The following is a 57,671-nucleotide window of genomic DNA, read 5'->3' as shown; positions in this document are numbered from 1 at the left end:
TTATTAAGGTATAATTCTCGTCTTGTACCTCCTTCATTAAACAATTCGCGCATTCGCTCTTTTTGTCCTTTGGTAAACATAAACATAGCATTATCATTTACATAATCCATAAAATTCATAAACATATCATTACTACCACAGGAAAATTGAGGATGAACAGGATGGCCTGTTCTTGATTCATATTGTGAAGGTGTATCTTCTACTTGATCAGAAGATTCACAATCTTTGTCTTTTGCAAAAATATGTTTAAGATTTAACCAATGACCAATTTCATGAGTAGCAGTTCTTCCAAACTTATGACCATCTGCCAAAGGCTCCAGAGTTCCAAATACTCTTGGATCCATAACTACACCGTCGATTCTTGGGTCAGATCCAGGAGGATTAGCATATCCTGGGAGCCCTAAATTACCTAAACGATTTGAATAATCGGCTATCCAAATATTTAGATATTTATGGTTTGGCCAAGCATCTTGACCACCTTTATTATAAAAATATAATGAACGCTCTTCAATACTTTCTATATCCTCATGCCCATCAGAGGCAACAACCATACTTTCGGTTCTAATTATACCAGTAGTTGGATTTTCGCTTGGGTCTATGGTTGCCAATTTAAATTCAACACCTACATCGGCTACTAAATGCTTAAACTCGCCAGGCGTGTTTATATGATCGGGGTTTAGCTTTCTAAAATCTTGATTTAATACATCGATCTGAGATTGTATTTTCTCATCGCTAATCACAAATGGATTTGGACTGTAATTAATCACATGGATTACTACCGGAATTGAAATTATTTCTTCCGGAGGAACATTCGTTGGTTCTTCAGGAAGAGTAGGTACATTAGTTTTGTCACAAGCGTTAAAAAAAAGTATAGAAAAAAGGAACGTTAGAATAGTGGTAGACCTGGTCATTGGATATGTTTTTATAAACTAGTTGCAATTGGTATTTAATTCTTGATAATCAGACTTTGTGAGGTTAGCAATGTTCTGTGCACTATCTATTTTAATACAGAATAGATTTGGGTTTCTATCTATGATTAGAAAAATCAATTTTTGAAGATAACTTACATCGAATTCGGTAAGTAAATTGCTGGAAAAATAAAGCGTATGAATATTATTATTTTTTTCAAGGTCAATGCTCTGAATTTTGTTGTCTGAAAGTGCTAATGTTTCCAATAGGATATTTGTACTAAGATCTAACTTAGAGATTCTATTGGTTTGTGCTAAGATGGAGGTTAAATTTACGGCACCTTGAGTGTCTAGGGTTGTTATATGATTATTTCTTATAAATAACGTTGTTAGTGTGGCATTTTGAACACTTAGTTCTTCTAATAAATTAGTAGATAAACTTAACCACTTTAGTTTAATGGCTTTGGGTAATCCAGTAATCGAGCTAAGATTATTCACACTAAGATTTAATTTGATCAATTCGGTATTATTGCTAATATCAATACTATCTATATAGTTTGCAGAAAGGACTAACGTATCCAATTGTGTATTGGATTTTAAATTTACTGCGGTTAGATTGTTTCCTGCTGCATATAGTCTTTTCAGGTTTACAAAGCCTTCAATTCCTGTTAAATCACTAATTTTATTAGCATTGAAACTGCTTAAATCTATAGTGCTCACCTCACCAGCATCAACTTTTAGCATACGGTGGTTAATCTCATTGTCAGAATCGATACCTAAACTTATCAGTTTTTTTTCAAACTCCACATCTGGAATATTGAGATAAATATTGTCTTCTGACTCTTTTTCATTGTCAGAAGAACAAGCAATAACTAGATATAATGAGGTAATTAAAAATAGTAGCGGTTTTAAAAGCGTTGTATACTTGTGAGACAATAGGTATTTTGTTTTCATTAAGCGTTTTTATATTTTGGATTGCATTGTTGTTATTGTGTAACCGAACTATTCTCTTAGTTTTTTATTTACATCACCTTTTACATCACTCCCAAATTCCGCTTCAATTAATTCAAGCAAGTCAAAAGTTCTTCTAATCTTATTTTGATGTGTTTTTTCCAATATAGTACTGAATGCTTTTCTACCTATTAAATTTTCCAACTCATAAAGTAAATAAGCCCCTTTATACGTTACAACCTGTTGGTACTTCGCATTGGATTTTTTTATCTGATATATAGGAGGGAGGTTTTTAATGGTCTTTTTTAATTCCTCGATGTTTTTAGAAAAATTAGCTTCACCATATTGATGTCTTTGCAATATAACAGACGAATACTCGGCAAAAGATTCATTTAACCAATCCTCCCATGTATTTACATCCGCCTTATTCCACCATAGATGTGCTATTTCATGAGCTAGTATTTTATCATTTGCAACACCAAATGAATCTTTGATTGAGAGTGAAATAAACTCCTTTCTTGCATAAGAAGTTGATCGGTTAAATCGATTCACGGCAATTGTAAGGCTGGCTGCATTAGATTCACCTAACACTTTATTAAGCCTATTATGATATAATTGTAAACTCTTTTTTAACGCTTTTGTACTTGAACTGTCTAAATTTAGATGATGAATTTTTATTTTTCCTTTGGCAACTATAATTGTCTTTAATTTGGAAGAGACAATCAGAGGTATATCCAAAAAAGGGATGTTTTGTTTGATCTCCCAAATATTCTCTTTATTTGAAACTGTTCCAGAGCCAATAAGCTTATAAGTATTTGGCAATTCAATATTTAAGTTGTAACTAAAAAAACCGTAATCTAAATTAAAAGGAAACCATGCTGTATATAGGTTTAGTTCTAACCAATCCTTATTGTATAAAAACCTTTTGTCTTGTATACTGTCTAGACTATACGCGTATTTTAATGTCAATTGCTTATTATTAATTCCCTTACTTTGAATTAGAACAGCTTTATCTTCACCAACAAATGATTCTTCCAGTATTTGAAACGGTATTACTTTTGAATTTGAAGAGGCTTTTAACGAGTTGGCAGACCGGTGGATGTATAACTTTAATTGATCAATATCTGACAAATCATCTAAAGAAATCGTGAAATCTGCAATTACTTCACGCTTATCCATGTCAATATGGATATTGCCTTCATAGTGCTTAATGGTTTGTGAAGTTAATGTGACAGAATTCAGTATTACTATGATAATTAGTAACTGTTTTTTGATTCTTTTGCTTAGCATAGGTGTTGAATTTATAAGATGCGAGATGATGCATTACGTTTACTTCTATTGATTATATATTATTACTCATTCGTTTTATTAGTCAAATAAATTGATGATGAGTGAGATGTTAGGGTTCAAAGATTTCTTTATGACTTTATTGAAAGCAAAACTGATAAATTTACATTGAATAAAAATTGATCTAGGTCACTTTTTCATGCTATTTACTTCTTTAGAATATATTTTTTAAAGAGGCTTCAATTTTAAAAAAACCTTTTTGTTTTTTGTTTGGATCATGTCTATACAGTTTTTGAATTATAAGTACAAAGATGTAAGCGAATTATATGTAATGCATTCACCTAAGTTAATTAATGAAGTATTGTGGTAATAGTTAAGAAAGCTTCACTTGACAAAGGTTTGTTGCCAGGTGAAGTTTAGAGCCACAAGAAAAATAACTTTTATTTATATACAGAAAAAAACAAATCTATTTGCCGATACAGAAATTTGCAAAAATATTTCCAAGTAAATCATCACTGGTAATTTCTCCTGTAATTTCACCAAAATGGTATAATGCCTGACGAATATCTATGGCCATTAGATCTCCCGAAAGTCCGGTGTCTAATCCGTATTGTACTTTCTGTATTTCTTCTAAGGCTTTTAGTAAAGCATCATAGTGACGAGTGTTGGTAACAATAGTCTCATTATTGCGTAAAGCACCAGTATTTACAAACTCAAGAAGTTTAGCTTGCAATGCTTCAACACCAGTATTTTGTTTTGCTGAAAGCAGGTGGATATTTTCGATTTCAGATGTCAGAGTTGAAATTTGATTATCATCAAGTTTGTCTACTTTATTAGCAACAACAATTAGCGGCTTTTGTGGGTACTTATTTTTGATCTTTCCTATTTCTGTTTTCAGTTCTTGAATACGATCAACGGTTAGTAGAGAACTATCGACTAAATAGATAACTACCTGTGCTTGTTCAATTTTTTCAAATGTCTTTTGGATACCGATACTTTCTACTACATCTTTGGTTTCTCTTATTCCGGCAGTGTCTATAAATCTAAAACCGATTCCACCAATATTAATTTCATCTTCTATAGTATCACGAGTCGTTCCTGCAATGTCAGACACGATAGCTCTTTCTTCATTTAGTAATGCATTAAGCAAAGTAGATTTTCCAACATTTGGCTCTCCAACAATAGCTACCGGAATCCCATTTTTGATAACATTACCAACAGCAAAAGAATCAATAAGACGTTTTAATACGTTTATAATTCTGGCGATTAGATCCTTAAACTGAGTTCGATCTGCAAATTCTACATCTTCTTCGGCAAAATCTAGCTCTAGTTCTATTAAGGAAGCAAAATTAAGGAGTTCATCTCTTAATTTTTGAATCTCATTAGAAAAACCACCCCGCATTTGTTGCATTGCGATTTGATGAGAAGCTTCAGAATCAGAGGCAATAAGATCTGCCACAGCTTCGGCTTGAGAAAGATCTAGTTTTCCATTAATAAATGCACGTAGTGTAAACTCTCCGGCATTAGCCATTCTACATCCTTTCCGTAGTAATAATTGAATAATTTCCTGTTGGATATATACAGAACCGTGACAAGAAATCTCTATTGTGGGTTCTCCGGTATATGAATTAGAGTCTTTAAAAATAGAAACCAAAACTTCATCAAGCGTTCTATTCTTATCAACAATATGCCCCAAATGAATAGTATGACTTTTTTGAGCACTTAACTCTTTTTTGCTAATAGATTGAAATAGAGGAGAACAGATAGTAATAGCCTCTTTCCCAGAGACGCGAATGACCGCTATAGCCCCCGCTCCTGATGGGGTTGCTAATGCTACTATGGTATCTTGTGCAATCATATATTTTATATATATAAGAAGCAAAAATAGGCATTAATAAATGTATTTTAAATTTTGGTTGCCAAACTTTTTTGAAGAGTTGTTTTTCTTTTCTATCTTGTAGCAGGAAGAAGAAAAAATACTTACAGTATTAACCAACTTATTCCCTTCGGAAAAAAAAGAATAAGAGAAAACCGCTGGTTTTTGATTGATTAAAAATTGGATGACCAGTTAGTGGAATACAATTTTGTAGCAACGAATGATGCTGCAAGAGTTTTTGTACTAACTAAATTTAATGTCTAATCTAATAATTTTTTTAATCTTATTCTTATGAACTCAAATAACACAAACTCAATTCACATTAATGATCGGTATTCGGTACACCGAATATGTATGCTATTATGCATCATTTTTATGCTGATACCATTTATTAATTTTGCTCAAGATGAGCTGCCACGACATTATACAAAGTATAATATGGAAATAAAACCTGATGGCAGTCAAAGTAAAAGCAGTTCACAAATTATTACGGAAACCATATCAGAAAAAGGAGCTACGTGGTTACGTTTGTTTCTTAAAGATGTAAATCTGGGAAACAAAAGTACGTTAACCATTACATCAGCATTAGACGGGGCTACACAAACATTAACATCCAAGACCATCAAGGACTGGAAAAATACTACTGCTTATTTTAATGGTGATAAAATAACTATAAAGTTAACTGTAGCACCAGGAGAAGATGCTATAGGTTTTACTATTAATGAGGTAGGGGTTGGTGAAAATGATCCAGGTTCAAAATCTCAATGTGGTTCAACTGATGATAGAGTAGATTCTGCTGATAATGCTATCGGACGAATAGTTCCTATAGGTTGTACTGGTTGGATTATCACTAATGGTAGACTGGTTACTGCGGGGCATTGTGTAGGAAGCAGAGCACAACTTATAGAATTTAATGTGCCTAAATCTAACCCAGACCGTACGATTGTACACCCTGGACCAGAAGATCAGTATCCAATAGGTAATTTTGTGACGCCATACACAAATAACCCAAGTCAGGCTAATGATTGGGCAGTATTTACGGCTAGCGCAAATTCACAAACAGGCCAAACACCTATACAGGCACAAGGTAAATCATTTAATGTAGTACAAAGTGCTCCTGGAAATAATATAACAATAACAGGTTTTGGTACAGATACAGGTGTTGATAACCAGACACAGCAAATCCATACAGGGCCATTATCTTCTGTTACAAACACGTTTGTAAGATATAGAACAGATACAACCGGAGGAAATTCAGGAAGCCCGATAATAGATGCAGCGACAGGAAATGCAGTAGGGGTTCATGCCTACGGAGGATGTTCTGGGTCTGGAGGGTCTAATTCTGGAGAAAGGGCTACAATACCTGCTTTTTGGGATGCTATGGGGCTTGATGGAAACCCACCAACCGATGAATGCACAGGAGATATAGCTTCTTTCCCTTACAGTGAAAGTTTTGAGGGTAATATAGGAGCTTGGAAACAAGTCGGTGGAGATGATTTAGACTGGACCGTAAATTCTAATGGTACCCCTTCTAGTGGTACCGGACCAAGTGGTGCTGTAGATGGTAGTTCATATATATATGTAGAAGCATCTGGAAACGGTACAGGGTTCCCTTCTAAAAGAGCGATCCTAAATTCACCTTGCTTGAATTTTACTAGCCTTACAACTCCTAAACTAAGTTTTCAGTACCATATGATAGGTAGCGCAGTGGGAACATTAACTGTCGAAGCCAGAACAAATAATACCGGAACCTGGACAAGTGTATTTACCAAAACAGGAGCACAGGGAACAGATTGGAATGCTGCAGATGTAGACCTTTCTACATATGGTGGTAATGCAAGTGTACAGCTAAGATTAAATGCCGTAACAGGAAGCAGTTGGCAAGGAGATATTACTATTGATGCGCTAAAAATTACTAATGGTACGGTAACACCTCCAGTATGTACAGCCTTAGACTTTAATGATTTTACAATCACAGCATTCTCTAATCAGGATACTGCAGGCAATTCTTCAATCCAAAGTGGAGGAGCAGCGCTTTCTTTACAAAATAATACCTGGAAATATATTGCCATGAATTATACTGTAACTGCTAATACAGTAATAGAGTTTGATTTTAGTAGTACTTCTGAGGGAGAAATTCACGGAGTTGGTTTTGAAAACGATAATACATTAACCTCTACAAGATATTTTAAAGTTCATGGTACCCAAAATTATGGTGTAACGAACTTTGATGATTACTCCAGTGGTACAAAAACGTATGTCATTCCGGTAGGGAATTTCTATACTGGTAATATGGATAGACTGGTCTTTATAAATGATAATGATGCAGGTAGTGGCAATACTTCTGTTTTTAGCAATGTGAAAATATATGAAGGTTCTTGTGGGCAATCTGCAACTTCTGAAACTTTAATAGCTCAGTTAGAATCAGTTTCACCAATTCTTGGGGATGAGAATGAAGGTGATCTTGCAGGATTAAGTATAAAACCAAACCCTGCAAAAGATGTCTTTTCATTGTATTTAAGTCAATATGCAAAAGGAAATATATCCGCAACTATTTATACGATTCTGGGAAGTAAAAAAGCTCGGATAAGTATGCAACCAGGGATCAATACGATCTCGGCCCGAAACCTGTCATTGGGTAGAGGGATTTACTTGATTAAAATCGATAGTAGTACTGGGGAATCTGCTACTAAGAAACTAATCGTGAATTAACACTGTATATAGAAGACATTAAATTTATTAATTAGTAAACACCTCGGCTTTTATGTCGAGGTGTTTTTTTTAGTTAAATATTAAGGCGTTAGACATGTTACTGTAACAAATTGCTATTTTTATCGTCATATAAGTATAGATTGCTAATATTTTTAGCAATTGTATCAATCATCAATCAAAAACGTAGAAACCATGAGACAGGACAGATCATTACTAGTTATTACCCATTTATCACAATTATTAGACCTTATCACAGGATTCGGAGGATTTATAGTGCCTTTGATATTGTGGTTAACCCAAAGAGAAAGAGTTTCGGCAATGGATGAACATGGAAAGTCGATTATGAATTTTCAGATAAGTATGTTTATTTATGCAATTATCTGTATTCCTTTGATATTATTATTTGGATTGGGGTTACTAGGGTTAGCGCTTATTGCACTATTATGCTTTATATATCCTATTATTAATGCAATAAAAGTGAATAATGGAGAAGAACCTTCATATCCACTATCTATGCAGATTATTAAATAATACTAATATGAAGTAATGCATAACAAAATAACTATAGTTTAGATATCATATTTAGTAGTGTATCAATAGATTGCCTGAATGTTTATTCAGGCTTTTTTTTTATCATTTTTATAGTTCTTCAAGAATGATAACATTCTTGTAAAACAGCAGGATAGCAAAAATTTTGAGAGCAAGTGATCAGAAAAATGGAATTTTTGTACTGGAAAACCGTAGAATAATATAGAAATAAGAAGATATTGTTTTATATTGTTGTAATGGTTTTTTTGACAATATGGGGTATGTGTGTGGAAATTTTTAAAATAAATATAATTATTCTGTTAATTTTTTGGAGTACTGATAGTGTTGCTCAAAAAGAAGAAAAGATTGAAAAATCAACTTTAGAAATTGACAATACCATTTATCGTTTGATAAGGAATGATAGTATTGTCGAGGCCAGAATTTTTTTAGATACAATTTTTAATCATAAGAAATCAGAACCTGATGATGAGTTTTTGTTGTCCTATAATTATAACTACGGACTGATTTTTATGACTTCGGGAAAACCTAATGAAGCATCAAATTATATATTTAGAGCTAAGGAAATTTCAAAAAAGTTACCAGGTAATTCTTATGAATCAAACATCAAAGTAGTTATACTAAGACTGTTTAGAGAAACAAATAGGTATAAAGAGCTAGATAGTCTATATCAGAAGTATCTTGATTATAATGAAGAGAGTCAAAATGGTATTATATTTTTTCATCATCTTGATTATATCATAAGTGAAATGAATAGAAGTAACTTTAAACAAGTGATTTCTACTTCAAGAAAAGTGCTATCCGATCTTGATGAGTATGATTATACAAAGATGTCAAAGGAAAGTATACATGTCATTAATGATGTTGTGAGAAACGAGCTAAAGATATATTTCGCAATGGCATTAATGGAAAAAGGTATAGATTATCAGAAATCGTATCAGTTGCTAAATGAAACAGAAAGAGATTCTCTCTTTTTTGTACAAAGAGAACGAGACGAGTATTTAAGGTTGATACAACAATACAAAGCACGCTATTTTTATAAATACAATAAAAATATGGACTCGGTGTCGTATTATCAGGCACTATCAAATAAATATCAGGAGACTTACATTAAAAAATTGAAAAGACGTGCCTCTAATGCTGATATTTTTATTTATGAAATTGCCAAGAATAAAAAAGATATTGAGCAACTTTCTATTATCAATGAGAAAAATATTCAGATTCAAAAAAGTTATTTTCAAGTCAGTTTTTTGACAGGCTTTTTGCTGTTGTTGACAACTATTTTTAGCGTTTATGTGTATAGATCTAACAATCATAAGAATAGAATTAATGAAGAGTTGAAAGAAAAAAATGCTGAGTTGTTAACTGTTGATGAAGAACGCAACCAATTTTTTTCTATAATGAGCCATGAATTAAGAACGCCCATTTATACGATACAAGGATTGGTAGAAATTATAGAAAATACAAAGAATCAAAAACAGAGGAAAGAATTTTTAAGTACACTAAAATTTTCGAATAATCATTTATCAGGATTGGTAAATAATGCTTTAGAATATTCTAAGTTCCGCCTGGGAAATGTGAGGTTAAATAAAGATGCTTTTTCCTTAGATGAAATGCTAATGAATATTTGTAATTCGTTTTCATATCAATTGCGTAAGAGTAATACAAAATTGCACATCGAAATAGCAGATGATGTAGAAACAAATGTTCTGGATGACCGTTTAAAACTTTCTCAGATTTTTATCAACCTTATTTCTAATGCTATTAAATTTACTACAGATGGAAATATCTGGATCGAGCTTGTACAAATTGCAAGTTTCGAAAATATGATTAGACTTCGTTTTACAGTGAGAGATGATGGGATTGGAATTAAAAAAGAATTGGTGTCAGATGTGTTTGATGGGTTTAAAGGGATACATCATATAGATAAACATAAAGGAGGCTCTGGGTTAGGGTTGTATATAGTAAAACGGTTTATAGAAGATTTGTATAAATCCTCAATAGTTGTAGAATCAGAAGAAGGTAAAGGGACTTCATTTTCTTTTGAGATTGAAATGGAACGAAACCTAAAAAATACAAAGGCGCCGATCGTAAATGATGAAGATTATGCTAACGTACTAGATGGTTATAGCATGTTGGTTGTAGATGATAATACGATTAATCTAATGATTACAAAAAAAGTTTTAGAAAGTGCAGGGGCGATATGCACAACAGTAGATAATGGTTTTGATGCTATACTATTGATACAAGAAAAAGACTATGATGTGGTTTTTATGGATATTCATATGCCAGAACAGGATGGTTTTGAAACGACCCAAAAAATAAGAGAGTTTAATAAAGATGTTATTATTATGGCATTAACAGCCGTTGATTTAGAAAGGGTGGTTACAAAGGTTTATCAATCTGGTATGGATGGGATTATTACTAAACCATATAAACGAAGTGATTTATTTCAAAAAATCTTGTCCTTTTCTCTAAAGAAAGATTAAAAAAATGAGTTTCCTGTACTATAGGAAACTCATTAATTAAAAACAGTTTGGATCCTACTATTTTTAATGTTGATTAATTCTAAAATCAGGATAGGCATCCATGCCATGTTCGTGACTATCCAATCCATCAATTTCTTCTTTTTCTGAAACTCGTATTCCTATAGTTTTCTTAAGGGTAAATATGATAGCAAAAGCTGTTGTTAGGCAAAAAAACCCTACAATAAGCACTCCAAGTCCTTGAACTATGAACTGATCAAAACCGGCTTTATCTCCAAAAAGACCTACGGCCAAAGTTCCCCAGATACCACAGATTAAATGAACAGCTATGGCGCCTACAGGATCGTCTAGTTTTAATTTGTCTACTAATGCTACTCCAAATATGATGATTATACCAGCGAGTAAACCAATAATTACAGCTTCGTTTGGAGACATTAAATCAGCTCCGGCTGTTATTCCTACCAAGCCTCCCAGAATACCATTTAAGAACATAGTAAGATCATAGTTTTTGTATAGGATTGTAGAAAGTACAAATGCTCCAATTCCACCTGACGCCGCTGCGAGACAAGTTGTTACTAATACTAATGATGTGCTAGCAGGATCTGCAGAGAGTACAGATCCCCCGTTAAATCCAAACCATCCTAACCAAAGAATAAGCAGACCAGCTGCTGCGAGAGGTATATTGTGCCCGGGAATAGCTTGTGGTCTTCCTTCAGAACTAAATTTACCAATCCTTGCACCTAATAAGATGATTGCTATCATAGCAGCCCATCCACCAACAGAGTGTACAAGTGTAGAGCCGGCAAAGTCATAAAAACCTTTAGCTTCTCCAATTTTTAATGTAGATAAAAATCCACTTCCCCATTGCCAAGAACCTACTATAGGATATACTAAACCTACATACAGTATAGTAAATATCATAAATGCTCCCAATTTAATACGTTCTGCTACAGCGCCAGAAACTATAGTAGCAGCAGTGGCAGCAAACATTCCCTGAAATAAGAAATCTGTCCACCAGGTATACCCTCCGCTAGCATATTCTGGGGTCATTCCGTTCTCGGGAGGGGTAATGCCAAACCCCGCAAATTTTAAAAAACCAAAATCTCCATCCTCAAATCCTGGATACATAAGATTAAAACCACCGAGGTAGTATAATAATAGACCTACACAGATGATAAATACATTTTTGAACAATATGTTAATTGTGTTTTTTTGACGAGTTAATCCTATTTCTAAAAAAGAAAACCCTAAGTGCATGAAAAATACAAGTGCGGTACACACCATCATCCATACATTGTTTGTGGTTAAAAGTTCCATAGTTTAATTACTATTAAAATTGTTTTTAGTTTTTGATTGGTTAATTTTTGTGACTAGTAAAAGGTGTTAGTTTAATGTTTCTCCACCTTTTTCCGAAGTACGAATTCTATAAGCCTCTTTGATGTCAGAAACAAAGATTTTTCCGTCACCAACTTCCCCGGTTTTTGCAGCTTCAAGAATTGCAGAGATTGCAATTTCTTCAAAATCATCATTTACAACAATAGATAGATATCTTCTTTGAATATCTGTTGTACTATAAGAAATTCCTCTGTAGACACTTCCTTTTTGTTCATGTCCAACTCCAGTTACGTCCCAATACGAGAAAAACATAATACCTTTATTGTGTAAGGCTTCTTTTACAACTCGATATTTTGATCTCCTGATAATTGCTTCTATTTTCTTCATAAAGAATAAAAGTTAAAATTAATACTGAATTCGATTCAAAAATATAATATTTTGTATATAACCTTGTGATAAATAGGGTATGGATAAGTATTTTTATCATTTTATGTATTTTAACCCTAATTTAATTAGGGTTAAATATTATTTGTGATAAAAAATATCAATTTGATACTTGTGTGTATTCGAAATCTTATCGAAAACGTTTTCGTTAAAATCGATTGATAATCAGTTGTCTGTGATTTTGCTTTAATTCTTGATTTATTTATGTTTTTTGACAAAAAACGCATTGTCAAATTCATAATTAGAAGCTCTTATTTTGTGATTACTTTATTCAAGAAGGGCTTTTTTTATGTAGCTCAAAAAAGTGATTGCGAAAGCTGTTTTTTTCTTTCTCTATACTTAATGATTTGTTAATTTCATCTGCTTGAAACACTTTTAGATCAGAAAATATGATGAAGAAACAAGGAATGTATCTACCAGAATTTGAGCATGACGCATGTGGTGCAGGATTCATTTGTAGCTTGGAAGGGAAAAAATCAAATGATATTATTCATAAAGCATTAGAAATTCTTGAAAAATTAGAGCATCGAGGCGCTGTAAGTGCTGATGGAAAGACAGGGGATGGAGCAGGAATCCTAATTGATATTCCACATGATTTTTTTATTGAGCATTGTAATTTTGAATTACCAGCAGCCGGAGAATATGCGGTAAGTAATGTTTTCTTACCTAAGAAAGAAAATCAAAGACAGTTTTGTATAGATACCTTCGAAAGAAATATTATCGATCAGGGGCTTGTTTTATTGGGGTGGAGAGATGTTCCTGTTGATCATATTCATATTGGTGAAATTGCAGCAACGACAGAACCATTTATAAAACAAATATTTATTGGTAAAGAAAATGAAGGCCAAAGCTATTTTGATTTCAATTTAAAACTATTTATAGCAAGGAAAACAACAGAGCATACGATATATGAATCCAAATTATCGGAAAGCAAATTTTTCTATTTACCTAGTTTGTCGACAAAAACCTTAATATTTAAAGGCTTATTGATGCCAGAGGATATTAAGTTGTATTATAAAGATTTATTGAATCCAAAAGTAGTAACCCGATTAGCTTTGGTGCATCAACGCTTCTCGACCAATACATTTCCAACCTGGGATCTTGCACAACCTTTTCGTTATATGTGTCATAATGGTGAGATTAATACCTTAAGAGGAAATATAACCAGAATGCGCTCTAGAGAAGAACTATTAGAGAGCGATTGGTTTGGAGAGGATATTAAAAAAATACTTCCAGTGGTATTGAAGGGTAAATCAGATTCTGCTTCTATGGATATGGTTGTAGAGTTGTTATTAATGACAGGGAGATCACTCCCTGAAGTAATGATGATGATGGTACCAGAGGCCTGGGAGAAAAACCCAGAGATGTCTGAAGTAAAGAAAGCCTTTTATGAATATAATTCTTGTTCTATGGAGCCATGGGATGGCCCAGCATCAATTCCTTTTACAGACGGTAATTATATAGGAGCGGTGTTGGATAGAAATGGATTAAGACCTTCTCGTTATAGTGTAACCAAAGATGGGTATGTAATCATGTCTTCAGAAACAGGAGTAGTGGATCTTAAACCAGATAATATAGAATATCACGGTAGACTGGAACCAGGAAAAATGTTCTTGGTTAATATGGATGAAGGTAGAATTGTAAATGATGAAGAGATTAAAGAAGAGATTGCAGCAAAGCATCCTTATCGAGAATGGTTAGATAAAAATCTGGTGCATTTAAAGGATATACCTTATAATGATTGTCCTTTGTTTTTAGGCGAAGAAACCGTTGCTAAGCGAAAAGAAGTATTTGGATATACTCAAGAAGATATCGACACTATTATTTCTCCTATGGGACAATTAGGAAAAGAACCTATTGGTTCTATGGGATCTGATACACCAATTGCAATACTTTCTGAACGCCCACAATTGATTTATAATTATTTTAAACAATTATTTGCCCAAGTTACTAATCCACCATTAGATGGTATTCGCGAAGAATTGATTACCGATATCAGTCTAACATTAGGATCTGATCATAATATATTTAATATTAATGAGAAACACTGTAATAAACTAAAGATTCAAAACCCTGTAATATCCAAAGAAGATCTGGATAAAATCAAAACCTACACTGGTAAAGGGTTTAAATCTACTTCTGTATCAATGTTGTATAACATTAACAAAGGATTAAATGGTCTTGAAGATGCATTAGAAATAATGCTCAAAAATGTATCAGATGCTATTGATAAAGGAACAAACATAATCATACTTTCTGATAGAAATGTGAGTAAACACAGAGCGCCAATCCCAGCTTTATTGGCATGTTCCTATGTCAATAGTGGATTGCAAAAATTAGGAAAACGATCAAAAGTCAGTACTATTATTGAATCTGCAGAACCAAGAGAAGTACATCACTTTGCTTTGTTGTTTGGATATGGAGCTAGTGCAATTAATCCATATATGGTAAATGAGATTATAGGAGAGGAGATAAAAGAGGGTAACATTTCTGGACTTACTTTTGAAGATGCTATATATAACTATAATAAAGCAGTAGGAAAAGGAGTATTAAAAGTGATGAATAAAATAGGTATTTCTACCTTAAACTCATACAGAAGTTCCCAACTGTTCGAATGTATAGGTATTAATACCAAAGTCGTTGATCAATACTTCCCAAATACCGCAACACGTATTGAAGGAATCGGATTGTATGAAATCGAAAAAGAAATCTCTAAACGCCATAAAAAAGCTTATATAGGACAGGAAGTAGGCGGTAATTTAAGTTTAGAAATAGGAGGGCAATATAGATGGAGACGTAATGGAGAAAAACACCAGTTTAACCCTTTATCTGTTGCTAAACTACAAAAATCAGTTCGGGATAATGATTCTGAAACATATGCAGAATATGCAAAATTGATTAACGAACAATCAAAAGCATTGATGACCATAAGAGGAATGTTGGAGTTTTCTAATTATGACCCAATTTCGATAGATGAGGTAGAGCCTTGGACAGAGATAGTAAAACGTTTTAAAACAGGAGCTATGTCATATGGGTCTATTAGTAAAGAGGCTCATGAAAATCTTGCTATTGCAATGAACCGTATCGGAGGAAAAAGTAACTCTGGAGAAGGGGGAGAGAATCCTCTTCGTTTTTATAAAGATGTAAACGGAGATTGGAAAAACAGTGCGATTAAACAAGTGGCTTCTGGTCGATTTGGGGTATCATCAAACTATTTGACGAATGCTGCTGAGATTCAAATAAAAATGGCTCAGGGGGCTAAACCGGGAGAAGGAGGACAATTACCAGGGCCAAAAGTAAATCCCGAAATAGCTAAAACCCGTAATTCTACACCATATGTAGGATTAATTTCACCACCACCACATCATGATATTTATTCTATTGAAGATTTATCGCAGTTAATTTATGATCTGAAATCTGCAAATAGAAATGCCAGAATAAACGTGAAATTGGTGTCCGAAGTTGGTGTAGGTACTATCGCAGCTGGAGTTGCCAAAGCAAAAGCAGATGTGGTACTAGTTTCTGGATTTGATGGAGGTACCGGAGCATCACCATTAACATCATTAAAACATGCCGGACTCCCATGGGAACTCGGTATTGCAGAAGCACAGCAAACATTGGTTGGTAATAACCTGCGTAGTCGTATTGTACTAGAGTGTGACGGACAGTTAAAAACCGGTCGGGATGTTGCGATAGCATGCTTGTTGGGAGCAGAAGAATTCGGTTTTGCAACTGCACCTCTGGTAGCATCAGGATGTGTAATGATGCGTGTATGTCACTTGAATACCTGTCCGGTTGGTATTGCAACACAAAACCCAGAACTACGCAAAAAATTTAAAGGTAAACCAGAACATGTGGTAAACTATATGTATTTCGTCGCTCAGGAGTTGCGGGAGATTATGGCGCAGCTAGGGTTTCGTACTATTAATGAAATGATAGGGCAAGTAAGTAAGTTAAATCATAAAAAAGCAATAGACCATTATAAAGCAGCAGGAGTAGATCTTACTCCAATTCTTCATCAGGTGGAAACACCTTATGGAGTGGATATCTATAATACCGAAAGCCAAGATCATGGTTTGGAGAAATCTATAGATTTTGAAATAATAGAACAAGCACACCCAGCACTCTTCCGTAAAGAAAAAACAGCTTTAGATTTTGATATTTGTAATACTGATCGAGCAGTAGGCGCTATCTTAAGTAATGAAATATCAAAAATATATGGGGCACAAGGATTACCTGATAATACTTTGAAATTGAACTTTACAGGAGCAGCAGGACAAAGCTTTGGTGCGTTTGCAACCAAAGGGTTGACTATGGTAGTAAATGGAAACACCAATGACTATCTCGGAAAAGGGCTTTCGGGAGCAAAACTCATTATTAAAGTACCTGAAGAAGCTACTATTATTCCTGAAAATAATGTGATTACAGGTAATGTAACTCTATATGGGGCAACAGCAGGAGAAGTGTATATCAATGGTAAAGCGGGAGAACGATTCTGTGTACGTAACTCTGGAGCAAAGGCAGTAGTTGAAGGAATTGGTGACCATGGATGTGAGTATATGACAGGAGGTGTTGCAGTAATTCTTGGAGAAGTAGGTAGAAATTTTGGGGCCGGAATGTCTGGTGGAATAGCGTATATCTATGATAAGAAAAAAACATTTGAAGCACATTGCAATAAAGAAGCGTTAAACCTGGATCCTGTGATAGAGAAAAAAGATATTGAAGAGTTAAAAACACTAATCGAGAATCACTACAATACTACTTTAAGCCCTTTGGCTCAAAGAATTTTGGAAAACTGGGGGAGTGAATTACCAAAATTCATCAAAATCTTCCCTGAAGAATACAAACAAGCATTAAAACGATTAAAAGAAGAAAAACTAGCACAAGTATAAAACGATATTGAACATGGGAAAGATAACTGGATTTTTAGAATTTGAAAGAGAGATAGAACAATGCCAACCGGTAAAAGATCGTATCAAAGGGTATAAAGAGTTTACTGTTGGAATGCCAGAGAAAAAGCTCAAAAATCAAGGAGCACGTTGTATGGATTGTGGGATACCATTTTGTCATAGTGGATGCCCGTTGGGTAATCTGATTCCTGATTTTAATGATGCCGTGTATCGTGGTAGATGGAAAAAAGCAGCAGAAATTCTGCATTCAACCAATAATTTCCCAGAGTTCACAGGGAGATTATGTCCGGCACCATGTGAAGAAGCTTGTGTATTAGGTATTAATGAAGATCCCGTAACTATTGAGAATATAGAAAAAAATATCGTAGAACAAGCTTTTAAAAACGATTGGATTAAGGCTAATCCTCCAAGCGAAAGAACAGGTAAGACAGTAGCTGTAATTGGATCTGGTCCTGCTGGATTAGCAACTGCACAACAATTAAACCGTGCCGGACATTTGGTAACCGTTTTTGAAAGAGATGAAAAAGTGGGAGGATTGCTACGCTATGGTATTCCTGATTTTAAAATGGAAAAATATGTGATTGATCGTCGTATTACTATTTTAGAAAAAGAAGGTATTATTTTTAAAACGAATGCTCATATAGGAAAAGAGATCAAAGCAGATCAGTTAAAAGCTGATTTTGATGCTGTAGTATTGTGTACAGGAGCTACAGTTCGTCGCAATTTACCAGTTAAGGGGACTAACCTTAATGGAGTAGTGCAAGCAATGGATTTTTTACCTCAAAATAATAGAAGAGTAGACGGAGTAAAAGATTTGGGAGAAGAAATCCTGGCTACGGGAAAAGATGTGATAGTAATTGGAGGAGGAGATACCGGATCAGACTGTATTGGTACTTCTATACGGCAGGATGCAACTTCTGTGACTAATTTTGAGATTATGGGTAAAGGAACTATAGAACGTCCTTCAGATCAACCCTGGCCATTTTGGCCAATGCGTTTACGCACAAGCTCATCCCATCAAGAAGGGGTAGCTCGTAATTGGAGTATCTCAACCAAAGAGTTTTTAGGAGATAAAAACGGAAACCTAAAAGGGCTAATCACTACCGAAGTAGAATGGGTAAAAGAAAATGGTCGTTTTACCTTAAAAGAAATTCTGGGTACAGAAAAGGAATGGAAATGCGAATTAGCATTATTAGCATTGGGATTTACGGGATCAGAACCTACTATTGCAGAGCAATTAGGAATTAATATGGATGCAAGAACTAATATCAAGGCAAGTGAAGAAAATTATGCAACTAATGTAAAAGGGGTTTTTGCTGCAGGTGATACCCGTAGAGGACAATCTTTAATTGTTTGGGCAATTGCAGAAGGTAGGCAAGCTGCATATCACATAGATACCTATTTGATGGGATCGTCTAATCTGCCACTTAAAGGAGAAGGAGATTTACCTAGGGTATAAAAAGTATGAAATACTCCTTAATTTGTCATTTAGTGAGCGGTGCAAAGTGGATGATTAAGGATTATAAATAATCAGTAATACAGTTTTATTTATAATTTTAACATTATTAATAAAAAATCAGCAAGTTTTGTATTATAATATGGTAATATAATGTAACTTTTGTGTTAAATAATTATATAATTTTTAATAATAATTTTAAACTATATAATTATGTTAACACACAAATTCAAACTCAGTATTTTTTTGGCCACTATTTTACTATGTATTAGTTGTCAAAATGATGGTTTAGATCAGGAAGATTTAAATCAAGAACAACAACCATTGTCTAAAGAAGCTACAGCTACTTTAGATTATTTAATTGAAAGAGGATTTTCTAAAGAAGATCTTATACCAAATTTTAAGGATGAAGCTTTTATGCAAGGTGACATGATGATTCCTTTTGCATTAAAAAGTAATAGAGACGCGAACCCACCTAAAAAAGGAAGTATTCAGGAGAAAAACCGATGGTTTTTTGGTGGAGTTGGAGTATACTATAGTAACTCCAGAGATATAAGGTATTATGTTGAAAATAACTATCCAAGAAACTTAGAGTACGCACTTTCCTGGGCTGCTTGGCATTGGAGTGTTTCAAGTCGTAATATTAATATAAGTAGAACTTATACCAGATCGAGTGCAGATATTTTGGTAGGATCTTGGTATAACTCTAATGAAGGTGCATGGGCAAGAGCACTGTTACCTGATGGTAGAGGGAATGTTGGCTCATGGATGAGAGTAAATACAGCTAAACCTCATCCAGGTGATGAATCTACAATGGCTTTGTTAATACATGAATTAGGGCATAATATTGGTTACCACCATTCTGATCAAACTTATGGAGGTCATATACCGGGTACTAATGGTGTAGCTTATCATCAAAGTAATAATTGTGGCTCTGTCATGAAAAGCTCAATATATACATGTAATTGGAGATTTAGTTCAACACCTGGATGGTCGAGAGATGATAGAACGGCTATCACATGGGCTTATGGGAATTAGTAATTCTAACTTTTAATGTGTTTTACTATCTAAACACCTTCATAACTTTAATTAAGATGGCCCTATAATAATTGTCATATAGAGTGTAAATGTTAACCTTGCCTGAATAATGTATAAATTAATCTTTTAGTATTCAGATACGGTTATATTTACACTCTTGTTAATAGTGGAGCAGCATCCATAATGGTTTTTTAATCTATATCGTAATACGAAAAGAAATAAAGAAAGCCTCTTACTAGAGGCCTAAAACGAGTCGTTTTTATAACAAATTATAGACTTGTGTAACGATTACCAATGTTACCGCATATTATTTCTTTTGAAATTTCAAATTTGTTACCCTTCCGGTGTCCAATCTAAAGCCTGAAACTTTACCATAACCGTCTGTCTTAAAATGAAAAACTCCATATTCTTCATTAGAGAAAAGGTTCACCATAATCGAATTGAGAGGTGAAATTTCGATTTCATTTATATAAAGTATTAACAATTTATTTTTTATTTTTAATGTGTAATTAATATCTAATTCTTTGCTATAATAAGTACCTACAAAATCAATTAATTCCTCATTAGTATAATCTTTTGGATGATATTCTTTTGAAATTATCGACTTTCCTCCATTTACACTAAAAAACATAGTATAATTTCCTTGTTCATTTTTGTCAAATTTCACCAGTACATCAGATCCAACATTAATCATTTTGAACTCATGCTTACTGATAGGAATTAAGTCACTTTCATTAGTCTCAGACCTATAATATCTTAGAGTGTCATTCTTTACATAAAGCTTTCTAGTATACGAACCTTCATCGTTCCAATAATGTCCAGAGAACTTTTCAAGATCGCTAGTTTTTAAATGTACAAATCCTTGCTTATTATTGACTTTTTTACCTTGGTTTTCAACTTCATCATTTATGAAATTTTCTTTAAGAAACATATCAGTGATTTGAAAGGATTTACGCGTTGGATTTGCGTCATCTCTGTTGGCTAATATAATTACAGAAAACTTCTGTTTAGGAAATCGTATTAATTGTGCTTGATAACCGGCAAGGGCCCCGCCATGACTCACAGTTTTTAATCCCTTATAAATTCCATTATTCAATGCAAAAGCATATCCACTACTTTCTCCATTATTTAAAAGCCCTTCTTCATGCATTCTTTCAATAATTTCTTGTCCTCCTTTTCCAAGTTTATTATTATAAAAATTCTGATCCCATAAAAACAAGTCCTCTATGTTTGAATATACTCCACCAGAGCCAACAAGGTCAAATCTCATAATTAAATTATTAAATCCCTCTCCATTACTTTTTCTGTTATAACTGAAAACACGATTTTTAATCAGATCAGTATTATCATCGTAAAAAAGTGTATTTTTCATACCTAGAGGCTGGAAAATATTCTCATGTGCAAATATTTTTAGGGATTGACCAGCCACTTTTTCTACAATCATCGCCAACATGAAATAGCAAGAATTGCTGTATAAATGTTTTTCTCCTGACAAAAAATTTAGCTCTTCCTGTTTTTTTATAAGTCCATAGATCTCATCTACATTTGTATCGTCAAGATAGTTTTTGCCTTTTAAATACATAAGGGTAAAATAATCTCTAACACCACTCGTATGATGTATAAAATGTCGAATAGTCAAAGGAGTATCATATTCTGGAAAATCAGGAAGGTATTTTTGAATTCTATCATCTAAGTTTAGTTTCCCTTGTTCTTCGAGAAGTAAAATACTAAATGTTACAAACTGCTTAGAAACAGAACCAATATAAAAAACAGATGAAGGAGTTATTTCTATGTTGTGTTCTAAATCACCAATTCCATATCCATTGGAATAAATCAGCTTACCATTTTTAATAATTCCTATGGCACCCCCTGGAACATCAGGTTTATTCCATTCCGAAAAGAGGTTGTCTATTGCTTGGCTTTCTTTAGGCTGTCCAAATGAGCAAATAGAAAAAGAAAGAAGGAATAATAATAAATATTTTTTCATAATCTGTTTTTATTAATTGTTGTTAACGGTTAGTATAAAAATTTTTAAAATTAGTAGGAGGTGCAAATTTTCTACAGGAAAATGAGCCTTAGTAAACAGGTAATTAATTTAGGTGAAAAATCAGCAATTGTTTATATACTTTGCTGCCAGACGGTATATTTTTTAGGCTTAGTTTTTAGCACGATTTAGGTCTAATTTTTCAATTTAGTTTTTATCGTGTCAGTTTTATCTTCAATTGAGTTCATCCATTGTCAAATATTTTAGCATGGGTAATGATCATAGAGCCATTCCTGTTTTTTGATTGATTGAATTTTGGCTAGTGTATCATAATATATTTAGATATTCAATTTTTGATGTCAAGAAAAAAATTATTAAAAACCGTTTTAATAATTTTTATACATTGGTGGCAATAGTTTTTTCAATGCAAATTCCAGAACAGCATCATTACCCTCTAGAATATCTTGTATAGAGTTTGATACATTATAATCCGGGACAACACTTCTTTTTTGGATATGTTCATCTATAGTATACTCTGCATGTAGTAAAGGTAAATAGATTGCTGTTTCAGTATGATCTCCTTTGATAGAAATTTGACGCACACCGTTGCTAATACCTGCATATCCATAGGTTTCTGTTCCAACTAAGTCTGCATTTGTATACTCCTTTAGTAAGCCTGCAGCAATACCAGCAGCTGAAGTGGTACCGCCATTGATCAGAACAATCAGCCTTCCTTTATAACGATACTCTTCAATTGGATCGTAATTCATCAAATCACGTAGTGATTCATATTTTGTTACCTTGAAAGTGCCATCCTTTTTTCGCTTTAATCCAAAAGATTCATCCAAATTAGATGAGTTGCCAGTTATTTCCAAAAAGTACTTATCATCTACCAAAGTCACTATCTCTTTTGCAGGAGTGATGGGTTGGTTAATAAAATATTGAAGCAAGTAAGCTGCATTACTTCCTTTTCCACCTCCATTGTTTCTTAAATCGATTATTAAGTTTTTAATATTTTTATCAGAAATTTTTTTGAAACATTGTTTGTAAAAATCAGGATAAGTGTTCTCGGGTTCATCAAAACCATCTTTTATAAATCGACTTATTTTCAGATAAGCATAATTTTCTTCCTTATTTATCTCAAAGTTAAATGCTTTTTCAGGCCCTGTTTCTGGGAGATATTTCTTAGATTCTCTAGTTTCATAAACCTCTTTTGAAACTGCTTCAATTTTTGTTTTTATAATTTTCTTGGTTTTATAGTCTCTATACACAAGGTTATATGTAGGTTGTTCCCCAAATATCTCAGGATAGAGTCTGTAAAAGGGTTTGTATGGCCCTCCTAACCAATGTTGCATACCACTTTGACTTTCACCATCAGAAGAATAATGTGCTAAAATGTCAAAAATAATTTCATTACTCAAGTTGCTATCAATAGATAGGATTTCGGACCCTTCGGCAATTTCTAGAGCGCTTAGATTTTTCACTATAAAAATGCGTTCATCCTTAATATATACTTGAAAGGGGAGTCTTTTTTGACTATTGATAACACTTCCGAGTTTACCGAATGTATATGCTTGTGTGTGTCCATCATGTATATTCGCTATCAATTGAAGAACAATTCTATAAAATATCTTGGCTTCCATTGGTTTGGAAGTTCGCAACATTAAATCGTTCATCATTTGATTAAACTCTTCACGGTTTTGATGCGTATAAGTTCCAGGGTGAACTTTGATGAGTGCCGTTTTAAATTTCTCTAGGTCAGCTTGCATTTGTTCAGGTTGATAAACTATGGACTCCTGCGCTCTTCCTGTAACCATATACATACTCGAGAAACTTATCAGTACTAACCAATACATCCTATCCATTTTTATTGCTTTAATAATAATTGAAAAACTCTTAAAATAGTTTGACGTTATAGGTTAATTATCAGGTTATTGAGATAATAGGGAATGGAATTAATAACCATTCCCGTCTTTTGATTGATTAAATCTTGGCTAGCTTACTATAAACATTTAAAAATGAATTTTGATTCTGATGGCTTGTTCTAGCGAAATATCTTTGTCCTGTTCTTTTAAGGATTTTATAAACTCTGGTGTAACATTATGAATTTTAAGACTCTTTGCTTGGTCAGCTGTTATATTTTTAAACCCTATATCTTTAAAAGATTGTACAAACTCCGGAGTGACCCTATGAATTTTAAATGACATGATATCATCTAGCGGAAGATCACCGAATTGTGTCTTTTTGAATTCTTTAATATATTCTGGAGATACATTATGAATTTTAAGAGATATTAATTTGCTTATAGAGATATTAGAATATCCTATTTTTACATATTCTGAAGCAGCATTAGGAGATACGTTGTGTATTTTTAATGATTTAGCCTCATCTAAAGAGATATTTTTATATCCAGCTTTTTTAAACGAATCAATAAAATCAGGTGTCACACTATGAATTTTTAAAGCAACTACATCATTTAGAGGAATGTTATTGTAACCAGCCTTATTGAATATTTTGACAAATTCTGGCGTTACATTGTGTATTTTTAATTTGATGATATCATCAATAGGTACGTTGTCATAACCAAGTTGTTTAAATTGTTTAATAAAATCATTTGGCGTTTGTTCATCATCCTGCCCAGAGCCTGGATTATTTGTAGAACTCGACAGCGTATTTTGATTCCTTTTATTTTTAGTAGAAGAAAAGCCTTTAGCTGTTTTTACCTGGCCCGGTGTGATATCATGAATCTTTAGTTTTATAGCTTCTTGTAACGAAATATTTTTTTGCCCAGCTTTTTTATATGCCTTTATAAGTTCTGGAGTTACCCCATGAATTTTGAGTTTCTTTGCTTCCTGTAAAGTAATATTGGGATATCCGGCTTTCTTAAAATTATTTATATATACCGGAGTTACATTATGAATTTTAAGGTTTTTGGCTTCTCGTACAGTAATATTTGTATGTCCGGCCTTTTTAAACGATTCAATAAAATCTGGAGTCACATCATGAATTTTTAATTTCATATAATCATCAAGAGATAGGTTACCATAACCGTTATTTTGATATGATTTAATAAATTCAGAGGATACATTATGGATTTTAGCTTTTGTAATCTTTTTTAAGGATGTTTTGTTACCATTTAATGTATTGATGAATGAAATATAGGCAACATCAACATCAAACAAATTAAGTTTACTAACCTCTTCCATTGTATAATTCTCATAACCTAATCTGGCAAGTTCTTTTCGATACATTTTTAGTTTATCAAGCGGAAGTGATTTATGAATAATATCTTCAAAATCATCTTGATCGATTTTTAGATTTTCACGTTTCAGATAACTAAGGTAATTGTTGTCAAAACCAGTAAGGAAACAATGAACTAAATCTTTGTTATCTACTCGTAATCCATAGGATTTAAGTGATTTAATAAAAGCTTCATTAGGAACAAAAGTATATCTTCCATCACCGATTTTGTTATCAAACTGACCAACATAAGTTATAGTTCCTGCATCTTTGGTAATTTTAAATTGTTGTCGATCTCCATTAGGGAAATCTTTAAAATAGATTGGATCATAACATCTTGTCATAGACCAGAAATTTCGTTTAAGAGGCTCTGCACTTCGGTACATGATACATAATTTACCTCCTCCAACTTCGGCATCCCAAACTCCTTTAGTAAAGTCATTCTGAGTATTGGATGATATAGATTCTTTTCTAAAATCTACAGTCGGATCCATAGATTCTTTATCATAATTTACCAGTATTTCATTTGGTTTTACCGGGTTAAAAGAAAACACGGTAATGGCGAGTAGAGGAATAATGATTAGGTATTTCCACCCTGATTTTGATGTTGATTTTTTAGAATTCATCATAAGTATTCGTTTTTTGAGAAATGATTGATTGTAACTTGTCGCCAAACCTGTTGGCATATTTGGGGTGGAGACTTTTAGAAGGTTCATTTGGTAAACTTCTCTGTCCTCACCTATATTAAGCATGTTATTGTCGGTTAGATATTCTAGATTGTTATCGATGGCTCTACGGTATAACCAGGCAAAAGGATTAAACCACTGCATCATCACCAATAACTCAACTAATAACATATCGATACTATGTTTACCTTTGATATGTACTTGTTCGTGTTTTAGGATTTGTAAATAAGTATCAGGATTGTATTGACTGGGATTCATAAATATCCGGTTCCAAAACGAGTAAGGAGCATGTTTTTTATCGGTTTCTACAATTTTATAATCATCAACTTCTATGGTTGGATATTTAGAAATACGATATAATAGAACTCCTAATTGAATGATAAAATGAATACCAAATACCAATATACCTAACAGATAAATGTATAGCAGAATTGATCCCCAATCTAAAGATTTACTAACCGAAATAGTACTAATGCTAGAAGTATCTATAGTTGATGTGTCTTCAATTTTTGTACTTGTTTCTGGTGTTTTATAATCTATAACAGCAGAATTTGATGGCTGCATTTCTACTTCTTGAAATAGGGCACTTTTAAATGATAAACTTTCAGGGATCGTAATAAAAGGTAAAGTGAATGAAAGTATCACCAACGATAACAATACCCATCTGTTTAAATGGTAAAAGGTCTCTTTAGAAAGAAAAAATCTATATATAATATATGATAATCCTATTAATGCCGAGCTATGTATGATATAGTCCATTATTTCTTGTTTTTTATCAGTTGAATTATTTCCTCTAATTCGTCGGTATTTATCTTCTCTTCTTTGGCAAAGAATTTAACCAAAGCCAAAGGAGAATTGTCAAAATAATTGTGCATTACTTCGCCCAAGACTTCCTTTTGATACTCATCTTTTGATACTAAAGGATAATATTGAAAACTGTTTCCGTAAGCTACATGACTTATAAACCCTTTTTCTTCTAAAATTTTTACGATAGTAGCAGTAGTATTATAATGTGGTTTAGGATCAGAAAGTTCTTCTATGATCTCTTTTATAAATGCTTTTTCCAATTTCCACAGACTTTGCATAATCTGTTCTTCTCTTTTGGCTAACTTTTGCATAGTATCAATTTTATAAAGCAAACCTACTACTAATCTTTTAGTTTTGCAACTAATTAATTAGTAGTTCGACTAATTGATTAGTTGTATTGATGTGTTAGCTATTGATTCTAAAGGGTTTTCTAGAAGGTGTTAAAAAAATGATAATATGTTTTAGAAGAGTATATTCCTAAAATTTATAGTACCATCAGAAAGATAAAAGTGGTATTACAGTTCTTTTAAAAACAAAAAGAAGATTGAAATTAAAAGGTAAAAAGACAAAACAGAAAGTTCAAAAACAGGCAAAACAAGTTAAAATCTGATCTAGGAAATTTACCAATTTTCGTAATTGGTTATCTATTTACTAATGGTAAAATAGAAGGTAGTTCCTTTCCCTATTTCACTTTCTAACCAAATTTTTCCTTTTAGTATTTTAATAACCTTTTTTACTATTGATAATCCAATGCCAGTAGATTTCTGAGTTTTCTTTAATGATTGAAAAGCGTTAAATATTTTATTGAAATACCTTTTGTCTATACCGATTCCGTTATCTGCTATAGTAAACTGATGCTCATTCTCTAATTCAGTATAGTTAATTGTTATGCAGCCTACTTCTTTATCATTGTACTTTATAGCATTGGTAATTAAATTTTGAAATACTTGTTTGATTTTTGTTTTGTCTGTGTAAAGCCTATTAGGCATTTTTCCTATTTCAATTATTGTATTCTTAGGAACATTTATAACATCAATGATATTATTTAATAATTTATCAATGTTTATCAAGCTCCTTTTAGTTATGTTTTGTTCAATACTTGAATACTCCAATACATCGTTTATGAGTTGCTCCATGTGTTCTAAGGACAATCCTATTTGTTGTATGTTTCCTAACGTATTTTTATCCAGTTTGTTAATATTATCTTCTTTAACCCATTCAATAAGGGTTGATATGTTTCTTAATGGAGATTTTAAATCATGAGAAACAATATGTGCATATTCTTCTAAACTTTTGTTTTTATTTTTTAACTGGCTGTTAAGTTGTTTGTATATTCTTTCGTTCTCAATTCTTTTCTCGAGTCTAACAGCATTATTTAATTGTTTTGCAATTACTCTAGAGATGTTCATTAGGGTTAACAAGTTGTCGTAGGTATAATAGTTTTTTTCTTTATGCTCAGAATCAATAATACCTATTACCTGGCCATTTACTACAATAGGTACAACAATTTCTGAGTAATTAAACTCAATGTCTTCTATGTATCTTTCATCTTTAGAAGTATCATGAATCAATTCTGGAATCCCTGTCATGGCAACCGTTCCTACAATACCTTCACCAATAGGAATCACGAGTTGGTTGATGATTTTCTTATCATTTACCTTGTTGCCAAAAGCTGCTAGTTGTTCGATTGATTTGCCATCTTCTTTAATAAGGTAAATCACACAATCTTCGCATTTGAGGTAGTAACTAATATTTACAACAATCTCCCAGGCGATATCATAATAGTTGGTTTTACCTAAAATTGATTTTGCTATGGTGTTTATAACATAATCAGATTCAATTTCACTTTTAGAATAAAGTGTATGGCATGAAGACTTTTCTTTTAGAATTTTATAGGCGTTTATTCGTATTTGCTCCTCATTATCAATGATTCTATTTGTGTTTTTTTTAATCATTATGATTAGGGTTTTATTTTTTTGCTTACTTTACAAAGTAGTTATTGATTGCGCAAACGATAATTTATTAATCATTTTAAAGTAATTTATTTCTTTTGATCTTGTTAAAATTATCGATAAAACTGATGTTTATATAGTTGAATAGCGATTTAGTATCGATTATTGAAAAATGATAAATATCTAAGAAGAGGGTTTTTAATGACTATTTAAAAGTAGAACTAAAGCTAAATTCACTTTATTCTTAAAAAGACATTGCAACACTAAAGAATTAGAAAAAGGTTATGAGGAAATGTAGTCGGACTGAATACAAACTTTTCTTCTTCTCTGAAGCAAAAAGACTAGTTTTCTTTTTCAGCACATTCAAATAACAATGGTATCACTTCTACTTTTTTTTAGAATATAAGAGGTAAATATCTATTCTAATAATAACTGTAATTCATCACGATTAAGTAGTTCGGGAGTATATTCTGTTACAACCCCATAATTGAAAAATGAACTTTTCATCTTAGTACTATCTTCGATTAGATCAAATATGTTGGTATAAAAACGTTCAATTTTACCATCTTTAGTATTCATGATAAACGATGAGGCAGTAGTGATAAATTCATCTTCCTGATATTCTTTTAACCTTAATAACTTGAATTCGATCAAGGGTGCAATTGATGTGATATTTGCTAACTTAATTGGTTTGGCATATGAAGTGCAATCAAAACATACTATTAATTTTTTCTGATTTGACTTTAATTGATAAGAGATAGTAATTTCTCTATTAATCAATTTTTCAAAACCGTCCATATCTACAAAAGCCAAAGTGTCATTAGTACTTGTTTTAGCTGTGAGAACCGTTGTAAGGTAATCATCAGGCATGATTAAAACTTCTTCAACAGATAAAACGATTGCTTTTATGGTACTAGTTTTATTATCCTGACCATGAGTAGCAGTAATCTCGGTGCTCTTTTTTGATTGACTAATAGTTTCTTTTGAATTTTTATTAGTGTTACATGAGAGGCAACAAATCAAAATAGTAAATAAAAGGAGGGTATTTGCTTTCACAACATTTGTTTTATATTGGATATATAGTTTATTATAAATGTATTAAGTAAATGCTATACAGGATTACACTGTTTTCAGGGAAAATGTTGTTATGGCTATTTTAATATTAAGAAAACGGCAGATTTCCCAGATCTACGTTACCTCCCGAGATGATAATCCCAACTTTTTTACCTTTAAAACGTTCTTTATTATGAAGTAGAGCAGCAAAAGAAACAGCAGATGATGGTTCTATAACGATTTTCATACGTTCCCATATCAATTTCATTGCTGCAATAATTTCTTGTTCTTCAACTCTAATGATTTCTGAAACATACTTTTGAAGGATAGGGAAATTAATATCTCCCAATTGCGTTTTAAGTCCATCTGCAATAGTATTTATGGTTTCATTAGTTTCAATTGCGCCACTTTGTAAAGACCGATACGCATCATCAACTTCATAAGGTTCGCCTCCTATCACGATGCATTGATTACCATAGAAGTGAGCTGCCAAAGCGGTTCCTGCAATAAGTCCACCACCACCAACCGGAGTAAAAAGATACTCGAGATCCGGGTATTCTTCTAGTAGCTCCAGGGCAGCGGTACCCTGACCTAAAATTACATTTAGATCATTTGATGGATGCAAAAATGTGGCACCTTTTTCTTGTTGAATTTGGATAGCAGTTCGTTCTCGATCTTCAAGAGTAGGTGGGCATTCAATGATTTCACCTCCATATCCTTTTACTGCATCTTTTTTAACCTGTGGAGCATTAGATGGCATTACGATATAGGCTTTGATACCTATACTTTGTGCAGCTAACGACAAAGCTTGAGCAAAATTACCAGAAGAATGTGTCACCACGCCTTTAGATTTTTGATCCTCGGATAATCTTAAAATGGCATGAGTAGCACCTCTCATCTTGAATGCTCCCATACGCTGAAAGTTTTCGCATTTAAAATATAACTCTGCTCCAGAAATCTCATTAAGCAACCTCGAAGTAAGTACAGGGGTTTTGTGGATATATGGAGTAATGCTCTGATGGCAGTCTTTTAGCTCTTGTTTAGTCATTTTGATGTAATATTAATATAGAAGCCTATAATTATAATTTTATTGAATTAGCAAAAATAGATATTGTAATTTTTAACCTTTATCTCTTGATTTTTTCTTCCCGATTAGCAGTGTATTGGTTCCTTGAACCCGATTGTATTGTGAAAATTCGATATCAGGTTTAACTATGGATTTAAGAGATTCAATTTTGATATTTTCCTTCAAATTGATTCCGGCATTAAACACGATTTGTCCATCAGGTTTTAATAAGGTAATAAGGTTTTTCCAGAATTGGCTTTCATAAAACTTTTCAGGAACTTGATTATCAATAAAAATATCGATGATTATAATTTCAAATTGCGATACACAATGATCGACATATAAAAAAGCATCTTCACAATTGATTTCGAGATTGTGGTTACCGGTTATATTAAACTCGTTTTTAGCGATTTCAATAATTATTTCGTCAATTTCTACAGCCGTAATTTTTCCTTGATGATCAAATGTATTCCTAAGGGTTTCTATTATACTCCCACCGCCAAGTCCTAGTAAAAGAATTTCACTATTGGTAGAAATATCTATTTGCGAAAGTCCGTAGCTAAGTAATTTTTGTAACGATCCATAGGAGTAATTTGCATTTTGGCTATCCAGTACTTTTTTACCGTTCATCCATGTGAGCTCTAACGTTCCGTTAATTTTTGAAGGAACTTCTTTGGTAAATGGCCATAGATAACTTAATAATCTCTTCATGTACTTTTGTGCGCAAAAAAAATGGGCTGTTTAATTTTCTTACAGTTGGTATTATTTTAATTAGGCATACGTACTTAATGCTGTAGTACCAGCTTCGGCTACGGCATGATCGTTTTCTATGCTGCTACCACTTACTCCAATTGCCCCTATTATATCTCCCGAATTGTTTTTAATAGGAACACCGCCAGGAAAAGTAATTAATCCACCATTAGAATGTTCTATATTGAATAGAGGACCTCCCGGTTGTGAAAGCTCTCCAATAACACCAGTGTTTTTACCAAAAAGACAGGCAGTTCTCGCTTTCTTAATTGAAATATCTGTGGAGCCTAACCATGCTTGATCCATACGAGCGAAGGCAATAAGATTTGCCCCAGAATCTACTATTGCGATATTCATTTGGGTATGTATAGCTATTGCTTTTTCTTTTGCAGCGACAATAATTTTCTCGGCTTGTTCTAGAGTAATGTTCATTATTTTTTTGTTTGTAAAATTGTGATTCAAAAGTAACGTTAACTATTTAATTTCATGATGTTTTTAACACAGATCAATAAACTTTATAATTTTGGAAAGAAGAGATTATTATACTCAATTCAATTACTATTGGTTAAAAGTTTTACTCAACAAATTTCTGCTCTTACTCCATGAAGTATAACGATATTCTGTGTTTTTTGAAGCACTTTCTCTGTTTTTTAAGCTTAAGTGTGTTTTGTCTACCTGTTTACTTCGGTACCCCAAAAGGTGAAAAAATTGTTTTGTGAAGAAACGAGCAATCTTAAGATCAACCGTAAGTTCATTTTTTTTATTTGAAGTCCAATGAACACCGGGAAGAATAGTAATTATATTATCAAAATGTGCTTTACGAAGAATTGTTGACAGCTTCAAAAATATCGGATGTACGCTATGAATTGCAAAAAAACCATCGTTACCTTGATTTTGATATAGCGGCATAAATATTCTGCCGTTTTTTGAAGCAGTTATTATCTTTCCATTACTATGAGCAAGTTGTTCTCCTTTTTGGATATGCTGAAAATTAACAAATCCAGGCTTCATTTTAAAGACTTCATCTTCTTTAATTTGATAGCGCCAATAGATTTCATAAATTCCCATAGGAACTTCTGAACCTTTAAGCAGAAGATTATAATGATAATTATAACTAATATCTATTTTTGTGATACTATTAGCAAAAACCATAGTAAGGTAGATAAATGAAATATGATTTTGAATTGCAGCCGGATCGTCATGTTGTCCACCTTCAAAACCAAAAGACACATATCCTAATTCATTAATATAACTTAGTAATGGGCCATCAAGATATTCTTCTATACCTAATATCATGGGTATGGGATATTGCATGGTATATTTTCTATTTAGCAAGCTATCGTTTACTGTAAGAAAAGGTATCGTTTGGCTTGAGGTTGTATGAAGATCCATAAAATAAAATGGGCCATTTTCAATATTAAGTATTTTTTTGATAATGTGATAGATATCACGTTGTTGTTCTATATCTGTATTTGGATCAAAATCATTGTGTTGCTCAGACAAGTCTTTAACTCTATCGATGTTCCACAAACGATTTAGATCTTCTTTTTGATATCGTTCACCTCTTGCTAATGCAGGTAGGTTGCCACTTATTGCGTAAATATTTCCCTTTATATTTATCTTCTTGTTTTTTATAACGTTTAATACTTTGTGTAGCGCAAATATTCCGGCAGGTTCATTGCCATGAATACCCGCAATAAAAATAAGAGTAGGGCCAGGTTGTGACCCTTTGATATGCCCTATTATACGTTCAATTTCAATAGACTGATCTAGTGCTTTACTATAAACTTTTACCATGGTCGAATGCTATTATGTCTTTTATAGTAATAATCCCTACGAGATCTTGTTTTTGAACCACCGGGAGGCAACCAATCTCATGTTTCTTCATTATTTGAATTGCTTTTATTATGGTAGTTTTTGGCTGAACCGTTACTACTTTTTTAACCATAATGTCGGATACAATACAGTTATCATTATTTTTTTTCTGATCCTGAATATTTTTTACATGATTCCAGGTTAATAACCCACAAAGTTTTCCAGGTTTATTTTCTACAGGAACATGATGAATATTTTTCCATTTCATTATGCTTGTAGCCAGGTTTGCCAAATCGTATTTGTCAACGGTAAACAATTTGGTAGACATGATATGTCCAACCAGTGATGCGTCTTTGTGTTTTTTTGATAGTTTAGTTTTGAGTATTGGCCATTCATGACCTGGTAATTCACTCTGCTGATTTTGATATATTGTTTCGGTTAATGTTCTTAGTGCATCATCCCTTTTCATGTTTTTTTGAAATGAACGATAGCTTCTGATATTCCAGTCTGATGCAGTGATACCTTTTGCTCGTTTTTCTATGATTTGCAAAAATCGCTCTATATCGTTAGCATCTACATTTGCCTTTTCTAAACCAGAATGAGCTATAGGTAATAGTTCTTTTGTTACCAGATCTTGAATAGAAATATGGCTGCCCATCCAATTTAGAATAGCATCTTTTCCGTTTCGGGCTGCTTTTATAAAATTTCCTTTAGCGTCTCTAAAATCCATACATTTTGACATATCATCAAACTTTGATGGACGTCCAATCATCAACCCGACCCAGAAAGCAAAATTTGCAATTTCATCAAGAGTAGTCGGTCCTGATGGAATATAACGATTTTCGATTCTAACATGAGCTTTTCCTCCTCCAACGCCATAGCAAGGACGGTTCCATCGATATACAGTACCATTGTGTAAAGAAAGTGCTTGTAATTTTGGGATATTCCCTTTTTTTAATTCTGAAAGCGAATTTGCTGTTATATCACGTGATAAAACAACTTTGTGCTGTGCAATATCATTTTTAAAAATCTCTACAACAGATCCTGATGCCCATTCATTACTAAAACTTACTCTGGCTCCACGGTCTTTTAAAGCATAAGAAGAGCTTCTGATATCCATACTTTGACGAAACAATGCAATTCGGGTTTCACTCCACAATTCTCTTCCAAATAATAAAGGTGAATTTGTACATAGCCCAAGAACAGGGCCCGATATTGCCTGTGCCCAATTATAGCTAGAAACAAAATCCTGAGGAGGAATCTGAAGATGCATTTGGAAACTGGTATTGCAAGCTTCAAAAAGTACAGATTTATGATGTATACTCAATTCATCCACATTTCTAATATGAAGCTCAAAATCTGTGCCTCTTTGAGTTCTCAGGATATCATTCAAAGCAGAATATCTAGGGTTAGAGGTCATATATTCTAATTCTAGATGACGCTTTCTAATAGTTGGTAAAATACCAGTAAGTACTATTTTGGTATCAAATTGAGCGGCTGTGATTTTAGCTTTGGTAAGTAATCGGTTTAATTCATTTTCAACTGTAGAAAAACAATCTTTTTTAAGTTCTAAAGGATCCAGGTTGATCTCCAGATTATATTTAGCCAATTCTGTTGTAAAATGAGTATCATTAATTGCTCTTAGAATTTCTTCTGCATTTTTTGCAGGTCTCCAATTATTATTAACGAGACAAAATTCTTGTTCTGCACCGATACGAACAATATCTTTCTCGATTAAATCTTGCTCTATCATGATTTCCAGAGCTTTGATATCATCAAGTAAATGTTTTATAAATTCGGCTCGGTTTTTTTGATCAGTACTACTATGAACATTGTGCTCTCCCATAATAATGCGTATTGTGATTATAGTGAATATTACAGATATTGTACTCACTATAATTAATTATAAAAAGATACCGATATGATCTTATGATCAGCGGTGGTTTTAAAAATATTGACTTTTTTAGTAAAAAAAAATGCGATTTGTCATAGTTCTTTATTTTTTTACGATTAATAGTGAAGAAATGATTTATAAAAAATAGAAGAAATATAAAAATAAAACAGAGAGAGTTTATCTATATAGCATCAAACCAGATTAATGTTTTGGCCCAAAGGGTATGCTTAAATTTTCTGCTAAAAAAACCAAAATGACCTATTTTGTCTATAGGAATTTCATGGAGTTGTATCATTTTGATTTCTTTATCCGATTTTTCAAATAGATCATGTATTCTGGTAATGGCAGGCCTTGTTCCTATAGGATCATCCTCTACACCAAGAGTTAGAAGTTTTGATGTACAGGTATTATAATAAAAGGTAATGCCAATAGCTTCCATTTGCTTTTTCATATCAGCATGTCGTCTTCTATTATTCCATTGCTCGATTACACCTTTAGGAACATCTTCTAATAACCCTAATTTTTTTCCAGGAAAATAACCAAATAAATTTGTAAGCATAGGAAAAATAATATGCCATAAAAAGTAGATTTTAGTTCTTTGATTCTTAGACCAATCCTTATAATATGCCGTCTGTGCTCCAATATTGATAATTCCACTAATCTCATCACTTTTTTCGGTCATTCCTATAATTGTCCCTCCGATGCTATGACCTAGGGTTACTATTTTGTGATTTGGAAACTCTTTTTTAGCATAATCAATCACTCCAGAAAAATCTTTTTGCCCCCAATCTGTAAAAGAAGCCTTAAAACCACTAAGTTTTTTGGGCCTTGAGCCTGCTATCCCTCTATAATCATAAGTAATTACCTGATACCCATTTTTTGCCATGTAAGTGGCGTAGTGATGATATAATTTTTTGTCTACAGCTGTAGCAGAATTTATAATTAACACTTTGTTTTTATCGGTGATTCCCTCAGAAGGGTAAACCTTTCCTGATAAGGAATAATCATCTATGGCAGGAATACTAATCATTTGCAAGGGTTTTGTTGATGTAATGTTATAGTTTTTGTGTTAATATCGCTGTAATTGTTTTAATACCTTCAATATAATTACCAAGCCTGATATTTTCATTAGGGCTATGTTGATTATTATCCTTGTTTACTGTGGGCACAATAACAGCAGGAATATTTAGGGTATTTACAAATGGTGAAATAGGAATAGAACCTCCACCAGTACGAATTTGTACAGGAGCTTTACCAAAAGCTCTTGTCATTGCCTTTCTTAACCATTTTCCAATTTCAGTATTAAAATCGGTTCTAAAAGCATCGTAAGCAATTTGATAGTTAAAACGAATGATTTTTGGATATTTCATCCTCTCATCTTCAGTAGGGGTGGTATCTATAATATGATATCCCTGATCTAAAATGTGTTGTTTTACCATATCAACCATATGTTGTGCATTGGTTTCTTTAACAAGTCTTATGTTCATTTCTGCGATAGCACTAGAGGGTATTATTGTTCGTCTTTTAGTACCTACCCAGCCTGATTGTATTCCCAAAATACCTAAAGACGGATATTGTATAGATTCTTGATATGTATCTGCAATATTATCTATTGAAGCGATTCCTAATTTTTTCCTAATTGTCTTTTCGTCGTCGGGAACTTGGTTTAGGATTTTTTTTGTTTCTTCCGATATTTCAATACCATCATACCAACCTGATATTGCAACTCTTCCGTCTTCTTGCATCATCGATCCTAATAGTTGAGAAAGACGTAATGCCGGATTGGGCACATAGTTACCATAATGACCACTATGTTGTGGTGCTCTGGGACCAAAAACCTCGAGGGATAATGTCGTTATTCCTCTTGCTCCATATGCCAGTGTAGGTTGATTAGAAATATGCCTGGGACCATCAAAAATGACAAGCATATCCGAAGCTAATTCCTTTTTGTAATCTATTACAGCTTTGGGTAATCTGGGAGAACTAATTTCTTCCTCAAAATCCATAATGACTTTAATGTTGTAGTTAGGTTCATACTTAAAATCGTTAATAATATCCATTGCTTTAAGAAACATAACAACCGGTCCTTTGGCATCAGATGTTGATCTGGCAAAAATTCTCCAGTCAGGATTAATTTCACCATTTAATTTATCCAATGGGATAGTGTTCCATTTTTCAACATTATCTTGTTCTTTTAGTACCGCTTTATATGGATTTTCCTGAAACCATTTGGTAGTATCAACAGGTTGGCCATCTACTTGAAGGTAAACTAATACTGTTTTCTTAGCATCTTTATGTTGTCTACCGGCTAATAGTAAGGGAATTTTTTCTGTTGAGAGGCGTTTGGATGTAAATCCACGATCTTTAAATGCTTTTTCACACCACTTTATATTTTTTTCTATGTCTTTTGGATAATGAGCGTCATTAGGTAAACTCAAAAGCTCAACTAATTCATTAAAAGAAGTCTTGGCATATGTAAGTGATAGTTTATCCAGTTCACTGTCTTGTAACTGTTGTGCAGTAGAGGAGAAGATGAAAAAAAGCAGAGTGGTTGTAATGATACATCGAGTCATAATCATATGTGTTGAAGAGTTACACCAATTTAACTATAAAATATAGCATTCAATCTCGCTCATTTTCGGTTCTATTTTCTTGTTCACAATCTATGGTTATACAAATTAATCACAGCAGCTTAGAACAAAAAAGCAACTTCGTTTTCTGTACGACATTTTATAGTTAAATTGGTATTAGGTGTTACCGGTAATTGTAAATGTATATAAAAGATTAGAATAGCTATTTTTATTTTAAATAACCTTAACAAGTTTTCTTATATTGGATTCAAATTAAACCATTTAGGCTATGCATACTCATAAGTTAATCCTGATTTCTTCTTTAATACTAGTGTTGTGTTTCTCTTGTAAAAAACAAAAAACAACTGATGTGATAAAAGAGAAAGAAAAGTCTGCCGTAGAACGAGTAGATAAAAAAGAGGCTATTACATCGCTTTCGCAAAAAATGAGCAATCAATATGAGAAAGCAAAACAGGATTTCCTGGCAGATTCGGATGATATAGATAATATTATCTGGTATGGAAGAAGAACTGCATATTTAGGGAAGTATAAAGAAGCTATAGAAATTTATTCTAATGGAATTAGAAAGTACCCTAATGAAGCTCGATTATATAGACATAGAGGACATCGTTATGTTTCAATACGAGAATTTGATAAAGCAATACATGATTTAGAGTTTGCAACGACATTGATAGAAGGAAAGGAAAACAATATTGAACCTGATGGATTACCTAATGCAATGAATATTCCTGTAAGTAGTTTACATGGAAACATATGGTATCACCTGGGCTTAGCATATTATTTAAAAAACGATATGAAAAAAGCGTATCACGCTTATCTTAATTGTAGAAATTTAAAATCTAATGATGATAATACAGTCTCGAGTACAAACTGGTTATACATGATCCAAAGAAGAATGGGAAATGAAGATCTTGCAAGAGAGCTATTAGATTCGATAACAAATGATATGACGATTATCGAAAACACAAGCTATTATAATCTTTGTAGATTCTATAAAGAGAGGATTACAATCGATTCGTTACATACAGGAAAAGATGCACCTCAGGATGATGCAACTCGGTATGGGATTGCTAATTGGTTTTTGTATAATGGGAACAAAGAGAAAGCAAGAGTACTTTTACAGGAAATTCTGGAAGGAAAATCACGAAGTTCTTTTGGATATATTGCAGCAGAATCTGATTTTTCCAGGTATTTTGGGGAGTAAATGTTACTTTTTTAAGAAGCTAAGAAACTATTTCTGATACTCATTAAAAATAAAAGTCCAATCCTATTAATAGGATTGGACTTTTAAATATAAGTAATTATTTATGATCTTAGTTATTCAACATCACTGGCATTACCAGCATGGTTACGTGCTCTCCTTCATCTAATCCATCGATTGGAGTAAGAATCCCTGCTCTATTAGGTAATGACATTTCTAGTTGTACTTCATCTGCATTAAGATTGTTAAGCATTTCGCTTAAAAAGCGAGAGTTAAAACCAATTTGCATATCATCACCTTGGTAATCACATGTTAAACGTTCTTCTGCTTTGTTAGAATAATCGATATCTTCTGCAGATATATTTAGTTCTGCTCCGGCAATCTTTAATCTAATCTGATGTGTTGTTTTATTAGAGAAAATAGAAACTCTACGTACAGAATTTAAAAATTGAGTACGGGCTATAGTTAATTTATTAGGATTCTCTTTTGGTATTACCGCTTCATAATTAGGGTATTTACCATCAATTAACCTACAGATTAACTGTGTTTCATCAAAAGAGAATTTTGCATTCGATTCATTGTATTCGATCAATACTTCACTATCACTACCTGCTAAAATTCCTTTTAGTAAGTTCAATGGTTTTTTTGGCATAATAAATTCTGCCGCTTGAGAAGCTTTGATATCTTCTCGAGTATATTTAACTAATTTATGAGCATCGGTAGCAACAAAAGTTAAGCCTTCTGTAGAGAATTGAAAAAACACTCCACTCATTACTGGTCTTAAATCATCATTACCAGTTGCAAAAATAGTTTTGCTTACTGCTGTGGCTAGGATATCTCCAAGTAAATTTGTAGAACTGGGATCTTCTAATTCTACCGCTTTAGGAAATTCCTCACCGTTAGCATAAGCCAAGGCATACTTACCGTGATTAGAACTTATCTCTATTGTATTATTATCTGCAGCGACAAAAGTTAAAGGTTGCTCAGGAAAAGTTTTAAGCGTTTCTAACAATAATTTAGCAGGTACTGCAATAGTTCCCTGATCAGAAGATTCTACTTCTAATTTTGCAGACATGGTGGTCTCTAAATCAGAGGCAGATACAGTTAATGCATTATTGTCTAATTCGAACAAAAAGTTATCTAAAATTGGTAATGTATTGCTATTACTAATTACCCCTCCTAATACCTGTAGTTGCTTAAGTAAGTAAGAACTGGATACTATAAATTTCATCTGTTTTTCTTTATTATTTTTTGGTTGTCAGAATTTGTGCTGATACAGATCAGTATGAAATTTGCCAATAATCATTTCAACCAATCTACCGTGAGGTAGGTAAGAATCAATGTAGTTGCCATGGCTCATTTCATATATATGTGTGACTAATTACGTACAGTTTTACGCAAATATAATCGTAATCTGTTTGGGATTTGGTATTGAGAAAACCATAGTTATTAACAAACCAAAGGGAGTTATTGACTATTTTATGAATTCGGAATAATTAATTGGTGTCATCTTTCATGAGCTTATCTGTATAATGTGCTTTATGCTTGGGTTTAGCAAAGCGTTTTTGATTATAAGCTGTAGATTTTCCTTTTGGGATAGATAAACTTTGCCATTGTTCACTAGCAATCATTTTCCCGAGAAATACGATTTGCCCTATATGATACGAATAATGCGCTAATTGCCTGTTGATTGCTTCGGTAATACTATGTTCTATATTACGAATATAGATAGGCTGGTCAATATTATTTTGATCGATACTTTCTAGTGCTTCAAAAAGGCATTGCCATCCATCATCCCATTTGGTTAGAAGATCTTCTTTAGATTTAATGTCGTTTTCAAATTCGGCATCACGTTGCCTCCATTGTTTTTCTCCATCTGTAGTTAAGAAGTCTGTCCACCGGGATTTCATATTACCCCAGAGATGTTTTATAATAATGGCTATGCTATTACTCTCGTTGTTATATTGCCAAAAAAGCTTCTCTTCTGGAATTTGGTCTATTGTTTTTTCTCCCAGAGATTTATAATAAGCAAACTGTTTTTGGATTCCTTCTAGATATTCTGACGAGTTCATTGATGTATACTTTTACTTTAAAGATAAGGTTTTAAATGAATACTTGATTTCTAATTGTTAGAAAATAGAGTGTTTGGCTTCGAATTAGTTATCAGTGATGTATGGGTGTCTATCTAGAAATATTTAAAAAGAAGAATGGAGTATATGATCCGGTCGGGAATTGTAAATAATATCATTTTTTTGGATGCTAAAATTCACCTTACTATAGATATTGATATAGAAATAGAGGTTAATTCCTTATTTTTAAAGATATTATTGATCTTTTTGATAAGAAAATATCATAGAGTCCCATAATAATGCTTACTATAAAACATGACTATATTTTCAAAACCTACACTCGTATTCATTTTCTTGATTGTATACAGTATTGCAAAAGCTCAGACAAAAGAAGGGGGTAATTTAAAGATTCCAAAAAAAGATCATGAATTACTTGAACAGGCCAAGAATTATTTGGAAGAAGAAAACGAGGAACAAAAAGAAGCTTTTAGAATAAGTCATGATGTATTAAAAAGAACTAAAAGTGAAAAAAATAAGGTAATTGCCAATAGTATTTTGTCTAAGTATCATTATTATAAATACGCTACTGATTCTTCATTGTTTTATGCTAAAAAAGCTGTTGGGTTAATAGGAAATAAACAAGATTCACTATCTCTAAAGTACCTGTCCTCTTTATACACAACCCTTTCAAATGCTTCTAGAGATAAAAATTTGATTGAGGCAAGTAAAAAATGGGCTTTAAAGGGAATCGAAACTGCTCAGAAATCTGGAAACCTTGAGGATTTGGATAAGCATACATCAAATTTGGCAATCACTTATAGACTTGTGGGCAATATTCCTAAGGCCCTAGAGCTTCTTGAATCTACTCTTAGTTATAGAGAAAACCCAAACCGTTATGCATCTATTGCCATTTGTTACCTAGAATTAAAAAATTATACAAAGGCATTGTTTTATCATAAAAAAGCATTGGATTATTATATTACTACTGATAATAAAAGAAGTGAAGCAATCACATTATTGAACATTGGGGCGGTGTATATGGATATGAATGAGGATGATATGGCTTTAGTTTATTTTAATAAATCACTGCCTATTGCTGAAGAATATAACTATCCTTTAATAATCCTCAATAATATGCTTAATATTAGTGAAGTTTTTCAGAGCAAAAAAGAATTTAAAAAGGCCAAAAAGGGATATAATGAGGTATTGTCCTTGGCTCGAGAATCAGGATATCTTGAACAACAATTATATATCTATCAAAGGCTAAAAGTTATTGCTTTGGAAGAAAAAAAATATAAAAAAGCTCTAGATTACACAGAGAAGAAAAATCAAATACAAGATTCTATACATAACTTGCAAAAGGATGAAGAGGTTGCCAAACTGGAAATACAATATGAGACACTAAAGAAAGAAAAGGAAATAACGATTTTAAAAAAGAATCAAGAGTTTAAGGTTTTAGAAATAAAAAGGCAGCAATTTCAAAAACAAACGCTTACCTATGCCTTTATTGTGATCTTGATACCTCTGGCAGGTTTACTTTTTCTATATTATCAAAGGTTAAAAAATCAAAGATTACTGCATAAGAAAGAAAAAGAAATAGGAGAACAAAAAATAGAAGCTTTAATAAGAGGTCAAGAATTAAAATTAATTAAAAATTCTATTAGTATTCAAGATAAGGAACGAAAAAGAATTGCCCAGCAACTTCACGATAGAATAGGAGGGAATCTTGCAGCAATAAAGCTTCAGTTTAATTCGGTCAAAAAAAAATCAGAAAATTTAGATGTAATCTATCAACAATTAGATGAGACCTACAAACAAGTTAGAGAGCTTTCTCATGACCTTATCCCAAAAAAATTCAGACATAATAACTTTATACAATTATTAAAGGAATATATGCAGAATATTGGAAATGCCAGTAAATTAAGTATCCATATTTCAACCTATTCAGAGCATAAAATTAATGAAATAGACCATTCTTTTCATAATCAATTATTCTCTATTTTTCAGGAACTCATAACAAATACAATAAAGCATGCTAATGCCCGAAAAGTTGAAATTCAAATCGATTTTATAGATGATCTTACTCATATTATTTATGAGGATAATGGTAATGGATTTGATATCTCTGTAACATCTTTAGGTATTGGTTTATCAAATATTGAGAGTCGAATACAGAAATTATCAGGTGTAATGCATATTGACTCTCGACTCAAAAGAGGAACGATTATTACTATTGAAATACCTAGGCTTCTACAACAAGCCTTTTAATCTTGTAGAATATAGTTTATAGATAACAATATCAGGGTTAATGCAAGGGAGAGATTTTAAAACAACATTTTTCGTTTTCGAACCAATAACCAGATGACTACGGGAGCACCAATTAGCGAAGTAATAGCATTAATAGGAAGTGTATATTCGCTAGATGGTAGTTGTGCAATACTATCACACACCAGCATAATAATGCTTCCTAGTAGTATTACAGCAGGGATTAATGTTTTATGATTTGAGGTATGAAATAGTTGCCTTGTAAGATGAGGTACAGCTAGACCAATAAAGGCAATCGGTCCGGCAAAAACGGTAACGCTACCGGCTAATAATCCTGTAGCAACAATAATCAGAAAACGACTTGTCTTGATATTTAGCCCAAGGCTTCGAGCATAGTTTTCTCCCAGAAGTAGCGTGTTTAGAGGTTTTATGGCAAGGATGGATAATAACATTCCTAATAATGATATACCAGAAAATATAAGTACATCATGCCAGGATAGATTTCCTAAACTTCCAAATCCCCAGAAAATATATCGTTGTAATTGATCGGCAGGAGCAAAGTAGGCCAATACACTTACTATAGCAGCTGTAATACTTCCGAACATAAGTCCGATAATAAGTATTGCCATTGTATCTCTCACTTTAATTGAAACAAGCATTACGGCAAACAATACTAATATACTACCCAAGCTGGCTGCAATAACCAATCCCCATTTTGAAATTAAAAAAGATGATACTGCAACTCCGGTAAATGCGCTTCCTAATATCAATAGTGCCACTCCTAAACTTGCTCCAGAGCTTATCCCGAGTACAAAAGGACCTGCCAATGGATTTCTAAACAGGGTTTGCATCAGTAATCCAGAAACTCCAAGTCCACTACCTACAATTATCGCGGTGAGTGCTTTTGGTAATCGATAATCAACAATAATATGTCTCCAGGCTTCTTTTTCTACAGTTCCCCCTACCAGGCTACTTAACGTATCCAACCATGGAATAAATACTGAGCCTAAGCTTATATTTGCAACAAAGCAAATTAACAAAAGCACGACAATACTTATAAAAACACGTTTATATGATTTGGTTGGGGTCAATTAATTTAGTTTTTCAAAAAAATAGGGTTCATAATCGGTTAATAATTCTGGATGGGCAATTTTAATGATATCTTTTAAAATTAAGTCGGGCCGCATAGGTCCTAATTCATAATATATTAATCCTCCTTTAGAACCCATCTTTAAAGTTGAAGAATATACGGCTTTATTTTTAAAGGCATCGAATAAAGTATACCGATGGTTCTTCGCTTTGAGCTCATCGAGTGATTTAGAATTTCCTGATCCTATCCATAGCTCTGCCTTTTGCGCCTTTTCAAGTACACTTTCAAAACTTAATGCCAGGCTTCCGCTTTTTTTAACGTCTTCCCATAAATATGTAGTATTAGCATCTTTTAAAAATTTGGCAACAAAACTACTTCCACCAGGAACATGCCATATATCCTTAAACATATTGCCAGATAAAACTGTTGGAGAAGAAGTTGTGTTTTTGGCTAAAGTAGTTGCTTGATTGTATTCTTTTTTAATATTTTGAAAGATATCTTCTGCCATTTTTTCTTTGCCAAAGAAAGCAGCCATAAATTTTATCCATTCTGCCCGACCTAAGGGATGTTCCTCTAGCCAGGAACCATTAATTACCACAGGAATTCCCGTTTTTTGTATCAGATCATAGGCTTTTGTATCTCCAGAGGAAGAAAACCCAACAACTAATTCGGGAGAAAGCTCAAGAACAACTTCTGTATTTAAATTCCATTCTTCGCCAAGTTCTTTAATTGCACCAGTATTAATCAAAGCACGTGTTTTTTCAGAAGAAATATAATCTGTATGTGGAAATCCTACTAATTTCTCTTCAAGATTCATATACTCTAGTATTGGAATATCTGTAGTAGATGTTAGAACAACCCTCTCTATAGGCACTTCAATAAATATTGCATCTGGAGATTTGAATGGTTTTTCTGTTCCTTTTGGATGTAAAATATATGTAAGTCCCTCTTTTGCATCCGGCCAGGGTGTAGTAACCTTGATTTCTTTATAGTTTTCACGATTTTTAATAGTAAACCCTGAAGCGTATTCAATATTTTGAGGGGCCAGATACATTACGGTGAGTGGAGTAGTATCCTTTGGTGTTTTCTTACAAGAAGTACCTAATAAGAATAGTAAAGAAATGATAAAAACAGTACGCATGAGCATCATTTTTTTGTAAAAATAGTAAATCAGAATAAGTTTGGGTCTAAAGTAGCATTTCATTATTCTATAGATAATTTATATACACTTTAGTAGCAACTTAATAAATAGTAAAAAAAATGTTTTATGAATCATTTAATTAAAAAAATAATGATTATTTGATAAGCAAAACAATTTATAAACCGTCATTTAACTATTTGTTCTCTTTAAGCTAAAACCGGAAAACTGCTAAAAAACGTTCTTTGATATTTAATGCAAATGCATAAATAGATATGAAAAGTTTAAACTTACATTTTACTTTTTTAATAGTGTTATTGTTTTTTTCATGCTCTTATGAGGAAAGCAATATAGAGGATTACGAAAATGAAAAATTTCAAGAAGATAAGAATAGGAATATAGAAAGTTTAACGATAGTAAGCTACAATATATTTCATTTACCTGGTATTGCACAAATAAAACACTATAAGGAAGAAGAAAGGTCGACAAAGCAGCTACAGGTTTTAACAGAAATGGCACCTTTATTAGATGTTATTGTTTTTCAGGAAGGATTTAACAGACAAGCCGAGACATATCTATTTAATAAATTGAAGGAGGTATATCCTTATAATACAGTACTTGTTGGCCAATATTGTAATACAGGTTCTTATTGGAACTCTATTAATGGAGATTGTTCTAACAGTCTCTTTGTTGTTAATGGAGGGGTAAGAATTTTTAGTAAATATCCGATTGATATTAAAAGGCAATACGTGTTTAACAACTCTGCATACGGAACGGCGGATTATTATTCTAATAAGGGTGCAGTATATGTTGAGATTACTAAAAATGAAAAAAAATACCATGTTGTAGGTACACATTTACAAGCAGATCAAGGAAATTATAATGGAACTTCTGTTCGGTTAAAGCAATTAGAAGAGATTAGAGATTGGGTAAATAGTTTAAAAATACCAATATCAGAACCTTTAATTTATGCGGGAGATATGAATGTGGAATATACAGATACATTTTCATATAAGGATATGAAAAGTATTTTGAATTCTAGAATATCATATTCTTTTAACCCTTCTACAGAAGCAGGGACCTATTCTAATACCAATACTTTGGTTAGAAAAGAATATCCAAATTATAATAATACGTTAGATTATATTTTAATTAGCAAGAGTCATAAGCAACCAGTTTTTATACCTGAAATGCAGATGCTTCAATTTGTGAAAGATGGTAAAGATCTATCAGATCATAATGCGGTAAAAACAACATATAGTTTCAATAATTAATCATGTTTAAAACAATAAATATCCTTGCATAAAATATAGGGCTATTTATTAATATACGTGCAATGAGTCTAAATAGCAATTACATCTCCGTATGCTATTTTGATAGAAAAAGAATCTTTAAGGTCTATTTGTTGGAGGTTAGCAAGTAACGCTCTCATGGGACCGGCATGGGTTACTACGGCAATTTTTTCTTCAGAAACATGATCCAAAGAGGTATAAAAATCCAAAATTCGTTCTTGTAGTGTGATATATGACTCCCCATTTGGGACTTGTATATTTACAAAATCATTCATCCAGGGGTCTATTTCTGAACTATGTATAGCATCCCAAGGTTGTAACTCCCAATCTCCAAAATTTAATTCCTTAAGTCGATTATCATAGATAATTTCTTTTTTGAATGTTTTGGCTAATAGTTTACATCGTTGTAATGGGCTACTATATATCGTAGTAATTTCATGAATAGGAATACATTGATGTATTTTTTCTACTTCTGTAGTAAATGTATCTGTAATTCCGATATCACTTTGCCCATAGCAAATTCCTTTTTCAATATTTGGAGTAGTATGTCTTACCAGATATATTTCCATAATGCTATGCTAGTAAGATAAAATACAATTTCACTAAGCTGTTGGACAGCACCTGCACAATCTCCTGTTTGTCCACCAATCCATTTTTTAAATTTGGCTGCTAAGAACATTTTTGACAAGTACATAGGGATCAAGGTAAGAAATATCATGGGATTTTTGAAGAAAAATAGGGGAGCAATACCAAATATACCACTAATCAATAATGAACGTATACCTATGCTTTTTGCTGCCGGTTTGGCTTTACTGTTTTCTGTATCTCTTACATAAGAATGTGTAAAAATTAAGGAGGTAGCTATAAAACGGCTTAAGGCATGTCCAGAAATTAGTATTAGAGGGATGAAATACGTTTCTATTTCTCTTAATGCTGCAAATTTTATGCTTAGAATTAATACTAGTCCAATAGTACCATAGGTACCTAGACGAGAATCTTTCATGATCAAAAGTATCTTATCTTTGGTCCATCCACCACCAAATCCATCACACACATCGGCGAATCCGTCTTCATGAAAAGCGCCTGTGGCATAAATAGTAGAAAACATAGATAGTAGTATTGAGATTTCTCCCGAAAAAATAAAAGAAGCTCCGTAAAAAACGATAGCACCAATACTTCCGACGATGATTCCTATTAGAGGAAAATATTTAGAACTTAGACGTAAATTTTCAGAATCGTGATTTACCCATTTTGGACAAGGAATACGAGTGAAAAACATCAATGCAGTAAAAAAGATGTGAATTTCTTTTTTCATGATTTATTTAAAATTAATGTCCATAGTAGAATCCTCTACAAGATATTGCCACAATGGAATTAAAGCACTAATGATAAGTATAAAAGCTAGAATTATCCCAATGCCTCCAACTTTGTTTTTCTTTAAAAATGAAATGACTCCAAAATAAAGGCTTAATAATCCAATACAAACAGAGGTTATTCTAAAAGTTTTGGCAACAGTGAATATATAAGAATTTAACTCAGAAGTATTTTTTGATGATTCAATTAAAATAGAGTACTGCCGAGACAGATCAATAGTATACCAGTATACGAAATACATTCCGACAATAGCGATAAATATGGATAAGATTCCTTTTTTCATTGTGTTAAACTATTCACTACCAGAAACTCCAGCGCTTTCAAAACTAGCCATAGTATTAAGAAAAGTAACTGCAGATTCTATAATAGGATAAGCTACAGCAACTCCTGTTCCTTCTCCTAATCGCATACCAAGATTAATTAATGGTTTTTTATCTAAAAACTCATACATCTTTTGGTGTCCTTGTTCTTCTGATGTATGAGCAAATATGCAATAATCTAATACATTTTGATGCATAGCATATGCAGCTAATAAAGCAGAAGTAACAATAAACCCATCTATGATAATAGTCATTTTGAGTTCTGCTGCTTTTAAAATTGCTCCGGTAATCATAGCAATTTCAAATCCTCCAAATATAGTTAGTGCTTCAAGTGGAGAAGAAGGTATATGTTTTTGGTATACTTCAGATAAAATTTGTTGCTTGATTTTAATAGCTGAAGTATCCAGACCTGTTCCAGAACCTACACATTCTGCCAAAGGAACCTTTGTGAAATATGACATCAATAATGAAGAAGCAGAAGTGTTTCCGATTCCCATTTCGCCAAAACCTATAGTGTTACAGCCATTATTAAATGTTTCTGTGACCAGATCAGCACCTTTTTGTATAGCTATGGTACATTGTTTTGCGGTCATAGCAGGTTTTTCTTGATAATTTTGAGTACCAAAATCAATTTTTTCGTGAATGATACCAGGGATATTTTCAAAATCATGATTAACTCCGGCATCTACTATTTTAAGAGCAATATGATGTTGCTTGCAAAAGACATTAATAGCGGCTCCTTCATTTACAAAATTATAAACCATTTGTGCGGTCACTTCTTGGGGATAAAGGTTGACTTCTCTTTTTTTTGCAATACCGTGATCACCGGCAAAAACTAGAATAGTAGGCTGATCTAAACTGGGTTGGTCCGTGTTTTGAATCATACCTATTTGTAAAGCTACTGTTTCAAGTACTCCTAATGCTCCAACAGGTTTTGTTTTAGTATTAATTTTGTTTTGAAGAGTTGCTTCAAGGGTATTATTAAAGATAGGTTTTATATCAAAGTCCATGTATATTTTGGTTATTAAGAGTTTTTGATTTCAACAGGAATACCAGAAATCATTAATATTGCTTTATCGGCATGACTAGCTATATGTTGGTTCATCCAGCCTTGTAGTTCGGTAAATTTTCTACCAATTTTGGTAGTAGCGTGAACCCCCATTCCGATTTCATTAGAAATGATAATTATAGTCGCATTTATGTTTAATAGTTTATCAAATTCTGCTTTTGCTTGCGACAGTGAGAGCTGGATGTCATTTTTTGTATCCATATAGTAGTTGGTAAGCCACAAAGTAACACAATCGATCACAACAACACTATCTTTTTTAACAACTTTAGAGATTTCTTTTTCTTCTTCAATAGAGATCCAACGATCGTCGCGATCTGCAATATGCCTATCTATACGTTTGCGATGATCATCATCCCAAATGCGTGAAGTCGCTAGATAATAAGGAGTGTCGGATAACTGTAATGCCAGACGCTGTGCATAGCTGCTTTTACCAGAACGTTCTCCTCCTGTAATGTAATACAACATTGAATTGGTTTTAGAGATAGCAAAGGTAATCGAATACATTATTTATTTGTTAAAGTAATCCGAAATTCCATAAAATATAATACATTCGCGCAGAATTTTGGTTCTGATACTCCTTTCATGGGAGTTGAGGATTAAAAGGGAATCAGGTACAATGAAGAATGAAGTTAGCATATAAATCTCGATTTTTTTAATTTTTAATCGTATTTCTGAAGTTTAACATCGTAAATCAATATTCCTGAGCTGTTCCCGCAACTGTATGCTGTGTCCATCATTAAAAAGGATGCTTGTTGTTAATACTTTATAACCACTGCTCGTTTGACGATCGGGAAGGTAAACAACAAGACGCGAGCCAGGAGACCTGCCTTTATTCATTGTAATCAAACTTTCGGGACAATTGTTTGGGTATGGGTAAACTACATACTTTTTTCCGGTAATTGTAAAAATTAAGTGTTTAAGTAATGAACAAAAAAGTATTTTTTGGAACAGCATTTTTAATGTTGGGATCATCTGTTGTATTTGGACAGGAGATCCAAATAGATGAGGTAGTTAATGAGCTAGACGAGGTGGTTATTTCTGACTCTAAGTTTAGTTTGAAACGAGAACAAAGCGGTAAGGTAATTACTAAAATTACTGCTAAAGAACTAGAACGTAGCCAGGGGCAATCTGTAGCTACAGTACTTGCAAGAGCAACAGGTTTGTTTATTAATGGTAACGGTAGCGCCGCTGGGCAAGACCTTGGTGTTTATGTGCGTGGAGGGCGTAATCGTCAGGTAGTTATTAGAATTGATGGGGTAACAGTTAGTGATCCTTCTACTTCTTCTGGAGATTTTGATTTACGATTACTATCGGTTAATCAAATACAGGAAATTGAAATTCTTAAAGGAGCATCGAGTACTTTATATGGTTCTGGAGCTGCGGCTGCGGTAATCAATATTATTACAAAATCTGAAAGTAAGAAAAAGATATCTGCTAGTTTTCAATCCAGTATAGGAACGAATCAATCTCAGGAAGATCAGGATTATGATATTAATGAATTTATAAACCTTGCATCGATTAACGGAACCTTGGGAAAAGTAAGCTATTTGGCAAGCGTAGGAAATCAGTTTAGTGATGGATTATCGGCAGCAGAGACCGAAGAAGCAGAAAGCGATGCATTTTCTAAATTTAATGTATATACCAAGTTAGGATATCGATGGAATGATAATTTTAGATTTCATTTTTTTGGAAATTTAGATCAATATAAAAATGATTTCGATGCTGCGGCAGGAATAGATGGAGACAATCGGTTTGAGAGTCAACAATTAAGGGCAGGATCTTTTTGGGAGATTAAGTACCCTAAGGGTAGTTTTACATTTACAAACAGTTTTGCATCCTTAGAAAGAGATCTTACCAAATCTAGCTTTCCTTCAAAATATGAAGGTAATGTACATACTTTTGATGCATATAATAAATATACCTTTAACAATACATTGCATACGGTTATTGGAGCAAATGGTTCGTATAGTAAATTTAGCCTTGTAAATATTCCTTTTGGTACTACAAATCTAGAAGAGACAATTAGTGATACTGATGCAGAGTTTGATATTATTGATCCTTATATTAATGTAGTATATGCTTCAGATTTTGGTTTTAATCTAAATGCAGGAGCGAGATATAATATTCATAGTACCTATGATAATCATGTTGTTTATACTATAAATCCATCATACACCCACACATTTGGAGATAATTATATTAAAGGATTAGCATCATATAGTACCGCATATATCACTCCGTCATTATTTCAGCTATATGATACGGCCTTTTTTACAGGAAATCCAGATCTTAAACCAGAAGAGAGCACAACTATAGAAGGAGGAGTTGAATTATCTCATAAGAAGAAAGCTACGGTGAGTGTAGTTTATTTTAATCGTAAATCAGAAAACTTTATCACTTTTGATCCTACTACTTTTGTGAATTTTAATTCACCCGACGATATTAAGGTAGATGGAGTAGAAGTAGAGGTGTCGACAACAGTTTTAGAAGACAAACTATCTGTAAAAGGGAATTATACCTATACTAATATTGACAAATTAGACGATAATATCAGAATTCCTGAACATATGATTAATGCTAGTATTGGTTATCAATTAGGAAAAAAGACATATACTTCGTTAAACTATCAGTATAATACCGAGCGTACAGATAACGATTTTGCTAATACAGACCCGGTTACTTTTGCCCCAACACAAGTTTCTCTTGATGGTTATGGTATATTAGATTTTTATATTAGTCACCGACTACTAAAAAATCTAAATATTTATGCAGCGATGCATAATATTACCAATGAAGATTATCAGGAGATTTTAGGATTTAGTACCAAAGGTAGAAATGCCAGAGTTGGAATTAATCTGGAATTCTAAATATTATAACCCGGGTTTAATCAAAAACTCCTGAACGAATAGTTCAGGAGTTTTTACTTTTTTAGAGATTATATTATTCTGCAGTGGGAAGATTGTTATCCCGATACATACGTTCATAAACGGGAGAAAACATTTTACTATTTCCAACACTTTCTAATTGTATTATATTATAATTTTTAGCACTTTTTGTACCTAAAATATTATCTATTGCAGCTTTAAAAAGAGGTTCATTTTCATCACCTAAAACCCCAAGATTAGAATAATCTTCTTCGATTTCTACTTCTGGAGAAAAACCACCGTGATAATCTGTAAAACCAACAGAGTTGCTGGATTTAAGAACTAAAGGTTGCATAGCATATGTATGTCCAGTGTTAGCACCTTGTCGTCCAAAATTATCAGAATCATATAATGTTATTGATGCTTGAAATTTTCCTCTTGTAGTGGCTCCTACCTGGATCACATTTATATGTGGGTCAAGCCCATTAATTACCAACTCACTAGCAGAAGCAGAGCTTCTAGTAGTTAAAATATAAATTCTACTTAAATTAAGACTATTAATGGCTTCACCTGTTCTGATTTGATTGTCAAAAAGATTGGTGCTTCCAAACTGTGCCTGTCGATCAGAGTTCCATTCTTCTGTCGAAAAAACCTGACCATTAAATTGCCCTGTAATCATACTCGATAAATCAATTGAAGTTGTAACAGATCCACCACCATTATATCTCAGATCTAATATTAAGTCACTTACATTATCAGATACAAATTTTCCAAAGGCAGCATTAAGTTGAGTATCAAAATCTGCAGTAAAAGAATTATACATAAGGTATCCGACAGGGCTACCACCTACATCAATAGTTTTTGATATAAAAACAGGATTCTCGGTATATTGAACTTTGGTAAGTGAAATAGAAGTTCCTGTCGAGGTAACATTGGTACCATCAAAAGTTGCCAGACCTATGCTGTAACTATCAGTGCCTAATAGTCCTCTAAAATTTTGATCATTTATTTGGGTACCATTAACCGTATTAAAGATATCTCCTCTTTTTACTCCTTTGGCGGCTGCATCAGTCCCAGGTAGTACATAACGCACATACCCAAACACAAGAGACTGGTCGTTTGGATAACGTACAAGACCATACTCCATACCATTATTCTTTGTAATACCGTCAAAAGCTTGTTCTAATGCAATATAGTCATCTACAACCCAGCTAAATTGATCAACTTTTACTTGCTCTCCGCCCACCAATACTGTTTGTTTAGATTTTAATTCTTCAAAAAGTGCTTCAGGAGTAGAAAATCCTTCTAAAAATTGTATGTATTCCTGATTAGAAGGAAAACGATTATTTGCCAAATCAGGGACATCTGCTTTGTATAAGTAATAGAGATTTAATCCTTTCCAGATAAAATCATTTATTTCTGGTGCACCAGAAACACGGGGTACATCATCGTTATCATCAAAACATGCCGTAAGCAGGTTACCAACGAAAAGCAATAGTGCAAAATACTTTATGTACTTCATCTATTTTTATATTTATTGTTTTTATTTGCCTAATGAAATTCATCAATAATCATTCCGAGAAGAATAAAAATGATAGTTATACTTATTTCATATTGACCTTACTTCTTAGTATAAAGCGATAAATGTAACTACTTTATTATAATTTTAAAAAAGATTGTAACAAATTACTTAGATAGTCGTCTCCCTTATATAAAGCTGACAAAGTTTTATGAAAACCACCAACCAAAATGAAAGAAGGAGCATTTATAACGCTTACAAACGGATTTAAAGATAAGCTTTTTAGGTTAGCTAAACGTTTGCTTGTAAGTAATGAAGAAGCAGAAGATGCTACACAAGAAGTATTACTGAAGCTATGGAAGAATAAGAGTAAAATGGCTGAGTATAAAAATGTAGAAGCTTTTGCGATGACAATGACTAAGAATTATTGTTATGATAAGCTTAAGGCAAAAGAAACAGGAAACCTAAAAATTGTACATAGTAATTATAAGGACGAGAGACCTTCATTACAACGAGAATTAGAAGCTAGAGATAGTTTAGATTGGGTTGGTAAGATTATGGATAGTCTGCCAGAACAACAACGAATGATTATCCAACTTAGAGATATAGAACAATATAATAATGCAGAAATAGCAGATATGCTGGGGCTTAATGAAACAGCAGTTAGGGTTGCATTATCAAGAGGAAGAAAAAAAATTAGAGTAGAATTATTAAAAAAACACAATTATGGAGTTGTCTAACATAGAAAAATTACTAGAGAAGTATTTCGAAGGCGAAACCACCGTTTCTGAAGAAAAAGAATTAAAGGTTTACTTTACCAGAGAAACTGTGCCGTCGCATTTGGAGAAATACAAAGATCTATTTCAATATTTTTCTGAAGAGAGTACCATAACGGCTACCAAGGATCTAAAATTAAATACCAGTAGTAGAAAATCCAGATACGCCTGGATGGGTATTGCAGCATCAATAGCTTTGATTGCAGGGATATTTTTAACAAATATGCCACCAAACCCAGACGAAGCTCTTGGAACATATGAAGATCCAGAAATAGCTTTACAAGAAACCAAAAAAATCCTCAATATGGTTTCGCAATTAATGAATGAGGGCAAACAGGAATTAGTGTACCTGAACGAATTTGAAAACACTACCGAAAAATTAACAAAATAAATACAAACGACTACCTGAAAAACACTGTTGATAAAACAGGATGTAGTAAGGGAATTAAATTTTAAATATTATGAACAAGTTAGCAATTATTTTAGCCTTTGCAATATTACCATATGTGTCTAACGCACAAAGTAATTTTGATAAATATGAAGATATGAAAGGCGTATCTTCTGTAGTAGTAACCAGTAAAATGTTTAAACTACTAAGTAAAATTGAATTAGAAAGTAATGATGCCGAAGTACAAGAGTACATGAATCTGGTAGAAAACATAAAAAACATCAAGGTCTTTGCTACAGAAAACAAAGAAGTAGGACAGAAGATGAGAGCAGATGTAAGTAGTTACCTTAAGAGTTCTTCTCTAGAAGAGTTAATGAGAGTAAAAAGTGACGGGAAAAATGTAAAGTTTTACTCTAAGCCAGGAAAAGATGATGATCATGTAAGTGAATTGTTTATGTTTCTTGATGGAGTACAAAATGATGGAAACGGACCCAATACTGTAGTGCTTACTATAACAGGAGATATTGATTTAAAACAAGTCTCTAAGATTGCAGATCACCTTAATGTACCTGGTGGGGAAGAATTAAAGCACGTGAAAAAGAAAGGAAACTAATTAGATATTAGGTATAAAAAAGATCCAGATTTCTTCTAACTGTGAGGTTAGAAGAAATTTGATCTAAAAACATCAATCAAAAATAATCAATCAACCAACCCACCAGTTTAGGCAGGTGAAAAAAATAATAGAAATGAAAAATGTGTATAAAATTTTAGGCATTGTAAGTATATCTCTAATGATGAGCTGCAGTAGCGAACCTTCACTACAAAAGTATTTTGTAGACCACCAGGGAGATGCTGATTTTATAGCCGTAGATGTACCGACTAGTCTTTTGGATAAAGAAACCATAGAACTTAATAGTGACGAGAGAGAAGCATTAGAAAGTATAAAAAAGGTCAACTTTTTGGCTTTGAAACTTACTAAAAGTAATCAAGGTAGATACGAAGAAGAGAGCGCAGCGATAAAAAAGATATTAGATACTGACACCTATGAAACCTTAATGCGATTTGGATCAGACGGAACCAAAGCGGTACTTAAATATCAAGGAGAAGAAGATGATATCGATGAGGTTATCGTTTTTGCCAAAAATAATGAAAAAGGACTAGCATTAGTACGTGTATTGGGAGATAATATGAGACCCGAAAAAATGGCTATGCTTATGAAATCTGTAGAAAAAGGTAAAATTAACCTTGATGCTTTTAAAGAAATAGCACAGACTATTGATATTGATGATTAATCAATAATAACAATATAAAAAAAAGAGGCTGTTGAAAAACAGCCTCTTTTTTTTATGGTTAAAATCTATTACTTATATCCCTGTATAATTAGAAGGTGTAATTTGTTTTAACTCTGATTTTATAGGTTCAGAAACATCAAGAGTTTCAATAAAGTCAGCAATAGAATTTTGATTTATCTTTTCGTTAGTACGAGTAAGACCTTTTAGTGCTTCATAAGGATTTGGATATCCTTCTCGTCTTAGTATAGTCTGTATAGCTTCTGCAACAACAGCCCAGTTATTTTCAAGATCTTCTGCAAATTTATTTTCATTCAGTAAAAGCTTGTTTAATCCTTTCAGTGTAGCCTGAAAAGCAATCAGCGTATGCCCGAATGGTACTCCGACATTTCTAAGTACTGTACTATCGGTAAGATCACGTTGTAATCGACTTACAGGTAGTTTTGCAGCAAGGTGCTCGAATATAGCATTTGCTATCCCCAGGTTACCCTCGCTATTTTCAAAATCAATAGGATTTACTTTATGCGGCATAGCCGAAGAACCAACTTCTCCTTTTTTTATTTTTTGTTTAAAATAATCCATAGATACATAGGTCCATACATCGCGATCCAGATCCAGTATAATAGTATTAATACGTTTTAAACCATCAAACAGTGCAGCCATATGATCATAATGCTCAATCTGAGTGGTAGGGAAAGAATGATGAAGTCCCAATTTTTCTTGTACAAAATGAGTCCCAAAAGCTTTCCAGTCGATATCGGGATAAGCAACTTTATGTGCGTTGTAATTTCCTGTAGCCCCGCCAAATTTTGCTGCACTTGGTATATCTTTTAATAAATCAAATTGTGCTTCGATTCTGGTGACATATACCTGAAACTCTTTTCCTAATCGGGTAGGAGAGGCAGGTTGACCATGAGTACGAGCAAGCATAGGTATGGCAGACCATTCTTCTACCAAAGATTTTAGTTTTGTTAACAGTGCATTGTACTCTGGGATATAAACACTACTAATAGCTTCCTTGATACTTAATGGTACCGCAGTATTATTAATATCCTGAGAGGTTAATCCAAAATGGATAAACTCTTTATATTGTTGTAGCCCAAGAGCATCAAATTTCTCTTTGATAAAATACTCTACAGCTTTTACATCATGATTGGTAACTTTTTCAATGTCTTTTATTGCCGAGGCATCCTCACTAGAAAAAGCAGTATAAATCTCTCTTAATTTATC

At 32.9% G+C, this 57,671-nt stretch carries 44 protein-coding genes and 1 riboswitch (2 of these 45 only partly in view); of the genes, 14 read left to right on the top strand and 30 right to left on the bottom strand.

The features are described 5' to 3' along the window. The 4 genes from AAFU52_RS24950 to mnmE form a co-directional block, all read right to left on the bottom strand. Nucleotides 1-911 carry the 5' portion of a M43 family zinc metalloprotease gene (locus tag AAFU52_RS24950; protein WP_438424189.1) on the bottom strand. 22 nt of this gene lie to the left of the window's left edge, so only the first 911 of its 933 coding nucleotides appear in the window; it begins with the start codon at nt 909-911; its stop codon lies off the left edge, out of view. 18 nt (nt 912-929) lie between these two features. Beyond that, a complete protein-coding gene (locus tag AAFU52_RS24945) occupies nt 930-1,862 on the bottom strand; it encodes a hypothetical protein (protein WP_024772351.1) in 933 nt (310 codons plus the stop codon). A 48-nt stretch (nt 1,863-1,910) separates the two neighbouring features. Next, the gene (locus tag AAFU52_RS24940; protein WP_438424188.1) at nt 1,911-3,149 is read right to left on the bottom strand and encodes a M1 family aminopeptidase; all 1,239 of its coding nucleotides are present in this window, start codon (nt 3,147-3,149) and stop codon (nt 1,911-1,913) included. A gap of 463 nt (nt 3,150-3,612) precedes the next feature. Further along, complete coding sequence (gene mnmE, locus AAFU52_RS24935; protein ID WP_438424186.1) at nt 3,613-5,004, bottom strand: tRNA uridine-5-carboxymethylaminomethyl(34) synthesis GTPase MnmE; 1,392 nt, start codon at nt 5,002-5,004, stop codon at nt 3,613-3,615. A gap of 456 nt (nt 5,005-5,460) precedes the next feature. Here mnmE and AAFU52_RS24930 point away from each other — a divergent pair, with 456 nt between their 5' ends. From AAFU52_RS24930 to AAFU52_RS24920, 3 genes are all read left to right on the top strand, one after another. Then, nucleotides 5,461-7,734, top strand: coding sequence for a trypsin-like peptidase domain-containing protein (locus tag AAFU52_RS24930; protein WP_438424184.1), 2,274 nt, complete (start codon nt 5,461-5,463; stop codon nt 7,732-7,734). 192 nt (nt 7,735-7,926) lie between these two features. Next, entirely contained in the window at nt 7,927-8,265 is a 339-nt protein-coding gene (locus AAFU52_RS24925; RefSeq protein ID WP_024772355.1) for a DUF4870 domain-containing protein, read from the top strand. Nucleotides 8,266-8,549: 284 nt separating this feature from the next. After that, the gene (locus AAFU52_RS24920) at nt 8,550-10,769 is read left to right on the top strand and encodes a hybrid sensor histidine kinase/response regulator (RefSeq protein WP_438424182.1); all 2,220 of its coding nucleotides are present in this window, start codon (nt 8,550-8,552) and stop codon (nt 10,767-10,769) included. 63 nt (nt 10,770-10,832) lie between these two features. Here AAFU52_RS24920 and AAFU52_RS24915 read toward each other — a convergent pair whose 3' ends face one another. Both AAFU52_RS24915 and AAFU52_RS24910 read right to left on the bottom strand, forming a co-directional pair. Further along, complete coding sequence (locus tag AAFU52_RS24915) at nt 10,833-12,083, bottom strand: ammonium transporter (protein WP_438424179.1); 1,251 nt, start codon at nt 12,081-12,083, stop codon at nt 10,833-10,835. 66 nt (nt 12,084-12,149) lie between these two features. Next, nucleotides 12,150-12,488 carry a P-II family nitrogen regulator gene (locus AAFU52_RS24910; RefSeq protein ID WP_024772358.1) on the bottom strand — a complete coding sequence of 113 codons (339 nt, stop codon included), beginning with the start codon at nt 12,486-12,488 and terminating at the stop codon, nt 12,150-12,152. A 446-nt stretch (nt 12,489-12,934) separates the two neighbouring features. On the opposite strand from AAFU52_RS24910, the gene gltB reads away from it, so the two are divergent. From gltB to AAFU52_RS24895, 3 genes are all read left to right on the top strand, one after another. Beyond that, a complete protein-coding gene (gene gltB / locus AAFU52_RS24905; RefSeq protein ID WP_438424175.1) occupies nt 12,935-17,437 on the top strand; it encodes a glutamate synthase large subunit in 4,503 nt (1,500 codons plus the stop codon). A gap of 13 nt (nt 17,438-17,450) precedes the next feature. Then, nucleotides 17,451-18,914 (top strand): glutamate synthase subunit beta, encoded by a 1,464-nt coding sequence (locus AAFU52_RS24900; protein ID WP_438424174.1) that lies wholly within the window; start codon nt 17,451-17,453, stop codon nt 18,912-18,914. A 210-nt stretch (nt 18,915-19,124) separates the two neighbouring features. Beyond that, nucleotides 19,125-19,949, top strand: coding sequence for a hypothetical protein (locus AAFU52_RS24895; RefSeq protein ID WP_438424172.1), 825 nt, complete (start codon nt 19,125-19,127; stop codon nt 19,947-19,949). Between the two features lie 307 nt (nt 19,950-20,256). On the opposite strand, the gene AAFU52_RS24890 is transcribed toward AAFU52_RS24895, so the two are convergent. The 13 genes from AAFU52_RS24890 to AAFU52_RS24830 form a co-directional block, all read right to left on the bottom strand. After that, nucleotides 20,257-21,936 (bottom strand): serine hydrolase domain-containing protein, encoded by a 1,680-nt coding sequence (locus tag AAFU52_RS24890; protein WP_024772362.1) that lies wholly within the window; start codon nt 21,934-21,936, stop codon nt 20,257-20,259. Between the two features lie 383 nt (nt 21,937-22,319). Next, the gene (locus tag AAFU52_RS24885) at nt 22,320-23,798 is read right to left on the bottom strand and encodes a S41 family peptidase (RefSeq protein ID WP_438424170.1); all 1,479 of its coding nucleotides are present in this window, start codon (nt 23,796-23,798) and stop codon (nt 22,320-22,322) included. Between the two features lie 147 nt (nt 23,799-23,945). Then, nucleotides 23,946-26,618 (bottom strand): M56 family metallopeptidase, encoded by a 2,673-nt coding sequence (locus tag AAFU52_RS24880; RefSeq protein WP_438424168.1) that lies wholly within the window; start codon nt 26,616-26,618, stop codon nt 23,946-23,948. Further along, entirely contained in the window at nt 26,618-26,977 is a 360-nt protein-coding gene (locus AAFU52_RS24875) for a BlaI/MecI/CopY family transcriptional regulator (protein ID WP_101449495.1), read from the bottom strand. The genes AAFU52_RS24880 and AAFU52_RS24875 overlap by 1 nt, the downstream gene beginning before the upstream one ends. A 333-nt stretch (nt 26,978-27,310) precedes the next feature. Then, nucleotides 27,311-28,621 (bottom strand): sensor histidine kinase, encoded by a 1,311-nt coding sequence (locus AAFU52_RS24870; protein WP_438424164.1) that lies wholly within the window; start codon nt 28,619-28,621, stop codon nt 27,311-27,313. Nucleotides 28,622-29,035: 414 nt separating this feature from the next. Next, on the bottom strand, nt 29,036-29,674 hold the full coding sequence (locus AAFU52_RS24865; protein ID WP_438424162.1) for a hypothetical protein: 639 nt from the start codon (nt 29,672-29,674) through the stop codon (nt 29,036-29,038). A gap of 106 nt (nt 29,675-29,780) precedes the next feature. Then, nucleotides 29,781-30,719: a threonine ammonia-lyase gene (locus tag AAFU52_RS24860; protein ID WP_438424160.1), complete on the bottom strand. Its 939-nt coding sequence runs from the start codon at nt 30,717-30,719 to the stop codon at nt 29,781-29,783. Nucleotides 30,720-30,791: 72 nt separating this feature from the next. Next, nucleotides 30,792-31,448, bottom strand: a complete 657-nt coding sequence (locus AAFU52_RS24855; protein ID WP_024772369.1) for a methyltransferase domain-containing protein — start codon at nt 31,446-31,448, stop codon at nt 30,792-30,794. 60 nt (nt 31,449-31,508) lie between these two features. Next, complete coding sequence (locus tag AAFU52_RS24850) at nt 31,509-31,919, bottom strand: GlcG/HbpS family heme-binding protein (protein WP_024772370.1); 411 nt, start codon at nt 31,917-31,919, stop codon at nt 31,509-31,511. A 126-nt stretch (nt 31,920-32,045) separates the two neighbouring features. Then, on the bottom strand, nt 32,046-33,284 hold the full coding sequence (locus AAFU52_RS24845; protein WP_438424158.1) for a succinylglutamate desuccinylase/aspartoacylase family protein: 1,239 nt from the start codon (nt 33,282-33,284) through the stop codon (nt 32,046-32,048). Then, nucleotides 33,268-35,148 (bottom strand): CBS domain-containing protein, encoded by a 1,881-nt coding sequence (locus AAFU52_RS24840; protein ID WP_438424157.1) that lies wholly within the window; start codon nt 35,146-35,148, stop codon nt 33,268-33,270. The genes AAFU52_RS24845 and AAFU52_RS24840 overlap by 17 nt, the downstream gene beginning before the upstream one ends. Nucleotides 35,149-35,377: 229 nt before the next feature. Next, nucleotides 35,378-36,226, bottom strand: a complete 849-nt coding sequence (locus AAFU52_RS24835) for an alpha/beta hydrolase family protein (RefSeq protein WP_438424155.1) — start codon at nt 36,224-36,226, stop codon at nt 35,378-35,380. A 25-nt stretch (nt 36,227-36,251) separates the two neighbouring features. Beyond that, on the bottom strand, nt 36,252-37,769 hold the full coding sequence (locus AAFU52_RS24830; RefSeq protein WP_438424154.1) for a M20/M25/M40 family metallo-hydrolase: 1,518 nt from the start codon (nt 37,767-37,769) through the stop codon (nt 36,252-36,254). Between the two features lie 286 nt (nt 37,770-38,055). Here AAFU52_RS24830 and AAFU52_RS24825 point away from each other — a divergent pair, with 286 nt between their 5' ends. Beyond that, a complete protein-coding gene (locus AAFU52_RS24825; protein ID WP_438424151.1) occupies nt 38,056-38,991 on the top strand; it encodes a tetratricopeptide repeat protein in 936 nt (311 codons plus the stop codon). Between the two features lie 109 nt (nt 38,992-39,100). Here the strand turns inward: AAFU52_RS24825 and dnaN are convergent, their stop codons facing one another. Together dnaN and AAFU52_RS24815 are read right to left on the bottom strand one after the other, a co-directional pair. Continuing rightward, nucleotides 39,101-40,219: a DNA polymerase III subunit beta gene (dnaN, locus tag AAFU52_RS24820; RefSeq protein ID WP_106792799.1), complete on the bottom strand. Its 1,119-nt coding sequence runs from the start codon at nt 40,217-40,219 to the stop codon at nt 39,101-39,103. 265 nt (nt 40,220-40,484) lie between these two features. Then, nucleotides 40,485-41,060, bottom strand: coding sequence for a DUF1572 family protein (locus tag AAFU52_RS24815; RefSeq protein WP_438424149.1), 576 nt, complete (start codon nt 41,058-41,060; stop codon nt 40,485-40,487). A gap of 312 nt (nt 41,061-41,372) precedes the next feature. On the opposite strand from AAFU52_RS24815, the gene AAFU52_RS24810 reads away from it, so the two are divergent. Continuing rightward, nucleotides 41,373-43,325, top strand: a complete 1,953-nt coding sequence (locus AAFU52_RS24810; protein WP_438424147.1) for a tetratricopeptide repeat-containing sensor histidine kinase — start codon at nt 41,373-41,375, stop codon at nt 43,323-43,325. A gap of 56 nt (nt 43,326-43,381) precedes the next feature. Here the strand turns inward: AAFU52_RS24810 and AAFU52_RS24805 are convergent, their stop codons facing one another. Both AAFU52_RS24805 and AAFU52_RS24800 read right to left on the bottom strand, forming a co-directional pair. Next, nucleotides 43,382-44,413 carry a FecCD family ABC transporter permease gene (locus tag AAFU52_RS24805; RefSeq protein ID WP_438424145.1) on the bottom strand — a complete coding sequence of 344 codons (1,032 nt, stop codon included), beginning with the start codon at nt 44,411-44,413 and terminating at the stop codon, nt 43,382-43,384. After that, nucleotides 44,414-45,553, bottom strand: coding sequence for an ABC transporter substrate-binding protein (locus AAFU52_RS24800; RefSeq protein ID WP_024772380.1), 1,140 nt, complete (start codon nt 45,551-45,553; stop codon nt 44,414-44,416). A gap of 272 nt (nt 45,554-45,825) precedes the next feature. On the opposite strand from AAFU52_RS24800, the gene AAFU52_RS24795 reads away from it, so the two are divergent. Next, entirely contained in the window at nt 45,826-46,824 is a 999-nt protein-coding gene (locus tag AAFU52_RS24795; RefSeq protein ID WP_438424144.1) for a sphingomyelin phosphodiesterase, read from the top strand. Nucleotides 46,825-46,892: 68 nt separating this feature from the next. Here AAFU52_RS24795 and cobC read toward each other — a convergent pair whose 3' ends face one another. The 5 genes from cobC to AAFU52_RS24770 are packed head-to-tail and all read right to left on the bottom strand — an operon-like array spanning nt 46,893 to nt 50,109. After that, nucleotides 46,893-47,411 (bottom strand): alpha-ribazole phosphatase, encoded by a 519-nt coding sequence (gene cobC, locus AAFU52_RS24790; protein WP_035093188.1) that lies wholly within the window; start codon nt 47,409-47,411, stop codon nt 46,893-46,895. After that, on the bottom strand, nt 47,393-48,157 hold the full coding sequence (locus AAFU52_RS24785; RefSeq protein ID WP_438424143.1) for an adenosylcobinamide-GDP ribazoletransferase: 765 nt from the start codon (nt 48,155-48,157) through the stop codon (nt 47,393-47,395). Before AAFU52_RS24785 ends, cobC begins: the two co-directional genes overlap by 19 nt. 3 nt (nt 48,158-48,160) lie before the next feature. Further along, a complete protein-coding gene (locus AAFU52_RS24780) occupies nt 48,161-48,499 on the bottom strand; it encodes a hypothetical protein (protein ID WP_024772383.1) in 339 nt (112 codons plus the stop codon). Nucleotides 48,500-48,508: 9 nt separating this feature from the next. Next, nucleotides 48,509-49,546 (bottom strand): nicotinate-nucleotide--dimethylbenzimidazole phosphoribosyltransferase, encoded by a 1,038-nt coding sequence (gene cobT / locus AAFU52_RS24775; protein ID WP_035093192.1) that lies wholly within the window; start codon nt 49,544-49,546, stop codon nt 48,509-48,511. Nucleotides 49,547-49,560: 14 nt separating this feature from the next. Beyond that, nucleotides 49,561-50,109: a bifunctional adenosylcobinamide kinase/adenosylcobinamide-phosphate guanylyltransferase gene (locus tag AAFU52_RS24770; protein ID WP_438424142.1), complete on the bottom strand. Its 549-nt coding sequence runs from the start codon at nt 50,107-50,109 to the stop codon at nt 49,561-49,563. A gap of 42 nt (nt 50,110-50,151) precedes the next feature. Continuing rightward, a riboswitch (cobalamin riboswitch) is annotated at nt 50,152-50,450 on the top strand. 78 nt (nt 50,451-50,528) lie between these two features. Here AAFU52_RS24770 and AAFU52_RS24765 point away from each other — a divergent pair. Beyond that, on the top strand, nt 50,529-52,472 hold the full coding sequence (locus AAFU52_RS24765; protein WP_438424141.1) for a TonB-dependent receptor plug domain-containing protein: 1,944 nt from the start codon (nt 50,529-50,531) through the stop codon (nt 52,470-52,472). 73 nt (nt 52,473-52,545) lie between these two features. On the opposite strand, the gene AAFU52_RS24760 is transcribed toward AAFU52_RS24765, so the two are convergent. After that, entirely contained in the window at nt 52,546-53,991 is a 1,446-nt protein-coding gene (locus tag AAFU52_RS24760; protein WP_024772387.1) for a S41 family peptidase, read from the bottom strand. A gap of 227 nt (nt 53,992-54,218) precedes the next feature. On the opposite strand from AAFU52_RS24760, the gene AAFU52_RS24755 reads away from it, so the two are divergent. The 4 genes from AAFU52_RS24755 (at nt 54,219) to AAFU52_RS24740 (ending at nt 56,444) form a co-directional block, all read left to right on the top strand. Beyond that, nucleotides 54,219-54,728 (top strand): RNA polymerase sigma factor, encoded by a 510-nt coding sequence (locus tag AAFU52_RS24755; protein WP_024772388.1) that lies wholly within the window; start codon nt 54,219-54,221, stop codon nt 54,726-54,728. Further along, complete coding sequence (locus AAFU52_RS24750) at nt 54,715-55,155, top strand: hypothetical protein (protein WP_024772389.1); 441 nt, start codon at nt 54,715-54,717, stop codon at nt 55,153-55,155. Before AAFU52_RS24755 ends, AAFU52_RS24750 begins: the two co-directional genes overlap by 14 nt. Before the next feature lie 70 nt (nt 55,156-55,225). Further along, nucleotides 55,226-55,765, top strand: coding sequence for a DUF4252 domain-containing protein (locus AAFU52_RS24745; protein ID WP_024772390.1), 540 nt, complete (start codon nt 55,226-55,228; stop codon nt 55,763-55,765). A 133-nt stretch (nt 55,766-55,898) separates the two neighbouring features. Next, a complete protein-coding gene (locus tag AAFU52_RS24740; RefSeq protein ID WP_024772391.1) occupies nt 55,899-56,444 on the top strand; it encodes a DUF4252 domain-containing protein in 546 nt (181 codons plus the stop codon). Between the two features lie 72 nt (nt 56,445-56,516). On the opposite strand, the gene purB is transcribed toward AAFU52_RS24740, so the two are convergent. Further along, nucleotides 56,517-57,671 carry the 3' portion of an adenylosuccinate lyase gene (gene purB, locus AAFU52_RS24735; protein WP_024772392.1) on the bottom strand. Its footprint extends 189 nt past the window's final position, so 1,155 of the gene's 1,344 nt are visible here — the last part of the coding sequence; its start codon lies beyond the right edge, outside the window; it ends in the stop codon at nt 56,517-56,519.

This window comes from Aquimarina macrocephali (genome assembly GCF_051627225.1).
In the GTDB taxonomy this organism is placed as follows: domain Bacteria; phylum Bacteroidota; class Bacteroidia; order Flavobacteriales; family Flavobacteriaceae; genus Aquimarina; species Aquimarina macrocephali.
The sequence above is the reverse complement of the archived record's forward strand: the minus strand, read 5'-3'. Positions and strand labels throughout refer to the sequence as shown.

Bases quoted from the DNA above. Each gene is read 5' to 3' on its own strand.
- AAFU52_RS24740 (WP_024772391.1), top strand. From the start codon at position 55,899: ATGAAAAATGTGTATAAAATTTTAGGCATTGTAAGTATATCTCTAATG.
- AAFU52_RS24830 (WP_438424154.1), bottom strand. From the start codon at position 37,769: ATGACTCGATGTATCATTACAACCACTCTGCTTTTTTTCATCTTCTCC.
- AAFU52_RS24800 (WP_024772380.1), bottom strand. From the start codon at position 45,553: ATGCGTACTGTTTTTATCATTTCTTTACTATTCTTATTAGGTACTTCT.
- AAFU52_RS24850 (WP_024772370.1), bottom strand. From the start codon at position 31,919: ATGAACATTACTCTAGAACAAGCCGAGAAAATTATTGTCGCTGCAAAA.
- dnaN (WP_106792799.1), bottom strand. From the start codon at position 40,219: ATGAAATTTATAGTATCCAGTTCTTACTTACTTAAGCAACTACAGGTA.
- AAFU52_RS24945 (WP_024772351.1), bottom strand. From the start codon at position 1,862: ATGAAAACAAAATACCTATTGTCTCACAAGTATACAACGCTTTTAAAA.
- AAFU52_RS24915 (WP_438424179.1), bottom strand. From the start codon at position 12,083: ATGGAACTTTTAACCACAAACAATGTATGGATGATGGTGTGTACCGCA.
- AAFU52_RS24895 (WP_438424172.1), top strand. From the start codon at position 19,125: ATGTTAACACACAAATTCAAACTCAGTATTTTTTTGGCCACTATTTTA.
- AAFU52_RS24875 (WP_101449495.1), bottom strand. From the start codon at position 26,977: ATGCAAAAGTTAGCCAAAAGAGAAGAACAGATTATGCAAAGTCTGTGG.
- mnmE (WP_438424186.1), bottom strand. From the start codon at position 5,004: ATGATTGCACAAGATACCATAGTAGCATTAGCAACCCCATCAGGAGCG.
- AAFU52_RS24910 (WP_024772358.1), bottom strand. From the start codon at position 12,488: ATGAAGAAAATAGAAGCAATTATCAGGAGATCAAAATATCGAGTTGTA.
- AAFU52_RS24845 (WP_438424158.1), bottom strand. From the start codon at position 33,284: ATGGTAAAAGTTTATAGTAAAGCACTAGATCAGTCTATTGAAATTGAA.
- AAFU52_RS24765 (WP_438424141.1), top strand. From the start codon at position 50,529: ATGAACAAAAAAGTATTTTTTGGAACAGCATTTTTAATGTTGGGATCA.
- AAFU52_RS24925 (WP_024772355.1), top strand. From the start codon at position 7,927: ATGAGACAGGACAGATCATTACTAGTTATTACCCATTTATCACAATTA.
- AAFU52_RS24860 (WP_438424160.1), bottom strand. From the start codon at position 30,719: ATGACTAAACAAGAGCTAAAAGACTGCCATCAGAGCATTACTCCATAT.
- cobT (WP_035093192.1), bottom strand. From the start codon at position 49,546: ATGGACTTTGATATAAAACCTATCTTTAATAATACCCTTGAAGCAACT.
- gltB (WP_438424175.1), top strand. From the start codon at position 12,935: ATGATGAAGAAACAAGGAATGTATCTACCAGAATTTGAGCATGACGCA.
- AAFU52_RS24885 (WP_438424170.1), bottom strand. From the start codon at position 23,798: ATGGATAGGATGTATTGGTTAGTACTGATAAGTTTCTCGAGTATGTAT.
- AAFU52_RS24815 (WP_438424149.1), bottom strand. From the start codon at position 41,060: ATGAACTCGTCAGAATATCTAGAAGGAATCCAAAAACAGTTTGCTTAT.
- AAFU52_RS24840 (WP_438424157.1), bottom strand. From the start codon at position 35,148: ATGGGAGAGCACAATGTTCATAGTAGTACTGATCAAAAAAACCGAGCC.
- AAFU52_RS24855 (WP_024772369.1), bottom strand. From the start codon at position 31,448: ATGAAGAGATTATTAAGTTATCTATGGCCATTTACCAAAGAAGTTCCT.
- AAFU52_RS24750 (WP_024772389.1), top strand. From the start codon at position 54,715: ATGGAGTTGTCTAACATAGAAAAATTACTAGAGAAGTATTTCGAAGGC.
- cobC (WP_035093188.1), bottom strand. From the start codon at position 47,411: ATGGAAATATATCTGGTAAGACATACTACTCCAAATATTGAAAAAGGA.
- AAFU52_RS24780 (WP_024772383.1), bottom strand. From the start codon at position 48,499: ATGAAAAAAGGAATCTTATCCATATTTATCGCTATTGTCGGAATGTAT.
- AAFU52_RS24755 (WP_024772388.1), top strand. From the start codon at position 54,219: ATGAAAGAAGGAGCATTTATAACGCTTACAAACGGATTTAAAGATAAG.
- AAFU52_RS24890 (WP_024772362.1), bottom strand. From the start codon at position 21,936: ATGAAAAAATATTTATTATTATTCCTTCTTTCTTTTTCTATTTGCTCA.
- AAFU52_RS24900 (WP_438424174.1), top strand. From the start codon at position 17,451: ATGGGAAAGATAACTGGATTTTTAGAATTTGAAAGAGAGATAGAACAA.
- AAFU52_RS24795 (WP_438424144.1), top strand. From the start codon at position 45,826: ATGAAAAGTTTAAACTTACATTTTACTTTTTTAATAGTGTTATTGTTT.
- AAFU52_RS24880 (WP_438424168.1), bottom strand. From the start codon at position 26,618: ATGGACTATATCATACATAGCTCGGCATTAATAGGATTATCATATATT.
- AAFU52_RS24785 (WP_438424143.1), bottom strand. From the start codon at position 48,157: ATGAAAAAAGAAATTCACATCTTTTTTACTGCATTGATGTTTTTCACT.
- AAFU52_RS24760 (WP_024772387.1), bottom strand. From the start codon at position 53,991: ATGAAGTACATAAAGTATTTTGCACTATTGCTTTTCGTTGGTAACCTG.
- AAFU52_RS24810 (WP_438424147.1), top strand. From the start codon at position 41,373: ATGACTATATTTTCAAAACCTACACTCGTATTCATTTTCTTGATTGTA.
- AAFU52_RS24825 (WP_438424151.1), top strand. From the start codon at position 38,056: ATGCATACTCATAAGTTAATCCTGATTTCTTCTTTAATACTAGTGTTG.
- AAFU52_RS24770 (WP_438424142.1), bottom strand. From the start codon at position 50,109: ATGTATTCGATTACCTTTGCTATCTCTAAAACCAATTCAATGTTGTAT.
- AAFU52_RS24745 (WP_024772390.1), top strand. From the start codon at position 55,226: ATGAACAAGTTAGCAATTATTTTAGCCTTTGCAATATTACCATATGTG.
- AAFU52_RS24930 (WP_438424184.1), top strand. From the start codon at position 5,461: ATGGAAATAAAACCTGATGGCAGTCAAAGTAAAAGCAGTTCACAAATT.
- AAFU52_RS24835 (WP_438424155.1), bottom strand. From the start codon at position 36,226: ATGATTAGTATTCCTGCCATAGATGATTATTCCTTATCAGGAAAGGTT.
- AAFU52_RS24870 (WP_438424164.1), bottom strand. From the start codon at position 28,621: ATGATTAAAAAAAACACAAATAGAATCATTGATAATGAGGAGCAAATA.
- AAFU52_RS24940 (WP_438424188.1), bottom strand. From the start codon at position 3,149: ATGCTAAGCAAAAGAATCAAAAAACAGTTACTAATTATCATAGTAATA.